This is a genomic window from Bradyrhizobium sp. UFLA03-84 (assembly GCF_002289535.1).
GTDB classification, from domain to species: domain Bacteria; phylum Pseudomonadota; class Alphaproteobacteria; order Rhizobiales; family Xanthobacteraceae; genus Bradyrhizobium; species Bradyrhizobium viridifuturi.
In genome coordinates this window covers 500,109-540,919 of sequence record NZ_NSJY01000003.1, presented here as the reverse complement: position 1 = coordinate 540,919, position 40,811 = coordinate 500,109, and the positions used below count along the sequence as shown (strand labels likewise).

Genomic DNA, 40,811 nt, shown 5'->3' with positions numbered 1-40,811 from the left:
CTCTCTCTTTTTTTTTTTTTCCTTACCTTTTTTCTCTCCTTTCCCGGGCGCCACGTCGCTAGTATCTCATGAGACCTGACGCCGCACGCGTCCGGGTTTTTAGTTGCTATAGCAACTAAGCTGTGCGAGTTTGCCCCCAATCGGGTCAGGGCCGGTCAACGGCTACGCGTTTGGGAGGACGATATTGCGCGCCACGGCGCTGATAGCGCGCATGGGAGATCGGGCGAACACCGTGGTGGCGCAGGGCGTCGGCCGTGGCCCGGCCGTGCGGTCAGGTCGTGCTTTGCCCGGTCACGGCGCCGAGATTCTCGTGGAGCCGGCGCAGCAGGTCGATCAGCACCTCGCGCTCGTCCTTCTTCAGGCACGACAGCAGCCGCCGTTCGCGCTCCAGCGCCGCGACGATGACCTTGTCGTGGACAGCCCGGCCCCGCGCGGTCAGCGTGATCGAATGGGTGCGGCCGTCGTCCGGCGCGGTGCGGATCGTCAAGAGGCCGCGCTTCTGCAGCGCCGCGAGGTTGCGGCTGACCGGTCCCTTGTCGAAGCCGATCACCTGGCAGATCCGCGAGGCCGGAATCCCCGGCTCGATCGCCAGTTGCGAGATGATTCGCCACTCGGTGACGTTGACCCCGAAATTCTTCTGGTAAAATGCGGTGGCGCTGTTCGACAGCTTGTTGCCGATGAAGGTGATGAACGCCGGCACATAGCGATTGAGGTCCAGCAGCGGGCCATCAATGGCGTCTGCGGGTTCGGCCGGTCTTGGCCGGCGGGGCTTTCGGGGGAGGGGCTGGCTGCTCATTTCTCAAATCATCGCTGCGAAACTGTTCGGGAGCAAGTGACATGCGGCCCGTGTTGACAAGATCAAACCTCGGGAGGTCCCGATGACTGCAACAGACGATGCGTCCGTCCCGCATCTGGACGTCGATCCGTTCGCGCTCGACTTCTTCGCCGATCCGTTCCCCACCCATGCGCGGCTGCGCGAGGCCGGGCCGGTGGTTTATCTGGACAAGTGGAATGTCTATGGGGTGGCGCGCTACGCGGAGGTGTACGCCGTCCTGAACGATCCCGCCACGTTCTGCTCCAGCCGCGGCGTCGGCCTCAGCGACTTTTCCAAGGAAAAGCCGTGGCGGCCGCCGAGCCTGATCCTGGAGGCCGACCCGCCCGCCCACACCCGAACCCGCAACGTGCTGAGCTCGGTGCTGTCTGCGACCGTGATGAAGCAGCTTCGTGGGCGTTTTGCCGAGGCTGCGGAGGCCCGCGTCGATGCGCTGCTGGAGAAGCGCCGGTTCGACGCGATCGCGGACCTCGCGGAAGCCTATCCGCTGTCGATCTTCCCGGATGCGCTTGGCCTGAAGCCGGAGGGCCGCGAGCATCTGCTGCCCTACGCCAGCCTGGTGTTCAACGCCTTCGGTCCGCCGAACCAGCTCCGCGAGGAGGCGATCCAGCGTTCCGCACCGCATCAGGCCTATGTCGCCGAGCAGTGCCAGCGCGACAATCTCACCCCGGGCGGCATCGGCGCCTGCATCCATGCCCACGTCGATAGCGGCGCGATTACCGCGACCGAGGCGCCGCTGCTGGTGCGCTCGCTGCTCTCGGCCGGCCTCGACACCACCGTCAACGGCATCGGCGCCGCCGTTTATTGTCTGGCGCGCTTTCCCGACCAGTTCGAGAAGCTGCGCAACGATCCAACGCTGGCGCGCAATGCGTTCGAGGAAGCGGTGCGGTTCGAAAGTCCGGTCCAGACCTTCTTCCGCACCACCACCCGGGATATCGAGCTCAGCGGCGTCAATATCCCGGAGGGCGAGAAGGTGCTGATGTTCCTCGCCGCGGCCAACCGTGATCCGCGCCGTTGGGAAGAGCCCGACAGCTACAACATCACGCGCCGCACCTCGGGCCATGTCGGTTACGGCTCGGGCATCCACATGTGCGTCGGCCAGCTGGTCGCGCGCCTCGAAGGCGAGGTGATGATGGCGGCATTGGCGCGCCGTGTTGCCAGGATCGAAATCACGGGCGAGCCGAAGCGGCTGTTCAACAACACGCTGCGCGGGCTCGAGAGCCTGCCGGTCGAAATCACGCCGGCCTGACGCCGGCTGCAGAACAACGCAAGGGAGGGGATGCGATGAGGGGCTTTGGGGCCGGACGATTTGGGATTGGACTTGCGCTGGCATTGGCCTGTGCCGCGGGCAGCGCACGCGCGGAGATATCAGACAATGTCGTGCGGGTCGGCGTGCTGAACGACATTTCCGGCATCTTCCAGGACACCAACGGCATGGGCTCGGTGGAAGCCGCGCGGATGGCGGCCGAGGATTTCAACGGTGGCGGCAAGGGCATCAAGGTCGAGATCGTCTATGCAGATCACCAGAACAAGGCCGACGTGGGATCTGCGATCGCGCGCAAATGGCTCGATGTCGAGGGTGTTGACGCCATCGTCGACGTGCCGAACTCGGCCGTCGGGCTCGCCATCAACACCATCCTGCGCGACAGCAGGATGACGTTCCTGGCCTCGTCGACCGCAAGCTCTGACCTTACCGGCAAGGCCTGCTCACCGAACACCATTCAATGGGTCAACGACACCTGGGCGACCGGCAACACCACCGCAGCCGCGATGATGCAGCGTGGCGGCAAGGACTGGTATTTCGTCACGGTCGACTATGCGCTGGGCAAGGGCATCGAAGCCGAAGCGACGAACTACATCGAGAAGCACGGCGGCACGGTGCTGGGATCGAGCAAGCACCCGCTCGGCACCTCGGACTTCGCGTCCTTCCTGTTGCAGGCGCAGAACTCGAAAGCCAAGGTGATCGGCCTCGCCAATGCCGGCGGCGACACCATCAACGCGGTGAAGCAGGCGGCCGAGTTCGGCATCCAGCAGGGCGGCCAGACCATGGTGGCGTTCCTGCTGTTCGTGAACGACGTCCACGGCATGGGCCTGAAGGTCGCGCAGGGCCTGCAACTGCTGGAAGCCTTCTACTGGGACATGAACGACGACACCCGCGCATTCGCAAAACGCTTCGCCGCGCGGCCCGGCATGAACGGCAAGATGCCGAGCGGCAACCAGGCCGGTGTTTATGCCTCCACGCTCGCCTATCTCAACGCGGTCGCGGCCACCGGCAGCGACGACGCCAAGGTCGTGGTGCCGCAGCTGAAGACCTTCAAGGGCAAGGACAAGCTGTTCGGCGACACCACGATCCGCCAGGACGGCCGCGTCATCCACCCGATGTATCTGTTCGAGGTGAAGAAGCCGGAGGAGTCGAAATACCCCTACGATTACTACAGACTGATCGCGACCATCCCGGCCGAGCAGGCATTCCGCCCGCTGGCCGATGGCGGGTGCTCGCTGGTGAAGTGAGCTCTTCGCCGCGAGCCTCGCTTGGCTCCCTTTCCCCTTGTGGGAGAGGGCTGGGGTGAGGGGTATCTCTCCACACGGCATACCGGGCGGAGAAACCGCAACCCCTCACCCGGATCGCATTGCGCTGGGCTCCATGCGTTCCGGCCTCTCCCGCAAGGGGAGAGGCGAACCGAATGTGTGGCGGGCTGTTCGCGACCAACTACGCAGCCTTTGCCGCTCCATCGCCGGTTTTCACCCGCCCCAGCATCTCGCCCGCCGTCATCACATGCGCCGTGGAGAACGCCAGGATCGTCAGCGTGGCGCGATGCACCTCTTCGGCGGACATCGCACCCTGGCCGACATCGGGATAGTCGAACGTGCCCGTCGCGTCCGAAAGGAAGACAACCTTGTAATTGTGGAACATGGCGTCACGCGCGGTGGCGTGGCAGCAGTTCTCGGTCGTGGTGCCCGAGATGATCACCGTCGTGATGCCCCATTCGCGCAGGATCAGGTCGAGGTCGGTGGCGAAGAATGCACTGTAGCGGTGCTTCTTGATGACGTGCTCGCCTGGCGCAGGTGCGAGATCATTGAAGATCTCGACGCCGGTGGTGCCGTCGACCAGCGATGACCGGTCGGCGATCGGCCCATAGAGATCGTCATACAGCCCCATGTCGCTGCCGTCGCGGCGATGCACATGCGCGGTGTAGACGACGCGGATGCCCTTGTCGCGGCAGGCCTTCAGGGTCTGCGCCAGCCTGGGCACCATCGCGGCGGCTTGCGCGGAACGCAGCTTGGCGCCCTCGGCCACGAAATCGTTCTGCATGTCGACAACGATCATGACCGTCTTGCTGGGATCGATGACGTCGCATTGATAGCCCATGGGGTGTCTCCTCTCCGGGTGGGAGGGATTTTCTACGCGGGTTCCTGCGGACGTTCTTGGCTGTGCGGGCCAATCGCTGGACTCTGCTTGCCAGAACCGGGGACGGGACGCAGAATATCCCGCTGCCGGGTTGGGCAGGAGCAAGGTCCGATGCAGACCCCAGATCACGCAGTTGTCGCGCAGACGCTCGTCGCGCCGGGTGACAGTTTCGACCGCTGGCACCACGTCACCTGCCGCGAATTCTCGCTGACCGAATGCCGCCGCGTCTCCGACGAGGCGTTCCAGGCGTCGATCTCGATCCGCCATTTCGGTCCGCTCGCAATCAACGACATCTGGTCGTCGACACCGGCCGCCGACCGCATCCGGGTGACGCGCAGCGCGAGCGACGTCCGCAGGGATCCGCGCGACTATTTCATGCTGTGGCTCACGCTGCGGGGCGAGGTCAGCTTTGCGCAGGACGGCCGCGAGGTGCGGATGCGCCGCGGCGATCTCATGCTGCATGACCAGGCGCAGCCGTTCACGCTTGAATTCGCCCCGAGCGCACGGTCGATCATGGTGTCGATCCCGCGGCCGCTGCTGCTCGCGCGCCTGCCGGATGCGCAACGCCTGACGGCGCGGCGGGTCGGCAACGCGTCGAAAGTCGGCGCGCTGGCGGGCTCGCTGATCCGCCGGCTGACGCGTCTCGACGACGAAGCCGGGCCTGCTGCGATACGGCTCGGCGCCGCGGCGCTCGATATCTTCGCGACGACGCTTCAGACCGAGCTGACGGACGATGTGTCGCGACACGGCGATGAACGGCTGGCGCGGGTCAAGGCCCATATCCTCGCCAATCTCGACGACCCCGAGCTTGATCTCGATGCGATCGCCACGGCGCAGAACATGGCGCCGCGCACGCTCAATCGCCTGTTCGCGCGCGAAGGCACGACGCCGATCCGCTGGCTCTGGCAGCAGCGGCTCGCCGGCGCCTACCAGGCGCTGGCCGAGCGACGCTTCGCCCATGTCACCGATGTCGCCCTCAGCTTCGGCTTCAGCGACGTCTCGCATTTCAGCCGCGCTTTCAAGGCCGCGTTCGGCCGCTCGCCGCATCAGGTGATGGGCTGACGCCGTATCCAAGAGCGGCTGCGACCCCGGCTGTGGCCGCAGCCCCGCTCCGGCGCGCTTCTTGAACAGTATTATTTCGGCGGAGGCGCCTTGGGGAAGGCCGACAGCATCCGGATCTTCCAGTTGCCGCCCTGGTTGCTGTACGCGGCGGTCCAGCGGCCAACAACATCAAGAGGCTCGCCGGTCTGCTTCTTGCCGGTGATGTGGTATTCGCCGATCGCGAGAGCCGTATCGGTGCCGAGCGGCATGGCCTCGTCCACCGTTATGTCATTGTGGTTGAACCCTGCCTTGAAGAGACCATCATAGGCCTGCGCAATATCGGTGTGCGGCCCGGTTGGATTGACGATCATGCCGCCAGGCGCGTAGAGCGCGGCGATCCCGGCACCATCCTGCTTGTTGAAGCTGTCGGCATAGGCCGCCCCGATTTTCTCGACCTGCTGCTTCAGACTTTCGTCGCCGGCGGTAGCGGCCGCAGGCATCGCGAGTAGCGCAATGAACAAATATAAGGCGGAAGACATTCGCATTGCATTCCCTCCTTAAGATCATTGTTGAATATCCGTCTCGGTCAGCCGGGACCGTGATGGTGTAGCACACCGACATTCGATGAGAGCTGCCGGCTGGCCGCGATACGGTGATGCCGCTGACTAAGAGGGGGTAGCCCCGCTGGCGGAGCTGCCCACAATCGCCGCTGCGCTCGATCGCCACAAGACGAGACGGTCCGAAGGTGTGACGCAACTCATCTCACGGCGCGCAAGTGAAACTCGCCGCCGCGGTGACCGAGCCTGCCTTGTAATGCGGCCAGTTCGGCCAGCGGCATAGCGGCAGCGCCCGCAGCGTTTCAAACCTCGGGGCCTCGGTCTTCTGCTCGCGCACCTCGAGATCGCCGGGCGCCTTGCCGTTCTCGACCCAGTCGACCAGCACGGCCAGCATGTCGACATTGGCGGGTGCGCCGGAGCCGACATGGTCGACGCCGGGTGCGGTGTAGAGCCTGGCGAACTCGGCGACCTTGTCCTTGCCGAGCGTCTTCTCGACATTCTCGAAGTAGCGGATGCCGGCATAGGGGCTTTGCGCGTAGTCGGACATGTGCTCGAGCATCACGAGCTTGCCGCCGCGGGCGTGGAAGCGGCTGAGGTCCGGATCGGTGGAATCCATCAGGGCGGAGACTTCCAGCAGGCGCGCCTTGTGGTCCTCGGGCCTGTACGTCGTGACGTCGAGCTTCGGATCGCGCGCGAAGACATATTGAATGCCGCCGGCACCGTAGATCCAGGCGATGCCGTTGGTCGGGGCTGGCGGCTGCGCGGGAGCAGTCGTGCCGAGCCACCAGGCCTTCCAGCCACCGGTCGGGCCGAACGCCGGCGTATCCTCACCCGACACGCCCCAGCCCGGATAGTCGTCGAGGCCGTTGGCGAGCGGGAACGGGAATTTGTATGGCGCGTGCAACGTGTCGATGGCGGCAATCTGCTTGTCGGTCAGGCAATCGTCGCCGCTCTGCCCCGCGGCGCATGCCAGCGTGGCCGGCTTGAACGTCGCCTTGCAGCCGACCGGGTCCTGCACCAGCGCATCGTCGGAGCCGTCCTGGATGTCGCAGGCCTTCAGCACGGCGTCGGCGACGAGCTTGACCTGCGCCGGCCTGATCCAGCCGTCGCCCATCGTCACGAGGCCCGAGCGGGTGCCGGCATGCTGCAGCCCGACCCAGTTGATCACGGGCACGCGCGCGAAGATGCCGTCGAAATCGTCGGGGTAACGCTGCGCCATGGTCAGCGCCTCGCGGCCGCCTTCGGATGATCCCATGAAATACATCTTCGCGGGCGGCTTGCCGTAGGCGCGGACCGTCAGCGCCCGCGCGGCGTCGCGCACCTTCTTGTAGGCCTTGTGCGAAAAGTTCTCGAACGCCTCGTCGTTGAGCGCGAACAGCTGCGGCGGCTCGCCGGGCTTCGACTCGTGGCCGGAGTCGGTACCGTAGGTGACAAAGCCGAGCGCCAGCGGCGAGGCCTTGTCGAACGGATAGGCCGGCGGCAGGCCGAGGCCCGATATCAGCACGCCGTTGAAGCCGCCGCCGCCATACTGCAGCGAGCGGCCGTTCCACTCGACGGGCAGGTTCACTTCGAACTTGATCGGTGGCGCCTTGGGATCGACGGGATCAATATGCCCGAGCACCTTGCAGAAGGCCGGATTGGCCGGAATGACGCGGCCGGAAGGCGTCGGCGCCTTGTCGGAGACCGAGAGCTGTGTCGGCGCCTGCAGCGTGGCGGCGTCGATCCTGACGGCGCCATCGGCTGGTCCGGCAAGGCCGTTGCAGGTTGCTGCGGGATCGCCGGTCATCTGCGACGTGACCGCCTGTGCCGATACAGATGACGTCAGCGCGACGAGTGAGCCTGCAAGCGCCAGGGTGCGCGCATCGATCCGCATTGTTTCCTCCCGGCAAACATTGTTGCCATGGCAAGTATTTCATGCGGGATGCCGGCGCGCAATGGCGGGCTCGTCTGGATGACGGGACGAAGGTTGCGCGCGCGAAAGCGCGCCTATTGCGCGACCTTGCTGCTGCCTTGCGTGATCAGCCGTGCGGCGCGCTGGTCGCGGGTGTGGATCCAGAGCCAGTTCATCGCCACGGCGATCCGGTGACGCACGCCGATCAGGAAGTAGATGTGGGCGAGGCCCCAAATCCACCACGCCAGCGAGCCGCGCAGCTTGAGCCAGCCGAAATCGATCACCGCCTTCTTCTTGCCGATCTGGGCGAGGCTGCCGGCATGCTTGTAGCGGAACGGCGGCAGTGTCTTGCCGTCGAGCCGGGCCTTGATCAGGGCGGCGACGTAGCGCCCCTCCTGCTTGGCGGCCGGTGCGATGCCGGGCACCGGGTTGCCGTCGGGGCCCTTGATCGTGACGGTGTCGCCGACCGCGAAGACATCGGGATGGCCCGGCACAGTCAGATCCGGCTCGACCTGCAGCCGGTGTGCGCGATCCGCCGGCGCGTTCAGCCATTCGGCGGCGCGCGAGGCGCGCACGCCGGCGGCCCAGACGATGGTGCGCGCCTCCAGCCGCTTGCCGCCGAACACCACGCCGTCGGCGGAGCATTCGGTGACCGGCTCGCCCAGCATCACCTCGACGCCGATTTTCTCCAGCGACGCTTGCGCATAGGCCGAGAGATCGTCCGGGAATCCGGCCAGCACGCGCGGCCCGGCCTCGATCAGCACCACGCGTGCCTTGCGGGTGTCGATGTGGCGGAAGTCCGGAGCCAACGTGTCCTTGGCGAGGTCGGCGATGGTGCCGGCCATCTCGACGCCGGTCGGCCCGGCGCCGATGATGACGAAGGTGAGCAGCGCCGCGCGCTTGTCGGGATCGGTCTCGCGTTCGGCGCGCTCGAACGCGACCAGGATGCGCCGCCGCAAGGTGGTCGCGTCCTCCAGCGTCTTCAGGCCGGGCGCGAACGGCTCCCATTCGTCATGGCCGAAATAGGCATGGCGCGCGCCGGTGGCGAGGATCAGCGTGTCGTAGGGAATGCTGCCGCCGTCGTCGAGCTGCACTTGCTTCGCCGCCGGGTCGACGCCGCAGACATTGGCGAACAGCGTCGTCACCTCGGGCCGATCGCGGAGGAGATAGCGGATCGGCCAGGCGATCTCGCTGGTGGCGAGCGATGCGGTCGCGACCTGGTAGAGCAGCGGCTGGAACAGATGGTGATTGCGGCGATCGATCAGCGTGATCTCGACCGGCGTGCCGCGAAGACCGAAGGCCGCTTCCAGCCCGCCGAAGCCGGCGCCGACGATCACCACGCGATGAGGTTTGGCCGGCGCTTGCGTCATCTGATGTCGCCCTCGGTTTCGAACGGCTTCGTCGCTTGATTATGTAATCATTCGCGGCTCCATTCCAATACGAATTGCTCGATCGCCCGATAGCGAAACCCAATCGCGGCAAGTCTCACGCATCCTGCGGCGCGGCTGCGGCGATGACCTGACGCCGCATCGGCAGGAATAGTCCTGCGACCGCGCCGGCGAATGACAGCGTTGCCGCAAGGCTCATCGCCGCAGCAAAGCCGCTGCTGAAATGTCCGAATGAATCGGCCGCGCCGTTCGCCACGAGGCTCGCCACCAGCGCCGCGATGCCGAACATGCCGCCGAGGAAGCGGCCCATGTTGAAGATGCCCGATGCCTTGCCCATCTTGCTGACCGCAACCGCGCTCAGCACCGCGTTCTGCGCTGCCGGCATCGCCATCGACACGCCGATGCCGGCGAGCACCAGCGGCGCGATCAGCGCGGAGTAGGGCACAGAGGGGCTAACGATCTCGCTGATCCAGCCGAGCCCGATCGCCTGCATCAAGAGGCCGGTGACGACGAGCGAGCGCTCGCCAAACCGATTGACCACGGCGCCGGCGATCGGCGCCGTGACGAACAGCGTCGCCGTCCACGGCAACAGGCGCAGCCCGGCGCCGAAGGCATCGAAGCCGAGCACGACCTGCAGGAACTGCGGCAGCAGGAACAGCACGCCGTACATCGCGGCGTAGAACAGCACGCTCGCGGCCATGCCGGATGCGAATGGCCTTGCCGCGAACAGCCGCATCGGCACCATCGGGCTCGTCGCGCGCAGCTCCCACAGCAAGAACACGACGGCCAACGCGACGCCGGCGACCAGCGCGCCCGTCACTTCCGCGCTGGCCCATCCGACGCTGTTGCCGCGCAACAGGCCCCAGACCAGAGCCAGCGCCGCGAGCGCGACCAGTGTCAGTCCGGGGACGTCGAGCGGCGCTGATGGACCGAAGCTCTCACGCAGCCGTGTGATCACGAGTGCAATCGCAACAAGGCCGATCGGCAAATTGATCCAGAAGATCCAGCGCCAGCCGAGATGCTCGGTGATGAAGCCGCCGATCGCGGGACCGATGATCAGCGCGCATCCGGTGATGCCGCTGAAAATGCCGAGTGCGCGGGCGCGCTCCTCGCGGCCGAAGGCGCCGCTCAGGATCGCCATCGCCAGCGGCATCACCAGCGCAGCACCGGCGCCTTGCAAGGCGCGAGCGGCGATCAGTGAAGCGGCGTTGCCGGCCAGCGCACATGCTGCCGATGCCGCGACGAACAGGCCAATTCCGGCCGCGAACATCCGGCGCCGTCCGAAACGGTCGCCAAGCGCGGCACCAGTCAGCAGCAGCACCGCGAAGGTCAGGTTGAAGGCGTTGACGGTCCATTGCAGCGTCTCCACGGCGCTACCGAAATCGGCGCGGATGGTGGCGAAGGCCGTGGTCATGATCATGGCGTCCAGCGCCATCATGAAGGATGCCAGCGCGGTGAGGCCGAGCACCCAGCGCCGTTCAGGGGTCTGCATGGTGGTTCTCCGTTAGCGTGCCGCAGGGTTGCGGCGCGTTTCGCCGGCAAGGACGAACGGAGATGGGCAAAGGATGCGGCGAAGAATTATTTTTGCCGGGCCGCATCCTTTGGCGGTTCGCAAACGTCCTTGGGTCTGACGCGGCCGGTTCGGGCCGCGAACCAAGGAGGTTGCGATGCGACGGACCCTGATCAGGTACAAGACCAAACCGGAGCTGGCGGAGAAGAACGCCGCGCTGGTTGCGGCTGTGTTCGCCGAGCTGAAGGCGGCGAGCCCGGATGGCGTGCGCTACATGACGCTGCGGCTGGAGGACGACACCTTCATCCATATGGTCGAGACCGCGGCTGACGACGGTTCGAGCCCGATCCCGAAGCTGGCTGCGTTCCAGGCCTTCCAGGACGGCATCAGGGATCGCTGCGCCGAGCCGCCGCTGGTTCGCAGTGCCGTGATTGTCGGAAATTATCGTATGCTGGATGAGCCGTGAACCGGCGAGCAGTGGATCGATCTGGCGGAGCCATCATGACGTCACCACCCCAAGCGCCGGCCGCGGCCGAGGTCGACGCGCTGCTGGCGGCGATGCGGCCAAGGCTGCATCGCTACTGCGCCCGCATGGTCGGCTCGGTCATCGACGGCGAGGACGTGCTGCAGGACGCGCTGATCAAGGCGATGGAGGCCTTCGCGTGCGCAGCGCCGATCCAGAACCCGCAAGCCTGGCTGTTCCGGATCGCGCACAACACCGCGCTCGATTTCCTCAGGCGGCGCAACCGCCAGGAAGCGCTCCACTCTTCGGAGGAGGTGGACATGATGGCCGCAGAGCTCGACGATGTCGGCCGCCGCGAGATTGCCGCAAGCAGCCTGCGCACCTTCATGCGGCTGCCGGTGGCGCAGCGCTCCAGCGTGATCCTGATGGATGTGCTCGGCTGCTCGTTGCAGGAGGTCTGCGGCATCATGGATTTCAGCCTGCCGGCGGTGAAGGCGGCGCTGCACCGCGGGCGCACGCAGCTGCGCGCGTTCGCCCGCGAGCCTGATGATGCGCCGCGGCCCGGCCTGTCGCCGGGCGATCGCACCAGGCTGAACGCCTATGTCGGCCGCTTCAACGCCCGCGACTTCGAGGCCATCCGCGGCATGATCGCCGATGACATCAGGCTCGAGCTCGTCAACCGGACGCGGCTGAACGGCAAGGCCGAGGTGTCACGCTATTTCGGCAATTATGCCAAGATCGATGACTGGCATCTGGTGGCCGGACAAATCGAGGGACGTCCCGCGATCCTGGTGTTCGATCCGGACGCGCAGGATGCGCCGCCGCGATCGTTCATGCTGCTCGACTGGTCCGCCGACAAGGTCGCAACCATCAGGGATTTCCGCCACGCGCCCTACGCGATCGACGGCGCCGAATGGGCGGTGGATGAGGGGTGAGTGGCTGCGGCCGAGCCTCTGTAACGCAGTGACCGCGCCACAAACTCAGTGTCGTCCCGGCGAAGGCCGGGACCCATAACCCCAAATGGCAATTGACGTGCGCCGCTGGGGCCACAGCTTGTTTCGACAACACAACCCTGTGGTTATGGGTCCCGGCCTGCGCCGGGACGACAGCGGCGTGTGAGGCTCGCTACCGCGTCTTGCCGCCGAATTCGCCGCTGGCAATCCGCGCCACGCGGCTGCCGCCTGCGGTCGGTGCGCTGTTTCGTTCAAACATGCCGTCGCCGCCGCTCTCGCGCGACAAGGACGACGCTTCATCGACATGACCGGCGCCGGGCCAGAACGTCAGCACCAGGTTCATGACGCCATTGACCGCCGTGCCGACCACCGTCGCGGTGTGCTGATAGGTCAGCGCATATTCGGGAAATCGTCCGGCAATCGCCCGGTCGAGCACCATCAGGGCGATCCATGCCGCCATCACGCAGACCGGATCCCATCCGATGTCACGCACGCGCATCGACTGCAGCATGAAGCAGACGACGAGCATGCCATAGAAGGAAAAGATCAACGCGGGGCTGCTCGCTGCCTGCGCCAGCAGCACGTCCATCCTGCCGCTCGCCGGTGCATTGCCGGTGATGCCGTAGACCAGCAACAGGAAGCCGATGCCGGTCACGAAGCTGCAGAAGAAGAAGGCCAACCGGCCCATCCGGGCATTGAAGCCGAAGATGTAATTCAGCATGTGACGCACCCCTTTGGCGGCAGCGTCGCCCGGTGATGCTTTCCGGACCATGAAACCCGCGAATGCTTGCCGGCCCGTGGTTTCCACGTTCTTTACCGGATCGCTAAAGCCTGCTGCATTGCGCGCCGGGACCGGTGGGAGGGAGCGGGGCCTGCGACAATCGTTGCCTACGCAACCGGCATTATATTTCTTGCCACGGCCGATTTGGACGAATTATGATGCAAGGTGCTGGGGTATGCGCCGAAGGTTCTAATTGGGTGCCGTCGGTTCATGCTTGCTGCAGACTTGCGATATCGCGCACAAAACACGTCACAGAACGACGCGCGCAAAGCGTGACCGCGGGCCTCGATTGGGCCTGGCGGAATCTTTGGTTGAGGAGGGGAGTAAATATGAAAAAGGCATTTTGGCTGGCAGGCGCCATGGCTTTGGCGCTGGCGCAGCCCGCGGCGGCGGCTGACAGCGTCAAGATCGGCTTCGTCTCGACTTTCAGCGGTCCGACCGCCGTGATCGGCAACGACATGCGCAACTCGTTCGAGCTCGCGCTCGACCATCTCGGCCGCAAGATCGACGGCAAGCCGGTCGAGGTGATCTACGAGGACGACCAGCAGAAGCCCGACGTCGGCAAGCAGAAGACCGAGAAGCTGGTGCAGTCCGACAAGGTCGACTTCATCGTCGGCTACATCTGGTCGAACGTGCTGCTGGCGTCGCTGAAGACCGCGGTCGATTCCAAGACCTTCCTGATCTCCGCCAATGCCGGCCCGTCGCAACTCGCCGGCGAATTGTGCTCGCCCTACGTGTTCTCGACCTCCTGGCAGAACGACCAGACGCCCGCCGCGATGGGCCTCTACATGAACCAGAAGGGCGTCAAGTCGGTGTTCCTGATCGGCCCGAACTACGCCGCCGGCAAGGACATGCTGGCGGGCGTGAAGAGCACCTTCAAGGGCGAGGTGGTCGGCGAGGAATACACGGTGTGGCCGAGCCAGCTCGACTTCTCCGCCGAGCTGACCAAGGCACGCAACTCGAAAGCCGAGTCGATCTTCGTGTTCTATCCGGGCGCCGCCGGCGTCCAGTTCCTGAACCAGTATGCCCAGGCCGGCATCAAGGCGCAGATCCCGCTCTACACCGCCTTCACCGTCGACGAATTGTCGCTGCCGCTGCAGAAGGACAACGCGATCGGGATTCCCGGCGCGCAGGAATGGGTCAACGACCTGCCGAACGCCGAGAACAAGAAGTTCGTCGAGGACTATCGCAAGAAGTATCCCGGCCTGCGCCCGACCTATTACGGCGCCCAGGCTTATGACGCCGCCCAGCTGATCAACAGCGCCGTCGTCGCGGTGAAGGGCGACCTCACCAAGAAGGACGCGATGAAGGCCGAGATGGAGAAGGCCAACTTCAAGTCGCTGCGCGGCCCGTTCAAGTACGGCAACAACCACATCCCGATCCAGAACTTCTATCTGCAGGACGTGGTCAAGGACGCCGACGGCCAGCTTTCGCTGAAGACGGTTGCGACCATCGTCAAGGACGACCAGGACAAATTCCACGACAAGTGTCCGATGAAGTGATCGTCCGGAAATTCTGGCCTGTGGCTTGCTTTCTGTTCACCTCGCCCCGCTTGCGGGGAGAGGTCGATCGCGAAGCGATCGGGTGAGGGGGACTCTCCGCGAATCGGCTCGTGGAGACAGTCCCTCACCCCAACCCTCTCCCCGCAAGAGCGGGGCGAGGGAGAACGCGCAGCGTGCAATGCGCGGACACTCCAACCCGCTTCGCTCAAGGTGACGTAGCCTCACGATGTATCTCGTCGTCGAACAATTGCTGAACGGCCTGCAATTCGGGCTGCTGCTGTTCCTGCTGGCGGCCGGGCTGACGCTGGTGTTCGGCATCATGGATTTCGTCAATCTGGCGCACGGCTCGCTCTACATGATGGGCGCCTATTTCGCGGCGACCTTCGTGGCCTGGACCGGCAGCTTCGTGCTCGGCGCGCTGCTGGCGCTGGGCGCCACGCTGCTGCTCGGCATCGCGCTCGAATATGTCGCGCTCAGGCATCTCTACGGCCGCGACCATCTCGACCAGGTGCTGGCGACGTTCGGCCTGATCCTGTTCTTCAACGATGCCGTCCGGCTGATCTGGGGCCCGGCCGGCCTCGCGCTGCCGCTGCCGACCTGGCTCACCGTGCCGGTGCAGATCATTCCCGGGGTGTATTACCCGGCCTACCGGCTGATGATCATCGTGGTCGCGCTGGCGGTCGCAGCCTTGCTCTATCTCGTGGTGATGCGCACCCGCGTCGGCATGCTGATCCGCGCCGGCGCCTCCAACCGCGAGATGATCGGGGCGCTCGGTATCAACATCAAGCTGCTGTTCACGCTGGTATTCGGCCTCGGGGCGGCGCTCGCCGGCCTCGCCGGGCTGATGCAGGCGCCGATCCTCACCGTGCAGATCGGCATGGGCGAGAACATCCTGATCCTTGCCTTCGTCATCATCGTGATCGGCGGTATCGGCTCGATCCGCGGCGCCTTCATGGCCGCGCTCTTCGTCGGCATCATCGATACGATGGGCCGCGCCTTCCTGCCGGACCTGCTGCGCAAGGTGCTGAGCGGGGCGGCGGCCTCGACCGCGGCGCCGGCGCTGTCCTCGATGCTGATCTACCTCCTGATGGCCATCATCCTCGTAATGCGGCCCGAGGGGCTGTTCCCGGCGGCCAAACGATGAAGCCAAAGCTCAACGCCTCCAATGCGGTCGCGGCGCTGATGTGCGCCGCGCTCATTCTGCTGCCGGTCTATTCGGCAGCCACCGGCAATATCTTCATCCTCACGCTGTTCACCCGCATCGTGATCTTTGCGCTGGCCGCCGCGAGCCTCAATCTGATCATGGGCTATGGCGGCATGATGAGCTTCGGCCATGCCGCCTATCTCGGCATCGGCGGCTATGCCGTCGGCATCCTCGCCGCCGAGGGCATCGGCTCCGGCTTCATCCAGTGGCCGGTGGCGCTCGTGGTCTCGGCGCTGTTTGCGCTGCTGATCGGCTCGCTCAGCCTGCGCACCCGCGGCGTCTATTTCATCATGATCACGCTGGCCTTTGCGCAGATGGCCTATTACGTCGCCTCCGCGCTGTCGCGCTACGGCGGCGACGACGGCCTCACTGTGTATAAGCGCAGCGATTTCGCCGGCCTGATCAATCTGTCGGACCGCAACCAGTTCTATTATCTGTGCCTTGCCTGCCTGTTCGGCGGCCTCTATCTGATCTGGCGCATCGTCAATTCGCGCTTCGGGCTCGTGGTGCAGGGCGTCCGCTCCAACGAGCAGCGCATGCAGGCGATCGGCTTCCATGCCAATCGCTACCGGCTGGTCTGTTTCGTGATCGCAGGCACGATCTGCGGGCTTGCCGGCGCGCTGCTCGCCAACAACACCGATTTCGTCAGCCCTGCGGTGATGTACTGGACCCGCTCCGGCGACCTGATGGTGATGGTGATCCTCGGCGGCATGGGCTCGCTGTTCGGCCCCGTCATCGGCGCGATCGTCTATCTCCTGCTCGAGGAACTGCTGTCGCAGTTCACCGAGTTCTCTGGCCTGATCCTCGGCCCGGTGCTGCTGCTGATCGTGCTGTTCGCGCGCGGCGGCATCATGGGCCTGCTCGGGAGGATGCGCCGTGCCTGATCCTTTGCTGCGTGTCGATAATCTGGTGCGCCGCTATGGCGGCATCACCGCGACCGACAACCTCTCGATGGAAGTGGTGCCGGGCGAGCTGCACGCGATCATCGGCCCGAACGGCGCCGGCAAGACCACGCTGATCAGTCAGCTTACCGGGCAGGTGATGCCGAATTCCGGCACCATCCGTTTTGCCGGCCGCGACGTCACCAGCCTGCCGTCCTACAAGCGCTCCAGGCTCGGGCTGGCGCGCTCGTTCCAGATCACCTCACTGCTGAAGGATTTCTCGGCGATCGACAATGTCGCGCTGGCGGCGCAGGCGCATGACGGCCACTCGTTCCGCCTCTGGGGCAATGCGCGCAAGGAGACGCGCCTGCGCGAGGCCGCGCGCGCCGCGCTGGAGCGCGTCGGCCTCGGCAAGCGCGCCGATATCGTGGTCTCGCAACTGAGCCATGGCGAGCAGCGCGAGCTCGAGCTCGCGGTCGCGCTCGCCACCAGGCCGCAGCTTCTGCTGCTGGACGAGCCGATGGCCGGGCTCGGCGTCACCGAGTCGGCGCGGATGGTCGCGCTGCTCAAGGAGCTGCGCAAGGAGGTCACCATCGTGCTGGTCGAGCACGACATGGAGGCGGTGTTCGCGCTGGCCGACCGCATCACGGTGCTGGTCTATGGCCGCGTCATCGCCTGCGACGTACCGGACGCGATCCGCAAGCACGAAGAGGTCAAGCGCGCCTATCTCGGCGAGCAGCATGCGGTGACGCGCCATGGCTGAAGCAAAATCGGCTGAGTCGAAAACCGCTGAAACCTTGCTTGAAGTCGACGGGATCGAGACCTGCTACGGGTTGAGCCAGGTGTTGTTCGGGCTGTCGCTCAAGATCAAGGCGGGCGAGATGGTTGCCCTGATGGGCCGCAACGGCATGGGCAAGACCACGACGATCCGTTCGATCATGGGCCTGACGCCGGCGCGGTCAGGCGCTATCCGCTTTGCCGGCGAGGCGGTGCGCGGCCTGCCGTCCTACAGGATCGCAAAGCTCGGTATCGGCCTCGTGCCGGAAGGACGCCAGATCTTCCCGAACCTCACGGTGCGCGAGAATCTCGTCGCCGCGTCGGGCAATCGGCTCGGCGCCTCCAATCCGTGGACCATCGAGAAGATCCATGCGCTGTTCCCGCGGCTCGCCGAACGCACCGGCAATATGGGCGTCACGCTGTCAGGCGGCGAGCAGCAGATGCTGGCGATCGGCCGTGCGCTGATGACCAACCCGAAGCTCCTGATCCTCGACGAGGCGACCGAAGGCCTCGCGCCCCTGATCCGCGACGAGATCTGGAGCTGCCTTTCGATGCTGAAGGGACGCGGGCAATCAGTGCTGGTGATCGACAAGAACGTCGGCAACCTCGCCCGCATCGCCGACCGCCACTACATCATCGAGCGCGGCAAGACGGTGTGGACCGGGACGTCAGAGCAGCTGCTTGCCGAGCCGGATTTGCAGCACAAGTATCTTGGGATTTGAAGCAGGGCGCCGCGCTCGCACCATGTTCAATGTCGTCCCGGCGAAGGCCGGGACCCATACGCCGCGGCCCGGGTAATGGGCAGACGGGGAGACGTCGTTCTCAATCAGGAGCACTCGTGGTTATGGGTCCCGGCCTTCGCCGGGACGACGAAAAGCGGTCAGAACATCTCGAAATATTCGCGCTGCTCCCAGTCCGACACCTCGGCCTGGAAACGCTCGATCTCGGCGTTCTTGATGAAGACGTAATAGTCGACGAACTCGGGTCCGAGCGCCTGGCGGAAGAACGGGTCGTCATTGAGCGCGAACACCGCCTCGCGCAGCGACTTCGGCAAGAGCGCAGCCTTGGTCTCGTAAGGCGTATCGGCGGACGGGCCGGGATCGAGCTTGCGGTCGACGCCGTCGAGACCGGAGAGGATTTGCGATGCCATGTAGAGATAGGGATTGGCGGCCGGCTCGCCGATCCGGTTCTCCAGCCGTGTCGCGGGATCATTGGGGCCGCCGAGCACGCGGATCATCACGCCGCGATTGTCGCGGCCCCAGATCGCGCGGTCCGGTGCCAGCGAATAGGAGCGGTAGCGCTTGTAGCCGTTGATGGTCGGCGTCGTGAATACGGTCGAGGCCCGTGCGTGCTCGATCAGGCCCGCGAGCCAGGCGCGGCCGAGCGGGCTCAAGGGCTCGCCGGCCTCCTTCGCCATGAAGGCGTTCTCGCCATTGGCGCGCGACACCACCGACTGGTGCAGGTGCCAGCCGCTCGCGAACACGTTCGGCAATTTCGGGCGGCACATGAAGGTCGCGTGATAGCCGTGGCGGCGCGCGATCTGCTTCACCGCCGAGCGGAACAGCACCATGATGTCGGCCGGCGCGAGACCCACGGTCGGTGCGAAGGTGAATTCGCACTGGCTTGGGCCGAACTCGACTTCGACCGTGCGCAGGGGCAGGCCAAGCGCGAGGATGTCGCGGCGGATGATCTCGAGCGCCGGCTCCATCTGATCGTAGCGCTGCTCGGTGAGATACTGATAGCCGTGCGACAGCAGGCTGACCGACGGCGGCCGTCCCGGCTGACCGGCATCCTCCGGCGCCATATGGGCGTCGTCGAGCTTGAACAGATGGAATTCGACCTCGAGACCCGCGACGAAATCGTAGCCGCGGCCTGCGAGTTGATCGAGCACCTTGCGATAGAGGTTGCGGGTCGCGAACGGCACCGGCCGGCCGTCGCTGAAATAGAGGTCGCACAGCACCCAGCCGGTATTCTCCGCCCAGGGCAGCACGCGGAAGGTGGTGGGATCGGCGACCATCAGCACGTCGGCCGCGCCTTCCATCTCCTTCATGCCGAAGCCGCCGCCTGATGTGAAAACCGGAAACACCGTCTTGTGCGAGGTGTCCTTGGCGAGCATCGTCGTGGTGATCGAGCAGCCGCCCTCCAGCGCGCGCACGGCTTCCGACGCGATCAGGGTCTTGCCGCGCAAGATGCCGTGCTGGTCGGGGAACGACAGCCTGACGACCTCGAGGTTCTTGTCCTCGACGATGCGGCGGAGGCGCTGCGCGGCCTCCTTCTGCTCATCCGACCACAGGCCGTGACGCTCGACAAAGCTCAAGGTGTCACCTCTCCAAAGGCGTCACTGCGAGGAGCAACGCGACGAAGCAATCCACACCTCCACAAGCGGCGCGATGGATTGCGTCGCTTCGCTCGCAATGACGCAAGGACATAGCTACTCCGCCGCCGTCAGATGCTGCACCTTCCCCGCGATCTCGCGCGGCACGGGCGCGGCCCATGGCGCGCCGCGGCGGCGCTTGACGTCGACCTCCATCCAGTAGAGTTCCCAGCCCAGCGTCGGCCCGATGCCGTCCATCGTCGCCGGACCCTGGATGCTGCGCGCCGAGGCGTCGTCGAGGAACAGCATCGGCTTCTCGCCGCCGCCGACCTTCTCGATCTCCTGCCGCAGCAGACGGCGATACTGCACGATCGCCTTGTCGCTCTGGCCGAGATGCTCGTTGGTGCGGTCCTGGATCGCTCCCATCGATTCCACTGCCCACTGGTCGTGGACGTTGATGTCGGTGCCCATGCCGGTATAGGTCTCGGTCGCCTGCTCGTGCGGATCGAAGCCGTAATCGTTGCTGCGGTTCTTGCGCGACTTGTAGTCGGGCAGCGTATAGAGCTCCAGCCGCTGGTCGCGCATCTTCTGCTTGTCGACCGGCGCCGCGTAGCTGGTGAAGATCGCGTACCAGTAGCAGTTCTCGTCGTCGACCGGCACGTGCCACTGCGTGATCGTCATCTCGGTCGACATCGGAATCACGAAGCCGTGCGGGAACAGCTGGTTGGTGACGCGCACATGGGTGCGCTCGTTGTCGAGTTCGCGCAGCGCGATCAGTCGCAGGCCGTATTCGGTGTGCTCGACATTGATGATCGGCCGATCATATTCGCGCAGGATTTTTGTCATCGGCATGTCGCTGCCGGCGGAGGCGCCGCGGAATTGCTTGCCGTAGGCGGCTGAGGTGTCCTCATCCTCGAAGAAGCGATGCAGGAAGGAGGCGTGCGCCGGATCGATGCCGACCTCGAGCGCCTGCAACCAGTTGCAGTTCATGTGGCCTTTGAATGCGAACGTGTGGCTACCGGGTGCAACGAAGCAGTCGAGCTCCGGGAATGCCGGTGGCTCACCTTCGCCGAGATAGGCCCACAGGATGCCGCTCTTCTCCACCACCGGGTAGGAGCGCTGCTTGATGCCCTTGCAGAGCTGCGAACCGGCGGGCTCCGCCGGCGTCTCGATGCACTGGCCGGACGTGTCGAACAGCCAGCCGTGGAAGGCGCAGCGCAGCCCGCCATTCTCTAGCCGGCCGAAGGCGAGGTCGGCGCCGCGATGCGCGCAATGGCGATCGATCAGGCCATAGCTTCCGTCCTCGCTGCGGAACAGCACCAGGTTTTCGCCGAGCAGCCGCACCGGCCGCACCGGGCGCGGCCCCTCCAGCTCGTCGACCAGCGCCGCCGGCTGCCAGTACATCCGCATCAGTCTGCCGCAGGGGTCCTTGCGCCCGGTGCGGGTGATCAGATCGTTCGCTTCCTGGCTCATCATGGCGGCGTCTCCCGAATTTGGATTTGTTCGCCTATTGAACGTATGTGCGAATTATGCCATGTCTGGATGGGACAGCAAGCGCAATTTTTGAACCGTTCGAAGTCGCACCCCATGCCGAAACTGAAACGGACCGATCAGGACGAGCGCGCCACCGACTTCGTCGAGGCGCTCGATCGCGGCCTGCGCCTGCTGCAGGTGTTCGGCACTGTCACCGGTCCTGCGACGCTGAGCGACCTGGCGCGCGCCGCCGATCTGCCGCGCGCCACCGCGCGCCGCATCCTGTTCACGCTCGCGCATGGTGGTTTTGTCACCACCGACGGCAAGCTGTTCACGTTGACGCCGCATGTGCTGACCTTGGCGGGCTCGTTCCTGCAATCCAACCAGGTGGTGACGGTGCTGCAGCCGGTGCTCGACCGCATCGCCACCGCAGCGCAGGAGATTGCTTCGCTCGCGCTGCTCGACGGCGACGATGTCGTGTTCGTCGCGCGCTCGAGCCCGACCCGGGTGTTCTCCGCCGGCCTCGACATCGGCTATCGGCTGCCGGCGTTCTGCACCTCGGTCGGCCGCGCGATGCTCGGCCGGCTCGATGATGCCGAGCTTGCGGCTCGGCTCAAGGCGATGCGCCGTGACCCGGTGACGCCGCAGACCGTGACTGATCCGAAGAAACTGCTCGCGACTATCATCGCCGACCGCGCGCAGGGCTACTCACTGGTCGACCGCGAGGCCGAACCGCATTTCCGCTCGATCTCGGTGCCGGTGCGCCGCTACGACGGGACCATCGTCGCCGCCATCAACATGGGCGCGCATGTCGATCGGGTGCCGGCCAAGGAATTGATCGATCGTTTCCTGCCGCTGCTGCGGGAGGGTGCCGAGGATGTGAAGAGCCGGCTGCTGTGATCGCAAGCACAGCGAAGCGATTTGTCTTGTGGTGAACGCGACAGCCCGCCATCGCGACAGATCATTTGCAGATGCCGCAGGATCCAGCATGAATCAGTCTAGCTTCGCCATTCGCATCGTCGCCGTCCCTCCCGGTGAAGCGCCCTATTGGGTGCGAGAGAAATGGATCGGCCTGGAACTGCCCGTCGATCGCTTTGCGGATCGCCGTCGGTTTTATGGTTTCGGTGTCCTGTCCATACCGCGGCAGTGGTGGAAACAATGCTTTCTTGCATTGTTTGGCCGAGCCGAGATCATCGATGGATATGCCGTGGGGGCCACCGCCGCGCTTGCCCAACTGGATCAGTCGAGCCCGGAAGCGGCAGCATGGTGGCGTGCCAACGCGGCAGGCGTGACCGGTCCGGGCCGCTATCTCCTATTTCACGGGCATGTCTGTGAGGTCGTGTAACCCCGGATCAAAGCGCCACGCTGCGCAGCCCGAACGAGCGCGCCTCGTTCTGCAACACCGGCCGCACCGAATCGATCAGCCGCGCCGCGGCGGCATCGACTGAAAGCCCCGCCGTGTCCACCACCGCGGATGCACGCGCATAAAGCGGCTCGCGGCTGACCAGGATGTTGCGCAATTCCGCCATCGCCGAGCGGTCGTCGGCCATCGGGCGCAGATCGCCCTGGCGGCGGACGCGGGCCATGTGCTCTTCCGGCTCGGCCTTCAGCCAGATCGTGTAGAACGACGACAGGATCAGGTCGAAGGTCAAAGCCTCCGAGACAATGCCGCCGCCGGTCGCCAGCACCATCAACTCCTTGCGCGCGAGCAGCTGCGTCAGCGCCGCCTGCTCCATGCGGCGAAAGCCTTCCTGGCCGTACAGGGCGATGATCTCGGCAACCGAGAGGCCGTTCTGCGCCTCGATCTCCTTGTTGAGCTCGACGAAGCTCCAGCCGATCTTCTTCGCCAGCATCCGTCCGAGCGTGGTCTTGCCGGCGCCGCGCAGGCCGATCAGCGCGATGCCGGAGAACGAGGCGCGGCGCGGCGCCAGCGGGCTGCTGCCGGCGAGCATGTCCTTGGCCTGCGCGATCTGGCTCGGCGACGCCTTGCGCAGGAGATCGCGGATCACGGCCCAGTCCGGCACCGGTTCGCTGGAAGGGATCAGATCCTCGAGATGCGCGCCCATCGCGGCTGCGACGCGGCGCAGCAGCACGATCGAGACATTGCCTTTGCCGCTCTCGAGCTGGGCGATGTAGCGCTCGGAAATGCCGGAGACTTTTGCGAGCACCTTGCGCGACATGCCGGCTAGGCCGCGCGTGGTGCGCACCCGCTGGCCGAGCTGTTCGAGGAAGTCGGTTTCCGGATCGTTGGCTGCGGTCATGATTCCTGTGCGACGCGCGGTCCTGGCTGAATCAGACCGTTAGTCTAGGAAACATAATGCCGATAAGGATTGACAGCAAGCCGAGCTAGTGGCTTTGTATGAATTATAATTCTTAAATTCACAGGAGAGGGAAGCGTGGCGCGTCTGGGTCCCAAGCAAGGTCCGGGGAACGGGGCATGACTTATAACGCAGTCTCCTGGCTGCTCGACCGCAACGTCGATGAGGGCCGCGGCGACAAGGTCGTGTTCGACGACACGGTGTCGCAAATCACCTATGGCCAGTTGCAGCAGCAGACCCGGCGGGTCGGCAACATGCTGCGCCGGCTCGGCGTCCGCCGCGAGGAGCGGGTCGCGATGATCATGCTGGATACGGTCGATTTCCCGATCGTGTTCCTGGGCGCGATCCGCGCCGGCGTGGTGCCGGTGCCGCTCAACACGCTGCTGACCGCAGAACAATATGCCTACATCCTCGGCGATTGCCGCGCCCGCGTGCTGTTCGTGTCCGAGGCGCTGCTTCCGGTCGTCAAGGATGTCATCGCCCGCATGCCTGACCTCGAGCATGTCGTGGTCTCCGGCAAGGACGCGCACGGCCACAAGAAGCTGTCCGACGAGATCGCGCGCGAGAGCGACGTGTTCGCCACCGCGCCGACGCAGGCCGACGAGCCGGCGTTCTGGCTGTATTCGTCGGGCTCGACCGGCATGCCGAAGGGCGTGCGCCATCTGCATTCCAATCTCGCCGCGACCGCGGAGACCTACGCGAAGCAGGTGCTTGGCATCCGCGAGGACGATGTCGGCCTGTCGGCGGCGAAACTGTTCTTCGCCTATGGGCTCGGCAATGCGCTGACCTTCCCGATGTCGGTCGGCGCCACCACGATCCTGAATTCGGAGCGGCCGACGCCGGCGGTGATGTTCGCGCTGATGAACAAATATCACCCGAGCATCTTCTTCGGCGTGCCGACGCTGTTCGCCGCGATGCTGAACGACGAGGCGACCAAGGCGAAGTCAGGCGGAGATCGCCTGCGGGTCTGCACATCGGCCGGCGAAGCGCTGCCGGAATCGGTCGGCAATGCCTGGCGCGCGCGGTTCGGCGTCGACATCCTCGACGGCGTCGGCTCGACCGAGCTGCTGCACATCTTCCTGTCGAATGCGCCCGGCGACATCAAATACGGCTCGTCCGGCCGTCCGGTGCCCGGCTACAAGGTGCGGCTGGTCAACGAGGCTGGTGCCGACGTAGCAGACGGAGAGGTCGGCGAGCTCTTGGTCGATGCCCCCTCGGCCGGCGAGAGCTACTGGAACCAACGCGCCAAGAGCCGCGCCACCTTCGAGGGTGCGTGGACCCGCACCGGCGACAAATACACGCGCGATGCCGATGGCCGTTACACCTTCTGCGGCCGCGCCGACGACATGTTCAAGGTCTCGGGCATCTGGGTCTCGCCGTTCGAGGTCGAGAGTGCGCTGATCACCCATCCCGCGGTGCTGGAAGCCGCCGTCGTGCCGGAAGCCGATCCGGAAGGTCTGCTGAAGCCGAAGGCCTATGTGGTGCTGCGGCCCGAGAGCTCGGCCGAAGGTTTGCACGAGGCGCTGAAGGAGCACGTCAAGCAGAAGATCGGCCCGTGGAAATATCCGCGCTGGATCGACGTGGTCGACAACCTGCCGAAGACGGCGACTGGGAAGATCCAGCGGTTCAAGTTGCGGGAGCACGAGCACTAGCTCCCCGTCGTCCCGGCGAAGGCCGGGACCCATACGCCGCGGCATTCGTTTTGAGAGACGCTGTTCGACGGCTTTTGCGCAACAACTGAAGCCTGTGGTTATGGGTCCCGGCCTTCGCCGGGACGAGAGTGAGGAAGACGCGACCATGACGACCCTTGCACCCTCAGGCTTCCTCACCATCGACGGCACCGATCTCGAATACCGCATGATCGGTCCGTCACCGGACACCTCGCCGACCATCGTGATGCTGCATGAAGGCCTCGGCTGCGTCGGGCTGTGGGGCGACTTCCCCGAGAAGCTGCAGGCGGCGACCGGCGCCGGCGTGTTCGCCTATTCGCGCGCGGGCTATGGCGCGTCGTCGCCGGCAAAACTGCCGCGCCCGGTCGACTACATGCATCGCGAGGCGCTCGACCTGCTGCCGAAGCTGCTGGATCGGATCGGTTTCAAACGTGGCCTGCTGCTCGGACATTCCGACGGCGCGTCGATCGCGGCGATCTATGCCGGCGCGCACCAGGATCATCGCCTGCAAGGCCTTGCGCTGATCGCGCCGCACTTCATCGTCGAGGACATCTCGGTGCAGTCGATCGCCGAGATCAAGAGGGCATACGAGACCACCAATCTGAAGGAGAAGCTCGCGCGCTGGCACAAGGATGTCGACAACGCCTTCTACGGCTGGAACGGCGCCTGGCTCGATCCAAAGTTCCGCGATTGGGATATCTCCGACTATCTCGCCTATATCCGCGTGCCGGTGCTGATCGTGCAGGGTGCGGACGATCAATACGGTACGATGCGCCAGGTCGAGATCGCCCAGGAGGAGTGCTACTGCCCGGTCGATGTCGCCGCGATCGCCGGCGCCGGCCATTCGCCGCACCGTGAGGCGGCCGCGGTGACGCTGGACGCGGTCGCCGAATTCGCACGGGCGGCGCTGCGTGACGACCCGGCACTGGCGGCCTGACATTTCCTGCTGGTGTTAGGCCATTGGCCCAGCGAGGATTTTCGCGAACATGAAACAAAATGCATGTTTTTGCGTTTTGAACTGGACTAGGTCGAAAACATGCATTATTGTGCATGAAGAGAAGACGAACCATCACAACGAACAACAGGTAAGGGTGGCCCATGGCTGGTGACGATCGCGTCCTTGCAGGCGGGGCGAAATACATCGACTTCCAGACCGAGCCGTCGCGCTACCGGCACTGGAAGCTCGACGTCGCGGGCGACGTCGCGACGCTGACCATGGACGTCGACGAGAACGCCGGCCTGTTCGAAGGCTATCAGCTCAAGCTGAATTCCTACGACCTCGGTGTCGACATCGAGCTTGCGGATGCCGTGCAGCGGCTGCGCTTCGAGCATCCCGAGGTCAAGGTCGTGGTGATGCGCTCGGGCAAGAACCGGGTGTTCTGCGCCGGCGCCAACATCCGCATGCTGGCGGGTTCGACCCACGCCCACAAGGTCAACTTCTGCAAGTTCACCAACGAGACCCGCAACGGCCTGGAAGATTCCAGCGAGAATTCCGGCCAGAGCTTCATCACCGTCGTCAACGGCACCGCGGCCGGCGGCGGCTATGAGCTGGCGCTCGCGACCGACCACATCATGATGGCCGACGACGGCGCCGCCGCCGTCGCGCTGCCGGAAGTGCCGCTGCTCGCGGTGCTGCCGGGCACCGGCGGTCTGACCCGCGTCGTCGACAAGCGCAAGGTGCGCCGCGACCACGCCGATTTCTTCTGCACCATCGAGGAAGGCATCAAGGGCAAGCGCGCCGTGCAGTGGCGGCTGGTCGACGAGATCGCGCCGAACTCCAAGCTCGAGGGCAAGCTTGCCGAGCGCGTCAAGGAATTCGCCGCGAAGTCGAAGCGCAACGGCGAGGGCAAGGGCCTCGCTTTGACGCCGCTTGCGCGCACCATCGACGACAGCGCGATCCGCTACGGCTTCGTCAGCGTCGACATCGACCGCGCCGCACGCATCGCTACCATCTCGATCAAGGCGCCGGAAGCTGCGGCTCCCGCCAACATCGACGGCCTGATCGGGCAGGGCGCTTCGTTCTGGCCGCTGCAGGTCGCCCGCGAACTCGACGATGCCATCCTGCATCTGCGCATCAACGAGCTCGGGATCGCGATGCTGGTGTTCAAGAGCCACGGCGACCGCGCCAATGTCGTGTCCTATGACGCGTTCCTGGAGGCCAACAAGGCGCACTGGCTGGTCAACGAGATCAGGCACTACTGGAAGCGCGTGCTCAAGCGCATCGACGTCACCTCGCGCACGCTGGTGACGCTGGTCGAGCCCGGCTCCTGTTTCGTCGGCACGCTGGCCGAGCTCGTGTTCGCCGCCGACCGCTCCTACATGCTGATCGGCCAGAAGCAGGGCGACAACCGCCCGCCGCCGGCGATCGAGCTGACCGCGATGAATTTCGGGCCCTATCCGATGAGCCATGGCCTGACGCGCTTGCAGTCGCGCTTCCAGGCCGACCCGTCGGATCTGGAACGCGCGCAGGCATCGATCGGCAAGGCGCTCGATGCGGAGGAGGCCGAGGAGCTCGGTCTCGTCACCTTCGCGCTCGACGACATCGACTGGGACGACGAGGTCCGCGTGTTCTTCGAGGAGCGCACCTCGTTCTCGCCCGACGGCCTCACCGGCATGGAAGCCAATCTGCGCTTCGTTGGTCCGGAGACCATGGAATCGAAGATCTTCTCGCGCCTCACCGCGTGGCAGAACTGGATCTTCCAGCGGCCGAACGCGGTCGGCGAAGACGGCGCGCTGCGCCGCTACGGCACCGGCCAGAAGGCGCAATTCGACATGACGCGAGTTTAAGGGAGCACGGCCATGAACATGAACATCATGAACGTCGATTACTCGACCAAGATTCCGAACAATGTGAATCTCGCCGAAGACCGCCAGGTGCTGAAGGCGCTGGAAGGCTGGCATCCCGGCTACATGGACTGGTGGAAGGACATGGGGCCGGACGGCTTCCAGGAATCACTGGTCTATCTGCGCACCGCCTATTCGGTCGATCCGCGCGGTTGGGCCAAGTTCGACTACGTACGGATGCCCGAATATCGCTGGGGCATTTTGCTCGCGCCGCAGGAAGAGAACCGCGTCATTCCGTTCGGCGAGGACTACGGCAAGCCGGCCTGGCAGGAAGTCCCCGGCGAGCATCGCGCGATGCTGCGGCGCCTGATCGTGATCCAGGGCGACACCGAGCCGGCCTCGGTCGAGCAGCAGCGCCATCTCGGCAAGACCGCGCCTTCGCTCTACGACATGCGCAATCTGTTCCAGGTTAATGTCGAGGAAGGCCGCCATCTCTGGGCGATGGTCTACCTGCTGCAGAAGTATTTCGGCCGCGACGGCCGCGAGGAGGCGGACGATTTGTTGCGCCGCCGCTCGGGCGATGCGGATTCACCGCGCATGCTCGGCGCCTTCAACGAGGCGACGCCGGACTGGCTGTCGTTCTTCATGTTCACCTACTTCACCGATCGCGACGGCAAGATGCAGCTGCACTCGCTGGCGCAGTCGGGTTTCGATCCGCTGTCGCGCACCTGCCGCTTCATGCTGACCGAGGAAGCCCACCACATGTTCGTCGGCGAGACCGGCATCACCCGCGTCGTGCAGCGCACCTGCGATGCGATGAAGGAAGCCGGCATCACCGATCCGAACGACATCGCCAGGATCCGCGCGCTCGGCGTGATCGACCTGCCGACCATCCAGAAGAAGCTCAATTTGCACTATTCGCTGTCGCTCGACCTGTTCGGCTCCGAAGTGTCGACCAACGCGGCGAACGCCTTCAACGCCGGCATCAAAGGCCGCTACAAGGAAACCACGATCGACGACGATCACCAGCTCAAGAACTCGACCTATCCGGTCATGAAGCTGGTGGACGGCAAGATCAAGATGGTCGACGAGCCGGCGCTGACCGCGCTCAACATGCGGCTGCGCGACGACTACACGCAGGATTGCGTCAAGGGCATGCTGCGCTGGAACAAGGTGATCTCGACTGCCGGCATCGACTACAAGCTCCAGGTGCCGAATACCGCCTTCCACCGCCAGATCGGCGAGTTCAAGGACGTCCATGCGACGCCCGATGGCCTCCTGATCGACGACGCCACCTGGGCGAGCCGCAAGAACGACTGGCTGCCGTCGGCCGCGGACGGCGATTTCATCGCCTCGCTGATGAAGCCGGTCACCGAACCCGGCGAGTTCGCCTCCTGGATCTCGGCGCCCAAGGTCGGCATCGACAACAAGCCGGGTGACTTCGAATATGTGAGGATCGAGAGCTGATGTTCTCGAGCATGATCCGGAAAAATGTGAAGCGGTTTTCCGAAGAGATCATGCTCCGACAACAAAGAAGGTCATGATGCGGGATCGCATCATGACCGGACAGTTCCTCTCCTCCCGGAGGGGCCGGAAAGGGGTGAGCCGAAAAGGTCCTGGCTCGCCCCTTTTCTTTTGTGCAAGCAGCGCTCGCTTACCCCGCGATCTCGAGCCCCGCGGTCGCGTAGACCACGCCGCCATCGACCGCGATGGTGTTGCCCACGACATAGTCGCCGGCGCGCGAGGCGAGATAGATCGCGGTGCCCGCCATATCCTCGTCGCTGCCGACCCGCCGCGACGGGACGCGCTGTGCGACCTCGTCCGCATGGTCGCGCGCGGCGCGGTTCATGTCCGACTTGAAGGCACCCGGCGCGATCGCGGTGACGTTGATGTTGTCCTTGATCAGCCGCGTCGCCATCCGGCGCGTCAGGTGGATCACCGCGGCCTTGCTCGCGGCATACGAGTAGGTCTCCATCGGGTTGACGAAGATGCCGTCGATCGAGGCGATGTTGATCACCTTGCCCGGTCTGTCATGGCTCGCCGCGGCGCGCAGCGGCTTGGCCAGCGCCTTGGTCAGGAAGAAGATCGACTTGACGTTGAGGTTCATCACCTTGTCCCAGCCGCTCTCCGGGAATTCGTCGAAATCCGCGCCCCATGCCGCGCCGGCATTGTTGACCAGGATGTCGAGCTTGGGCTCGCGCTTGATGATCTCGCCGGCGAGCTTCTCGCAGCCCTCGACGGTCGAGATGTCGATCGGCAGCGCGATGCATTCGCCGTCATAGGCGGCTGACAGCTCCTGGGCGGTGGCCTCGCAGGGACCTGCTTTGCGCGCGGTGATGTAGACCCTGGCCGCACCCTGCGCCAGGAATCCCGCCGCGATCATCTTGCCGATGCCGCGCGATCCCCCGGTTACCAGCGCGACGCGGCCCTTCAGTGAAAACAGATCCTTGAACATGTTGCCTCCTTAGCTATGGCAAGCGTTCTGGCCGGGTTGATGAAGCTAGTCAAGGAACCGCGGCGGCCGACGAACGCGCAGCCCGTTTGATCTCCGGCGATGGTTCTGATCGGTTCACCCGCAAAGGTCGTGCGTCACATCCATCAAGCCTTCTTCGATCAAGCTTTCTTGAGATGTGATGCGGTGCACAAATTGGCCGGCCGATCTGGCGCATCATGCGCGTGGGGTGGAATTCCAGACCAGGAGTTCCAGTAATGAAGCACATTTCATTGCCAGTGACCGGTGTGATGCCTGTCACCCACATTCAATTCGGACGACGGCGGAAGGGGCTGTTCGCGGCCATCCTCGGCGCAATTCATTACTCGCGGCGGATTCAGGCGCGACGCGTTCTGAAGCAGTATCAGCATCTGATCGATCGCGCCGAGCGGCGCGGTGCCAATCCGGAGGGTGGCGGCAATGTCCATCACTGACCGGTCGCCGACGCGCAGATCGATCATCCGGCTTCCGGAGATCAGCGAGATGACGCTGCTGATCGCCATCGCGGTCGGATTTCTTGTGCTGCACCTTCTCACTGCGACATTGCTGATGCCCGCGGCCACGGCAGATGCGGCCGTGTCGCGGGACGCGAGGGTGATTCACACCGACTAGATCGCCCGATTCATCATCCCTGCAATCAACGGAGGTCAGCTGGTGGCCGACGTCACGTCATTTGCCGTGCTCAGCGCCGCGGTGTTCTGCGGTGCTTTCGTATCCGGTCTCGCCGGCTTTGCCTTTTCCGCGATCGCCGGCGGCATCCTGCTGCACGCGATGCCGCCGACCGAGGCGGTGCCGCTGATGATGGCCTGCAGCGTCGGCGTGCAGGGCGCCAATCTGTGGGCGCTCCGGCACAACATCCAGTGGAAGCAGAGCCTGTTGCTGATTTCAGGCGGACTGCTGGGCGTCCCCCTCGCACTCTGGCTGTTGCACAACACCGATGGCCGGACGTTCCGCGAAGGTTTTGGGATCATGGTCGCGCTCTATGCCGGCTACATGCTGTTCAGGCCCGCGATCGGCTTCGGCCGGTTGCCTGAGGGGCGCCACGCGCTGGTAGGGTTCGGCGGCGGCCTGATCGGCGGCCTGACTGCGATGCCCGGCGCGCTGCCAACCATCTGGTGCGATATCCATGGCGTGCCGAAGCAGCAGCAGCGCGGCCTCGTGCAACCCTTCATCGCCGCGATGCAGATTTCGGCGCTGGCGATGATGCTGCTGCATCGCGACCTACCGATCAAGGTCGCCTACGACGTCGTCTGGAGCGCTCCGGCGCTGCTTGCCGGTTCGTGGCTCGGCATCTTTGCCTTCCGCAACATCGATGAGGCCAATTTCAGGCGGGTGATCCTCGGCCTGTTGCTGGTATCGGGGGTATTGCTGGTGATCTAGGACGTTGCTCGATCACGCCGCGTCGATCCGGCGAAAGCCGTTCCACACTGCGGTGGCGGCGCCGGAGGTCAGGACCGGCAAGAGCCGCGCGTCCTGGTAATTGCCGTTCAGCGAGACCCGCTGCAAGGCGGTCAGATAGTCGGCGCTTTCGGGAAACAGCATGCCCGGCCGCGTCGTCACCGCGGTCCGGAAGCCGATCGATTTGGCGAGAGCGAATTCGCGCTGCCCGGCGGCGATCCGGTCGCCATAGGGATAGGCAAGATGCGCGACTTGCCGCTGCAACGCTTGCTCGATCCGCGCCCGGCTGGTGGCGAGCTCGAACAATGCGACGGTCTCGCTCTGCTTGGCGAGATTGCAATGGCTGATGGTGTGGGCGCCGATCGTGACCAGCGGATCGGCGGCAAAACCGCGCAACTCGTCCCATGACATGCAGAGCTCGCGCGCGATGCCGGCCTCGTCGACGCCGTGGCGGGCGCACAGCGCTGAGATCGCGTCCTGCATCTCCGTCTCGCCCGGCAGTGACCGCAGCCAGTCATGCATGCGGCCGAATGCCGTGCGCTTGGCTTGCGGCGTCGCAGTGTCGATCCGCGTCATGACGCCGGCGACCGGCACCTCGATCGCCGATGCCGCCGCGATGATCCGCTCCAGCGCGATCCACCACAATTTGCCGCAGCCCTCGGCGAAATCGCTCGCGACAAACACCGTGAACGGCGCGCCGAACTCGCGCATCACCGGCAGCGCGAAATCGCGGTTGTCGCGATAGCCGTCGTCGCAGGTGAAGCAGGCGAAGCGTTGCTCGAAATTCCGTTCGGTGAGGCGGCGATGCGCCTCATCCATGCTGATGATTTCGACGTCGAGCGCGCGCAGATGCGTCAGCATCGCGCGCAGGAAGTCCGGCGTGACCTCGAGATGATGGTTGGGCTGGAACGCATCGGCGCGGCGCGGGCGGACGTGGTGCAGCATGAAGATGGCGCCGATGCCGGCGAAGATCGGCCGCAGCAGGATATGCGCACCCGAAAAATACAACGCCTCCATCCCGGCACGGATCACGGTGTTGCGGAGTTGTTTCATGAGGGCACGGGCTGGCCGATTTGCATTCCGCCGCAAACTTAGCGAAAGACCACTGAAGAAACTGTTATCCCGGTCCGACATGGCGGCCACGCCATGGCAGTCGATTTGGGGTTTGACAGTCAGCCAAGGGTTTGTTTTCTCTCTGGTTCCCGACCCGCAGGACGCTGAATGCACGGACTTTTCAAGTGGAGTAGCAAGTGGTGGCCGGGGGTGATTCCACTGGTCGTCCTGTGGGGTATCGCGGCCTGGACCTCGACGGCGACGGTCGAGGCGGATCTTGCTGCGCGCTCTAATGCCGCATTGAAAGACACCGTGCTCGACAAGCGCCGCATCAGCGTCGACGGCCGTGACGTCACGTTTGCAGCCAATGCCTTCTCCGAAGACGGCCGCCTCAGCGCGGTGGCATCGGTCGAAGCCGTGCCGGGCGTGCGGCTGGTCAACGACGAGACCCGCCTTGTTCCCGAGGCCAAGCCCTACGTGTGGTCGGCGGAGCGCGACGTGGTGCGCGTCACGCTTGGCGGCAATGCGCCGCTGCCGTCGAGCAAGAGCAAGCTGACGGAGGCCGCGAAGGCCGGTCTCGGCGGTGTCGAGGTGGTCGATCAGATGGCGCTCGCCCGCGGCGCGCCACAGCGATTCGATCCGGCTGCGCTGTTGCTGCTCGACCAGATCGGCAAGCTGAAGGAAGGCAAGATCACGCTGACCGACAACAAGGTCGCACTCGCCGGCATGGCGCGCGAGCTCGGCGGACGCGAGGCGATCGCGGCGGCGCTGAAGAACCTGCCGGACGGCTATTCGATCGCCACTAACGACATCAAGGCGCCGCCCTACGTATTCCAGGCCTACAAGGACCCGGTCGCGGTGACGCTGACGCTGACCGGCTACGTGCCCGACAACAACGTGCATGCCGCGCTGGTCGCCGCCGCCGGCCGCAAGTTCTTCAGCGAGAAGGTGGTCGACAACCTCAAGGCCAGCATTGGCGCGCCGTCAGGGTTTGCGGCGGCGGTGGTGCCCGCGCTCGGTGCGCTGTCGCGGCTGTCGACCGGGACGCTCGTGGTGTCGGATCGCGAGGTGAAGCTGTCGGGCGATGCGCTCTACGACGCTGCGGCGGGGCAGATCCGCGACGGGCTCGGCAAGGATTTTCCGCAGGGTTGGCAGTACAAGGCCGAGGTCACGGTCAAGCCGGCGGCGGCGCCGGTCGATCCCACCGTGTGCCAGCAGCTGTTTTCCGAGATCCTGTCGAAGGGAAAGATCCGCTTCGACACGGGGAAGGCCGACATCGTTCCTGACTCCGCCGGTCTGCTCGACCGCCTGATCGAGACCGCGATGCGCTGCCCCAATGCGACGATCGAGGTTGCCGGCCACACCGACAGCGATGGCGAGGAGGCGGCCAACCAGGCGCTGTCGGAGCGCCGCGCGCAGGCCGTGGTGGATTACCTGGTGCGCGCCGGATTGCCAACCAACCGCTTCACGCCGATCGGCTATGGCAGCACGCAGCCGCTCGCCGGCAATGAGAGTGAAGATGGCAAGGCGCAGAACCGCCGCATCGAATTCGTGGTGAAGTAGCGATGACCGTGCTCGCGACATTCGTCTGGGGTTGGCTGCTTGGCGCAGCGCTGCTCGGCTTCTGCATGGGCTGGATCGCGGTGGTGCATCGGGCGCAGGGCGTCTCGAGGCTCTGGATGCGTTGGCTCGCGCTGCTCGCCGCCGCCTTGGTGGCGGCATCGTTCGCGCGGATCGTGCCCGGCCGCTTCGGCTATTGGCTCGATCTCTTCCTGATGATGTTCGCGCTCTATCTGGTGGGTTGTGCCATCGGCTCCTGGCTGCGCGACTGGGTGGTCTCGCGCAGCAAGCCCGCGAGCTGACCCCCTAAACCCTTGATCTATCGGACCCGGGCGGCGCCGCCACGCGCGGTGCCGCCGCACGGATTATTAGGGCTTGACATCAATACGTACGTACGTATTAAATCAAGCCCATGCCAAAACCCTCTCTCCGCGATGCCATCCTCGACGCCGGCCTGAAGGAAATGTTCCGGACCGGCTATCACGGCACCAGCGTGCGCGACGTCACGGCGGCCGCCGGCGCGCCGCAGGGTTCGTTCACCAACCATTTCCGCTCCAAGGAGCTGTTCGCCTCCGAGGTGCTCGACCGCTACTTCCTCTATGTGCGCGGCCTCGTCGCGGAAGCCCTCGGCGACACCACGCTGCCGCCGCGTGAACGGCTCCGCCGCTATCTCGATCTCATCACCGGCAAGCTTGCCCATGACGGCTTCACCCGCGGCTGCCTGATCGGCGACTTCAGCCTCGAGGCCTCCGGCTCGAGCGAGATGCTGCGCGAGCAGCTCGACGAGATCTTCCGGGAATGGCGCGCGCCGTTCGCCGCCTGCATCACTGAAGCCCAGGCCAAGCGCGAAATCGCGTCCGACTTCGATGCCGATGAGCTGGCCGATTTCCTGCTCGCATCCTGGCAGGGCGCGATGCTGCGCATGAAGGTCGAACGTAGCGCGGCTGCGCTCGAACGTTTCAAGACGATCGCATTCCAAACCGTGTTCAAGGAGTTGCCATGACGATATCCGACGAGATCAGCCTGCATCACCGGCCCGTGCTCGCCTCCACAATGGCCTATCGCGAAACCGGGCGCAGCGACGCGCCGCACGTGCTGTTCCTGCACGGCAATCCGACGTCGTCCTACATCTGGCGCAACATCATGCCGCTGGTGGCGCCGGTCGGGCACTGCATCGCGCCCGACCTGATCGGCTACGGTCAGTCCGGCAAGCCCGATATCGCCTACCGCTTCTTCGACCAGGCTGACTATCTCGACGCGTTGATCGACGATCTCGGCATCACCTCGGCGTATCTCGTCGCCCAGGATTGGGGCACTGCGCTCGCCTTCCATCTCGCCGCGCGCCGACCGCAATTGGTGCGCGGGCTGGCCTTCATGGAGTTCATCCGCCCGATGCAGGACTGGTCCGACTTCCACCAGCACGAGGCCGCCCGCGAGACGTTCCGCAAATTCCGCACGCCGGGCGTCGGCGAAGCGATGGTCCTCGACAACAATGCGTTCGTCGAGCGCGTGCTGCCCGGCTCGATCCTGCGCACGCTCAGCGCCGAGGAAATGGAAGCCTACCGCGCGCCGTTTGCGACGCGCGAGAGCCGCAAGCCGACCTTGATGCTGCCGCGCGAGCTGCCGATCGCGGGCGAGCCGGCCGACGTCTATCAGGCGCTGACCGCGGCACACGCGGCGCTTGCGGCATCGACCTATCCGAAGCTGTTGTTCACCGGCTCGCCCGGCGCGTTGGTGTCGCCGGCCTTTGCCGCCGATTTCGCGGCGCGGCTGCAGCATTGCGCGGTCATCCAGCTCGGCGCGGGTGCGCATTATCTGCAGGAGGATCATCCGGAAGCGATCGGTCGCTCGGTCGCCGGCTGGATCGCCGGCATCGAGGCCGCGAGCGCCCAGCACCTTGCAGCCTGAGCGGATGGGAGAATGCGCCATGACCGATCTCTCGATCACCTATTGCCGTCCCTGCGGCTACGAGAAGCGCGCCAGGGCCGCGGCCACGCTGCTGCACGAACGCCTTGGCCTCGATGCCGAACTGGTGCCCGGCAAGGGCGGCGTCTTCGAGGTCAAGCTTGACGGCAAAGTGATCGCCAGACGCGTGAAGGGACATTTCCCCGATGCCGAGGAAATCGTCGCCGCAGTGGCTACCGCGCGGGCATAACCACCGCTGACCTGGATCGTTGCCGCCGCAATGATCATTGCGGCGGCAATTTTCGTTGGCAGGATGCCGCGCGGCGCATCAGTCCCCCGTAGTTTCCCGGATGGTGTTGCGTGCCTTTCGCCGGGCTAACTGCCGCACGTCGACATCAAGCCTTGTCGAAGGTGGCGAGAAACGCGCATATTTGTGCACCCGCTGTCATGAATCATCCCTAATATCTTGAAGATGCGCGTTTTATTGTCGTTTGACGAATTCCACTCCGGCTTAAAACGCGCTACACGGGGCAGGGCACAGCGAAGCGCCGGCGTAGATCGCCCGGGAGCCGTCGTCGCGGGATCGCAACTCGAGGTCTAGATGCTGGAAGCAATACGCAGGGCGATGGCGTTTCTACGCCAGAAGCAACTCCTGCATCGGCTGGGTGTTGTCATCAGCATCGCCGTCATCGGCATCGCCTGCTACGTCCTTTATCACATGCTGCGCGGCATCGACACCAACGAGGTGCTCGAGGCCATCAAGAGCACCGAGCCGCGGCAGATCATGCTGGCGGGACTATTCGTCGCAGCCGGCTATTTCACGCTGACCTTCTACGATCTGTTCGCGGTGCGCGCGATCGGCCACGCCCACGTGCCCTATCGCATCAATGCGCTCGCGGCATTCACTTCCTATTCGATCGGCCACAATGTCGGCGCCAGCGTGTTCACCGGCGGCGCGGTGCGCTATCGGATCTATTCGGCCTGGGGCTTGAACGCGATCGACGTCGCCAAGATCTGCTTTCTCGCCGGCCTGACCTTCTGGCTCGGCAACGCCGCGGTGCTCGGGCTCGGCATCGCCTATCACCCGGAGGCCGCGGCCAACATCGACCAGCTGCCGCCCTGGCTCAACCGCACGCTAGCGTTCGGCATCATCATCGCGCTGGTCGCCTATGTGGTCTGGGTCTGGACCCAGCCGAGGGTGGTTGGCCGCGGGCCCTGGACGGTGACCCTGCCGGGCGGCCCGCTGACGCTGCTGCAGATCGCGATCGGTATCGTCGACCTCGGCTTCTGCGCGCTGGCGATGTACGTGCTGGTGCCGGACGAGCCCAATCTCGGCTTCGTCGTGGTCGCGGTCATCTTCGTGTCGGCGACCCTGCTCGGCTTTGCCAGCCACTCCCCCGGCGGGCTCGGGGTGTTCGATGCCGCCATGCTGGTCGGCCTCTGGCAGATGGACCGCGAGGACCTGCTCGGCGGCATGCTGCTGTTCCGGCTGCTCTACTATATTGCGCCATTCGTCATATCTGTAATCTTGCTGACGTTTCGGGAGGTTATCGTCGGCGCCCGACTCAAACGGCTGCCGCAGACTGATTCGGGTCCCCGCGCTGAGCCGCATCATGAGGCGGTTCTGGTCCGCAAGCGCGGTGATTCCGGGGTCTGACGATGCGGCCCGATGCCTCCCGAGGGACGGTCGATCTGACCGCGCCTGGGCGAGACACGAACCGACGGGAAGAAAGCCGCCGCGATGGCAATTGACGATACCCCGCAGTCCATTTTCTCGCCCTGGCCCGACCGCCTGCGCCATTCCGCGCTGATCCTGCTTGCCGCAGCGCTGGCGCTCAGTGTGGTGGTCGCGCTCGGCGAGTTGTCGCTGGTGCGCGCCTGCGCGGTGTTTGTCTGCATCGCGGCCGCGGCGCTGGTGCCGTGGCGGCTGCATGATGCCGGTACCTCGCGCGAGGATGTCCGCGGCGTCAATCCGGTGGAGGCCGCGGCCGTCAGCGCCGTCGTCGCCGGCATGCCGGATCCCGCCGTGCTGCTCGATCGCGCCGGCCGCGTCATCCATCTCAATGCCGCCGCGGCCCAGCTCGCGCCGGCGCTGCGCAAGAACGAATTGGCGCAATTTGCCCTGCGTTCGCCTGAGATCATCACCGCGCTGCGCGAGGCGATCGCGACCACCGAGCCGCGCCGTGCCACCTACACCGACCACGTCCCGGTCGATCGCTGGATGGAATTGGTGATCACGCCGGTGCCGGTGCCGACCCAGTTCGGCGGCACCGAGAAGTGCATGCTGATGACCTTCCACGACCTGACGCCGCTGCGCCGGGTCGAGGAGATGCGCGCCGACTTCGTCGCCAATGCCAGCCACGAGCTGCGCACGCCGCTCGCCGCGCTGTCCGGCTTCATCGACACCTTGCAGGGGCCGGCGCGCGAGGACGCAAGGGCGCGCGAGCGCTTCCTCGGCATCATGCACACCCAGGCGACGCGCATGGCGCGGCTGATCGATGACCTGCTGTCGCTGTCGCGGGTCGAGCTGTCGGCCCATGTGCGGCCCGAGGCCTCGATCGATATCGTGCCGATCATCCGCCAGGTCGCCGACGGGCTCGAGGCGCTGGCCAGCGAGCGCCAGGTCGAAATCGACGTCGACCTGCCGCAGGCCCCGGTCACGATCGCCGGCGACCGCGAGGAACTGCTCCGCCTGTTCGAGAACCTGATCGAGAACGCGCTCAAATACGGCGCCTCGGGCGGCCGCGTCATAGTGTCGCTCAATCAGACCGTTCCGGGCGCATCGGGCGAGGGGAGCCCCGAAATCCGTGTCATGGTACGGGATTTCGGCCCCGGCATTGCCCCGGAGCACCTGCCGCGGCTGACCGAGCGGTTCTACCGGGTGGACGTCGGCGACAGCCGCAACCAGGGCGGAACGGGCCTCGGATTATCGCTGGTGAAACATATTCTTAACCGTCATCGCGGGCGTCTTTTGATCGAGAGCGTGCCGAACAATGGGGCGACTTTTACCGCCTGTTTTCCCCGGCCGAAGACCCCGCTTCCGACCCAAAGCTAAGCATTTTCAGCCGCTTAGCTCTGTCATCCAACTGTCATCCAACCTTCGTAAAAGCAGCACCGACCGCTCCTAGATGGACCGGCGTGAGCGCGATCGGGCGCATTCGGCGCTTCGCTCACAAGATGGAGACCACCCCATGAATTTCATTAAAGCAATCGTCGCTGCCGGCATGGTCGCCGCTTCGACGTCGGCCTTCGCTGCCGATATTACCGGCGCGGGCGCGACGTTTCCGTTCCCGATCTATTCCAAATGGGCTGACGCCTACAAGAAGGACACCGGCAACGGCCTGAACTATCAGTCGATCGGCTCTGGCGGCGGCATCAAGCAGATCCAGGCCAAGACCGTCACTTTCGGCGCGAGCGACATGCCGCTCAAGGTCGAGCAGCTCGAGAAGGACGGTCTCGTCCAGTGGCCGATGGTCATGGGTGCGATCGTTCCGGTGGTGAATATTGACGGCGTGAAGCCTGGCGAGATGGTGTTCGACGGCGAGACGCTCGCCGACATCTACCTCGGCAAGATCACCAAGTGGGACGATCCCGCGATCAAGAAGCTCAACCCGAAGGTCAACCTGCCCTCGGCCGCGATCGCCGTTGTTCGCCGCTCGGACGGTTCGGGCACCACCTTCAACTTCACCAATTACCTCTCGAAAGTCAGCGCCGACTGGAAGAGCAAGGTGGGCGAGGGCACCGCGGTCGAGTGGCCGACCGGCGTCGGCGCCAAGGGCAACGAGGGCGTGTCCGGCAACATCAGCCAGACCAAGAACGCGATCGGCTATGTCGAGTATGCCTATGCCAAGCAGAACAAGCTGACCTACGCCGGCATGGTCAACAAGGGCGGCAAAACCGTGCAGCCGACCATGGCCGCCTTCCAGGCCGCCGCGGCGAACGCCGACTGGGCCAAGGCTCCCGGCTACTACGTGATCCTGACCGACCAGCCGGGCGATGCCTCCTGGCCGATCACCGCGGCGACCTTCATCCTGATGCACAAGGACTCGACCGACAAGGCGGCCTCGCAGGAAGCGCTCAAGTTCTTCAAGTACGCCTTCGAGAAGGGTGACAAGGCGGCCGAAGAGCTCGACTACATCCCGATGCCGGACTCGGTCGTCAAGCTGATCGAGAAGACCTGGTCCTCGGACATCAAGAGCTAAGTCCGACGCTTTGAAGGCCTGTGCCGCCTCCCAGGGGCGGCACAGGTTGAGCGGTCAAGACCCGGGCTCCTTCACCGCGGCAACAAGCGCGGGTGGCCCCGGGGTTCGCGCCCCGGGAGGCGCAAGCCGGAACGACGCCCGGCCAAATGCGTCAGTGAAGATCGCTTCGGGGCGTGGCGGTTTGTGCAGGTTTCAAATAAAAAAGAGGGGATAGGCGTGGCAGACATGGCTGTTCAGAGCGATGTGATGGAAGCCGCGGGACCTTACGATCGCGCCAAGGCCCTCAGCGCCTTCAAGCTGGGTGATCTCACCTTCTATTGGATCACCCGCGTCTCCGCGATCTCGGTTCTGTTGATCCTCGGCGGCATCATCCTGTCGCTGATCGTCGGCGCCTGGCCGGCGATGAAGGAATACGGCTTCGCCTTCCTCTGGACGCAGCGCTGGGCGCCCTCCG

The 40,811-nt window shown here is 65.1% G+C and carries 39 protein-coding genes and 1 pseudogene (1 of these 40 only partly in view); 27 read left to right on the top strand and 13 right to left on the bottom strand.

Translation table 11 applies throughout. The features are described from left to right. Positions 1-271 precede the first annotated feature (271 nt). Positions 272-796 carry a MarR family winged helix-turn-helix transcriptional regulator gene (locus CK489_RS02565; RefSeq protein WP_095731163.1) on the bottom strand — a complete coding sequence of 175 codons (525 nt, stop codon included), beginning with the start codon at positions 794-796 and terminating at the stop codon, positions 272-274. An 82-nt stretch (positions 797-878) separates the two neighbouring features. Here CK489_RS02565 and CK489_RS02560 point away from each other — a divergent pair, with 82 nt between their 5' ends. Further along, positions 879-2,081 (top strand): cytochrome P450, encoded by a 1,203-nt coding sequence (locus tag CK489_RS02560; RefSeq protein ID WP_095731162.1) that lies wholly within the window; start codon positions 879-881, stop codon positions 2,079-2,081. A 35-nt stretch (positions 2,082-2,116) separates the two neighbouring features. Then, on the top strand, positions 2,117-3,343 hold the full coding sequence (locus tag CK489_RS02555; RefSeq protein ID WP_245350226.1) for an ABC transporter substrate-binding protein: 1,227 nt from the start codon (positions 2,117-2,119) through the stop codon (positions 3,341-3,343). A 199-nt stretch (positions 3,344-3,542) separates the two neighbouring features. On the opposite strand, the gene CK489_RS02550 is transcribed toward CK489_RS02555, so the two are convergent. Further along, on the bottom strand, positions 3,543-4,202 hold the full coding sequence (locus CK489_RS02550; RefSeq protein ID WP_050630029.1) for an isochorismatase family protein: 660 nt from the start codon (positions 4,200-4,202) through the stop codon (positions 3,543-3,545). A gap of 150 nt (positions 4,203-4,352) precedes the next feature. Here CK489_RS02550 and CK489_RS02545 point away from each other — a divergent pair, with 150 nt between their 5' ends. Then, positions 4,353-5,303 (top strand): AraC-like ligand-binding domain-containing protein, encoded by a 951-nt coding sequence (locus CK489_RS02545; RefSeq protein ID WP_095731160.1) that lies wholly within the window; start codon positions 4,353-4,355, stop codon positions 5,301-5,303. Between the two features lie 71 nt (positions 5,304-5,374). Here CK489_RS02545 and CK489_RS02540 read toward each other — a convergent pair whose 3' ends face one another. The 4 genes from CK489_RS02540 to CK489_RS02525 form a co-directional block, all read right to left on the bottom strand. After that, entirely contained in the window at positions 5,375-5,827 is a 453-nt protein-coding gene (locus CK489_RS02540) for a YybH family protein (RefSeq protein WP_050630031.1), read from the bottom strand. Positions 5,828-6,044: 217 nt separating this feature from the next. Then, on the bottom strand, positions 6,045-7,712 hold the full coding sequence (locus CK489_RS02535; RefSeq protein WP_095731159.1) for a tannase/feruloyl esterase family alpha/beta hydrolase: 1,668 nt from the start codon (positions 7,710-7,712) through the stop codon (positions 6,045-6,047). A gap of 113 nt (positions 7,713-7,825) precedes the next feature. Next, positions 7,826-9,100, bottom strand: a complete 1,275-nt coding sequence (locus CK489_RS02530) for an NAD(P)/FAD-dependent oxidoreductase (RefSeq protein ID WP_095731158.1) — start codon at positions 9,098-9,100, stop codon at positions 7,826-7,828. 115 nt (positions 9,101-9,215) lie between these two features. Next, complete coding sequence (locus tag CK489_RS02525; protein ID WP_095731157.1) at positions 9,216-10,610, bottom strand: DHA2 family efflux MFS transporter permease subunit; 1,395 nt, start codon at positions 10,608-10,610, stop codon at positions 9,216-9,218. Between the two features lie 175 nt (positions 10,611-10,785). Here CK489_RS02525 and CK489_RS02520 point away from each other — a divergent pair, with 175 nt between their 5' ends. Next, positions 10,786-11,094: a hypothetical protein gene (locus CK489_RS02520; protein WP_095731156.1), complete on the top strand. Its 309-nt coding sequence runs from the start codon at positions 10,786-10,788 to the stop codon at positions 11,092-11,094. A 35-nt stretch (positions 11,095-11,129) separates the two neighbouring features. Further along, positions 11,130-12,026: an RNA polymerase sigma factor gene (locus CK489_RS02515; protein WP_095731155.1), complete on the top strand. Its 897-nt coding sequence runs from the start codon at positions 11,130-11,132 to the stop codon at positions 12,024-12,026. A gap of 190 nt (positions 12,027-12,216) precedes the next feature. On the opposite strand, the gene CK489_RS02510 is transcribed toward CK489_RS02515, so the two are convergent. Next, positions 12,217-12,765, bottom strand: a complete 549-nt coding sequence (locus tag CK489_RS02510; RefSeq protein WP_095731154.1) for a hypothetical protein — start codon at positions 12,763-12,765, stop codon at positions 12,217-12,219. Positions 12,766-13,154: 389 nt separating this feature from the next. On the opposite strand from CK489_RS02510, the gene CK489_RS02505 reads away from it, so the two are divergent. From CK489_RS02505 to CK489_RS02485, 5 genes are all read left to right on the top strand, one after another. Beyond that, a complete protein-coding gene (locus CK489_RS02505; RefSeq protein ID WP_050630037.1) occupies positions 13,155-14,327 on the top strand; it encodes an ABC transporter substrate-binding protein in 1,173 nt (390 codons plus the stop codon). A gap of 226 nt (positions 14,328-14,553) precedes the next feature. Continuing rightward, positions 14,554-15,471 (top strand): branched-chain amino acid ABC transporter permease, encoded by a 918-nt coding sequence (locus tag CK489_RS02500; protein WP_095731153.1) that lies wholly within the window; start codon positions 14,554-14,556, stop codon positions 15,469-15,471. Then, the gene (locus CK489_RS02495) at positions 15,468-16,415 is read left to right on the top strand and encodes a branched-chain amino acid ABC transporter permease (RefSeq protein WP_095731152.1); all 948 of its coding nucleotides are present in this window, start codon (positions 15,468-15,470) and stop codon (positions 16,413-16,415) included. Before CK489_RS02500 ends, CK489_RS02495 begins: the two co-directional genes overlap by 4 nt. After that, on the top strand, positions 16,408-17,175 hold the full coding sequence (locus tag CK489_RS02490; RefSeq protein WP_095731151.1) for an ABC transporter ATP-binding protein: 768 nt from the start codon (positions 16,408-16,410) through the stop codon (positions 17,173-17,175). The genes CK489_RS02495 and CK489_RS02490 overlap by 8 nt, the downstream gene beginning before the upstream one ends. Beyond that, complete coding sequence (locus CK489_RS02485) at positions 17,168-17,911, top strand: ABC transporter ATP-binding protein (RefSeq protein WP_095731150.1); 744 nt, start codon at positions 17,168-17,170, stop codon at positions 17,909-17,911. The genes CK489_RS02490 and CK489_RS02485 overlap by 8 nt, the downstream gene beginning before the upstream one ends. 158 nt (positions 17,912-18,069) lie before the next feature. Here CK489_RS02485 and CK489_RS02480 read toward each other — a convergent pair whose 3' ends face one another. Next, positions 18,070-19,506 (bottom strand): glutamine synthetase family protein, encoded by a 1,437-nt coding sequence (locus tag CK489_RS02480; protein ID WP_095731149.1) that lies wholly within the window; start codon positions 19,504-19,506, stop codon positions 18,070-18,072. A 114-nt stretch (positions 19,507-19,620) separates the two neighbouring features. Beyond that, a complete protein-coding gene (locus CK489_RS02475) occupies positions 19,621-20,979 on the bottom strand; it encodes an aromatic ring-hydroxylating dioxygenase subunit alpha (protein ID WP_095731148.1) in 1,359 nt (452 codons plus the stop codon). Positions 20,980-21,090: 111 nt separating this feature from the next. On the opposite strand from CK489_RS02475, the gene CK489_RS02470 reads away from it, so the two are divergent. Next, positions 21,091-21,876: an IclR family transcriptional regulator domain-containing protein gene (locus CK489_RS02470; RefSeq protein WP_095731147.1), complete on the top strand. Its 786-nt coding sequence runs from the start codon at positions 21,091-21,093 to the stop codon at positions 21,874-21,876. Between the two features lie 88 nt (positions 21,877-21,964). Beyond that, positions 21,965-22,321 carry a hypothetical protein gene (locus tag CK489_RS02465; protein ID WP_095731146.1) on the top strand — a complete coding sequence of 119 codons (357 nt, stop codon included), beginning with the start codon at positions 21,965-21,967 and terminating at the stop codon, positions 22,319-22,321. A 7-nt stretch (positions 22,322-22,328) separates the two neighbouring features. Here CK489_RS02465 and CK489_RS02460 read toward each other — a convergent pair. Further along, positions 22,329-23,252, bottom strand: a pseudogene (locus CK489_RS02460) (helix-turn-helix transcriptional regulator); the annotation flags it as partial. 161 nt (positions 23,253-23,413) lie between these two features. On the opposite strand from CK489_RS02460, the gene CK489_RS02455 reads away from it, so the two are divergent. The 4 genes from CK489_RS02455 (at position 23,414) to boxB (ending at position 29,215) form a co-directional block, all read left to right on the top strand. Further along, the gene (locus CK489_RS02455) at positions 23,414-24,946 is read left to right on the top strand and encodes a benzoate-CoA ligase family protein (RefSeq protein ID WP_095731145.1); all 1,533 of its coding nucleotides are present in this window, start codon (positions 23,414-23,416) and stop codon (positions 24,944-24,946) included. Between the two features lie 145 nt (positions 24,947-25,091). After that, a complete protein-coding gene (locus tag CK489_RS02450; RefSeq protein WP_095731200.1) occupies positions 25,092-25,901 on the top strand; it encodes an alpha/beta fold hydrolase in 810 nt (269 codons plus the stop codon). Positions 25,902-26,062: 161 nt separating this feature from the next. After that, on the top strand, positions 26,063-27,751 hold the full coding sequence (gene boxC, locus CK489_RS02445; RefSeq protein ID WP_095731144.1) for a 2,3-epoxybenzoyl-CoA dihydrolase: 1,689 nt from the start codon (positions 26,063-26,065) through the stop codon (positions 27,749-27,751). A gap of 12 nt (positions 27,752-27,763) precedes the next feature. Further along, entirely contained in the window at positions 27,764-29,215 is a 1,452-nt protein-coding gene (gene boxB / locus CK489_RS02440; protein ID WP_050630046.1) for a benzoyl-CoA 2,3-epoxidase subunit BoxB, read from the top strand. Between the two features lie 187 nt (positions 29,216-29,402). Here boxB and CK489_RS02435 read toward each other — a convergent pair whose 3' ends face one another. Together CK489_RS02435 and CK489_RS02430 are read right to left on the bottom strand one after the other, a co-directional pair. Further along, on the bottom strand, positions 29,403-30,203 hold the full coding sequence (locus tag CK489_RS02435; RefSeq protein WP_050630047.1) for an SDR family NAD(P)-dependent oxidoreductase: 801 nt from the start codon (positions 30,201-30,203) through the stop codon (positions 29,403-29,405). Positions 30,204-30,469: 266 nt separating this feature from the next. Continuing rightward, positions 30,470-30,742, bottom strand: a complete 273-nt coding sequence (locus CK489_RS02430; RefSeq protein ID WP_143278076.1) for a hypothetical protein — start codon at positions 30,740-30,742, stop codon at positions 30,470-30,472. Here CK489_RS02430 and CK489_RS42575 point away from each other — a divergent pair. After that, positions 30,723-30,851 (top strand): hypothetical protein, encoded by a 129-nt coding sequence (locus CK489_RS42575; RefSeq protein WP_283807241.1) that lies wholly within the window; start codon positions 30,723-30,725, stop codon positions 30,849-30,851. The genes CK489_RS02430 and CK489_RS42575 overlap by 20 nt on opposite strands. 42 nt (positions 30,852-30,893) lie before the next feature. Continuing rightward, a complete protein-coding gene (locus tag CK489_RS02425) occupies positions 30,894-31,619 on the top strand; it encodes a sulfite exporter TauE/SafE family protein (RefSeq protein ID WP_095731143.1) in 726 nt (241 codons plus the stop codon). 12 nt (positions 31,620-31,631) lie between these two features. Here CK489_RS02425 and CK489_RS02420 read toward each other — a convergent pair whose 3' ends face one another. Next, on the bottom strand, positions 31,632-32,690 hold the full coding sequence (locus CK489_RS02420) for a polysaccharide deacetylase family protein (RefSeq protein WP_095731142.1): 1,059 nt from the start codon (positions 32,688-32,690) through the stop codon (positions 31,632-31,634). Positions 32,691-32,858: 168 nt separating this feature from the next. On the opposite strand from CK489_RS02420, the gene CK489_RS02415 reads away from it, so the two are divergent. From CK489_RS02415 to pstC, 9 genes are all read left to right on the top strand, one after another. Further along, complete coding sequence (locus tag CK489_RS02415) at positions 32,859-34,253, top strand: OmpA family protein (protein ID WP_095731141.1); 1,395 nt, start codon at positions 32,859-32,861, stop codon at positions 34,251-34,253. A gap of 2 nt (positions 34,254-34,255) precedes the next feature. Beyond that, positions 34,256-34,552 carry a hypothetical protein gene (locus CK489_RS02410; protein WP_050630051.1) on the top strand — a complete coding sequence of 99 codons (297 nt, stop codon included), beginning with the start codon at positions 34,256-34,258 and terminating at the stop codon, positions 34,550-34,552. Positions 34,553-34,662: 110 nt separating this feature from the next. Next, entirely contained in the window at positions 34,663-35,253 is a 591-nt protein-coding gene (locus CK489_RS02405) for a TetR/AcrR family transcriptional regulator (RefSeq protein WP_095731140.1), read from the top strand. Beyond that, the gene (locus CK489_RS02400; protein ID WP_095731139.1) at positions 35,250-36,158 is read left to right on the top strand and encodes a haloalkane dehalogenase; all 909 of its coding nucleotides are present in this window, start codon (positions 35,250-35,252) and stop codon (positions 36,156-36,158) included. The genes CK489_RS02405 and CK489_RS02400 overlap by 4 nt, the downstream gene beginning before the upstream one ends. Before the next feature lie 19 nt (positions 36,159-36,177). Further along, the gene (locus tag CK489_RS02395) at positions 36,178-36,405 is read left to right on the top strand and encodes a SelT/SelW/SelH family protein (RefSeq protein ID WP_050630101.1); all 228 of its coding nucleotides are present in this window, start codon (positions 36,178-36,180) and stop codon (positions 36,403-36,405) included. Between the two features lie 351 nt (positions 36,406-36,756). Continuing rightward, positions 36,757-37,812 carry a putative bifunctional lysylphosphatidylglycerol flippase/synthetase gene (locus CK489_RS02390; protein WP_050424197.1) on the top strand — a complete coding sequence of 352 codons (1,056 nt, stop codon included), beginning with the start codon at positions 36,757-36,759 and terminating at the stop codon, positions 37,810-37,812. A gap of 84 nt (positions 37,813-37,896) precedes the next feature. Then, entirely contained in the window at positions 37,897-39,210 is a 1,314-nt protein-coding gene (locus CK489_RS02385; protein ID WP_050630053.1) for a sensor histidine kinase, read from the top strand. 136 nt (positions 39,211-39,346) lie between these two features. Further along, the gene (pstS, locus tag CK489_RS02380) at positions 39,347-40,357 is read left to right on the top strand and encodes a phosphate ABC transporter substrate-binding protein PstS (protein ID WP_095731138.1); all 1,011 of its coding nucleotides are present in this window, start codon (positions 39,347-39,349) and stop codon (positions 40,355-40,357) included. 225 nt (positions 40,358-40,582) lie between these two features. Further along, a protein-coding gene (pstC, locus tag CK489_RS02375; protein WP_050630055.1) for a phosphate ABC transporter permease subunit PstC crosses the window boundary here: on the top strand, positions 40,583-40,811 show its beginning. It continues 761 nt past the right edge of the window; 229 of the gene's 990 nt are visible here — the first part of the coding sequence; it begins with the start codon at positions 40,583-40,585; its stop codon lies off the right edge, out of view.

Coding starts and splice junctions, on each gene's coding strand:
- CK489_RS02565 (WP_095731163.1), bottom strand. CDS start 796: ATGAGCAGCCAGCCCCTCCCCCGAAAGCCCCGCCGGCCAAGACCGGCC.
- CK489_RS02560 (WP_095731162.1), top strand. CDS start 879: ATGACTGCAACAGACGATGCGTCCGTCCCGCATCTGGACGTCGATCCG.
- CK489_RS02555 (WP_245350226.1), top strand. CDS start 2,117: ATGAGGGGCTTTGGGGCCGGACGATTTGGGATTGGACTTGCGCTGGCA.
- CK489_RS02550 (WP_050630029.1), bottom strand. CDS start 4,202: ATGGGCTATCAATGCGACGTCATCGATCCCAGCAAGACGGTCATGATC.
- CK489_RS02545 (WP_095731160.1), top strand. CDS start 4,353: ATGCAGACCCCAGATCACGCAGTTGTCGCGCAGACGCTCGTCGCGCCG.
- CK489_RS02540 (WP_050630031.1), bottom strand. CDS start 5,827: ATGCGAATGTCTTCCGCCTTATATTTGTTCATTGCGCTACTCGCGATG.
- CK489_RS02535 (WP_095731159.1), bottom strand. CDS start 7,712: ATGCGGATCGATGCGCGCACCCTGGCGCTTGCAGGCTCACTCGTCGCG.
- CK489_RS02530 (WP_095731158.1), bottom strand. CDS start 9,100: ATGACGCAAGCGCCGGCCAAACCTCATCGCGTGGTGATCGTCGGCGCC.
- CK489_RS02525 (WP_095731157.1), bottom strand. CDS start 10,610: ATGCAGACCCCTGAACGGCGCTGGGTGCTCGGCCTCACCGCGCTGGCA.
- CK489_RS02520 (WP_095731156.1), top strand. CDS start 10,786: ATGCGACGGACCCTGATCAGGTACAAGACCAAACCGGAGCTGGCGGAG.
- CK489_RS02515 (WP_095731155.1), top strand. CDS start 11,130: ATGACGTCACCACCCCAAGCGCCGGCCGCGGCCGAGGTCGACGCGCTG.
- CK489_RS02510 (WP_095731154.1), bottom strand. CDS start 12,765: ATGCTGAATTACATCTTCGGCTTCAATGCCCGGATGGGCCGGTTGGCC.
- CK489_RS02505 (WP_050630037.1), top strand. CDS start 13,155: ATGAAAAAGGCATTTTGGCTGGCAGGCGCCATGGCTTTGGCGCTGGCG.
- CK489_RS02500 (WP_095731153.1), top strand. CDS start 14,554: ATGTATCTCGTCGTCGAACAATTGCTGAACGGCCTGCAATTCGGGCTG.
- CK489_RS02495 (WP_095731152.1), top strand. CDS start 15,468: ATGAAGCCAAAGCTCAACGCCTCCAATGCGGTCGCGGCGCTGATGTGC.
- CK489_RS02485 (WP_095731150.1), top strand. CDS start 17,168: ATGGCTGAAGCAAAATCGGCTGAGTCGAAAACCGCTGAAACCTTGCTT.
- CK489_RS02475 (WP_095731148.1), bottom strand. CDS start 20,979: ATGATGAGCCAGGAAGCGAACGATCTGATCACCCGCACCGGGCGCAAG.
- CK489_RS02470 (WP_095731147.1), top strand. CDS start 21,091: ATGCCGAAACTGAAACGGACCGATCAGGACGAGCGCGCCACCGACTTC.
- CK489_RS02465 (WP_095731146.1), top strand. CDS start 21,965: ATGAATCAGTCTAGCTTCGCCATTCGCATCGTCGCCGTCCCTCCCGGT.
- CK489_RS02455 (WP_095731145.1), top strand. CDS start 23,414: ATGACTTATAACGCAGTCTCCTGGCTGCTCGACCGCAACGTCGATGAG.
- CK489_RS02450 (WP_095731200.1), top strand. CDS start 25,092: ATGACGACCCTTGCACCCTCAGGCTTCCTCACCATCGACGGCACCGAT.
- boxC (WP_095731144.1), top strand. CDS start 26,063: ATGGCTGGTGACGATCGCGTCCTTGCAGGCGGGGCGAAATACATCGAC.
- boxB (WP_050630046.1), top strand. CDS start 27,764: ATGAACATGAACATCATGAACGTCGATTACTCGACCAAGATTCCGAAC.
- CK489_RS02435 (WP_050630047.1), bottom strand. CDS start 30,203: ATGTTCAAGGATCTGTTTTCACTGAAGGGCCGCGTCGCGCTGGTAACC.
- CK489_RS42575 (WP_283807241.1), top strand. CDS start 30,723: ATGACGCTGCTGATCGCCATCGCGGTCGGATTTCTTGTGCTGCACCTT.
- CK489_RS02430 (WP_143278076.1), bottom strand. CDS start 30,742: ATGGCGATCAGCAGCGTCATCTCGCTGATCTCCGGAAGCCGGATGATC.
- CK489_RS02420 (WP_095731142.1), bottom strand. CDS start 32,690: ATGAAACAACTCCGCAACACCGTGATCCGTGCCGGGATGGAGGCGTTG.
- CK489_RS02415 (WP_095731141.1), top strand. CDS start 32,859: ATGCACGGACTTTTCAAGTGGAGTAGCAAGTGGTGGCCGGGGGTGATT.
- CK489_RS02410 (WP_050630051.1), top strand. CDS start 34,256: ATGACCGTGCTCGCGACATTCGTCTGGGGTTGGCTGCTTGGCGCAGCG.
- CK489_RS02405 (WP_095731140.1), top strand. CDS start 34,663: ATGCCAAAACCCTCTCTCCGCGATGCCATCCTCGACGCCGGCCTGAAG.
- CK489_RS02400 (WP_095731139.1), top strand. CDS start 35,250: ATGACGATATCCGACGAGATCAGCCTGCATCACCGGCCCGTGCTCGCC.
- CK489_RS02395 (WP_050630101.1), top strand. CDS start 36,178: ATGACCGATCTCTCGATCACCTATTGCCGTCCCTGCGGCTACGAGAAG.
- CK489_RS02390 (WP_050424197.1), top strand. CDS start 36,757: ATGCTGGAAGCAATACGCAGGGCGATGGCGTTTCTACGCCAGAAGCAA.
- CK489_RS02385 (WP_050630053.1), top strand. CDS start 37,897: ATGGCAATTGACGATACCCCGCAGTCCATTTTCTCGCCCTGGCCCGAC.
- pstS (WP_095731138.1), top strand. CDS start 39,347: ATGAATTTCATTAAAGCAATCGTCGCTGCCGGCATGGTCGCCGCTTCG.